The sequence below is a fragment of the Streptomyces sp. NPDC047869 genome, assembly GCF_040704065.1.
GTDB lineage: Bacteria > Actinomycetota > Actinomycetes > Streptomycetales > Streptomycetaceae > Streptomyces.
The window spans coordinates 1-57671 of sequence record NZ_JBEYRK010000021.1 but is presented as its reverse complement, the minus strand read 5'-3'; the positions used below and the strand labels follow the sequence as shown (position 1 = coordinate 57671).

The window sequence follows — 57671 nt, the reverse complement described above, 5'->3', positions numbered from 1 at the left end:
GTCTTCCGCACGCGCGCGAGGAGCTCCGGGAAGGCGGGGTCGCCGGACAGGTCGGTGCGCATCACCAGGGTGTTGGCGAAGAAGCCGACCAGGTCCTCCGCCTCGCGCCGGTTGCGGCCGGCGACCACGGTGCCGACGGCGATGTCGCTCTGGTGCGTGTAGCGGTTCAGGACGACGTCGTAGGCCGCCAGGAGGGTCATGTAGAGGGTGGCGTCGTGGGTCTTGGCCACCTCGCGCAGCGCGTCGAGCAGTTCGGCGGGGCAGCGGAAGGTCTCGCCGGCGCCCGCGTACGTCTTCACGCGGGGGCGTTCCCGGTCGGTGGGCAGGGTGAGCCGGGGGTCGACGCCCGCCAACTGGCGCTTCCAGTAGCCGACCTGGCGTTCCTGCACCTCGTCGGCGAGCCACTGCCGCTGCCAGTGGGCCCAGTCGGCGTACTGGACGGGCAGGGGTTCGAGCGGCGCCGGCCGGCCCGCGCCGAACGCCTCGTAGCAGGCCACCAGGTCGCGGAAGAACACCCCGACCGACCAGCCGTCGCAGACGCTGTGGTGGGTCGTGACGAGGAGGTGGTGCTCCTCTTCGGACCGCCGCAGCAGACGGGCCCTGACGAGCGGCCCGCGCTCCAGGTCGAACGGGGCGGCGGCCTCCTCCCGGCAGATCTCGGGCAGCCGCGCCGGGTCGGTGAGTTCCTCCTGCGCGACGGTGAAGTCGGCGCCGTCACCGACGATCTGCCCCGGTACGCCCTCGTGTTCGGCGAACCGGGTGCGCAGCACCTCGTGCCGCTGGACGACCTCCGCCAAGGCCCGCAGCAGCGCGGGCCGGTCGAGGCGGCCGCTGAGCCGCATCGCCACCGGGATGTTGTAGGCGGCGCCCGTGCCGCCCAGTTTCTCCAGGAACCACAGGCGTTGCTGGGTGAACGACAGCGGCAGCGGCTCGCCGGTGTCACGCGGCAGGCGCGGCACGGCGCTCAGCGCGGACAGGTCGACGCCCTGCTTGCGCAGCAGCGCGATCACGGCGCGCTGCCGCTTCGCGGGCAGGGAGCGGATCCTCCGGACGAGGTCCAGTCCGGTGTCCTGACTGGTGATGTCCATCGTCAACCTCTGCCTCAGCTCTCGATGTCCAGGGCGTCCAGCTCCTCGTCGCTCATGTGCTCGACGAGGGCGATGCTTTCGAGGATCAGGTCCACGTCGAGCGTGCCCGAGTCCGTCGTGCCGGCCGCGCGACGGCCGAGCTCCAGGGCCATGTCGGCGAGCCGGGGCGCGCTGAAGACCGCCTCCACCGGCAGCTCCACGCCGGCCCGTTCGGTCAGCCGGTTGATGAGACGGGTGGCGAGCAGCGAGTTGCCGCCGAGGGCGAAGAAGTCGCTGCGGCCGTCCAGCCGCTCCGCCGCGACGCCCAGGACGTCGGACCAGGCGAGCGTCATCGTGCGCAGGGAGTCGGAGGGCGCGCCGATCCCGGCCGGCGTGTCCGGCGCGGGCGGTTCCGCCGCCGGCCGCCGGGTGGCGGCGGGTGCCTCCGGGGTGCCACCGACCCAGTAGCGGCCGGTCTCGAAGGCCGTCAGCGGCAGCGGTGCCATGGGGCGCGGCCCATCGTGCAGGCCGGCCCACGGCACCCGGACGCCGCGCGCCCAGAGTTCGGCGAGCTGCTCCAGGGCCCGGTCCTGGACCAGTCCGGCGAGGAACGCCTCGCCGCGGGCGCCGGCCAGGACCGCGGCGAGCGGACCGGCGTCCTCCTCGGCGTTGCCGCGGTGCACGCTCGCTCCGACGGCCGCCGTGGCGGGGCCCTCGGCGAGCTCGGTGGCGAGGGCGCCGCGGAGCTGCCCGCGGCCGGCGGCGACCACGGCGAGCCGCTCCGCCTGGGGTTCCCGGCCGAGCTGGGAGGTGTAGGCGAGGTCGGCGAGGCTCACCGTGGCTTCGCCGGCGCCGTCGCCGTCCAGGAAGTCGCGCAGGCGGCTCACGGCCGTGCGCAGCAGCTCCGGGGTGCGGGCGGAGACGAGCACGACCTGCGGTGCCGGGTCCGCCGGGACGTTGCGGACGGGAGCGGGCGGCGCCTCGACGACGATGCTGACGTGACTGCCGCCCGCCGCCACGGAGTTGATGAGGGCGCGGCGGGGCACACCGCCGCGCGGCTCCCAGCCGGCCGGTTCGTCGGCGAGCCGGAGGGCCGAACCCTCCAGGTCCAGCCGGGGGTTGGCGTTCCCGGTGGCGACGAGCGGGGCGACCTGGCCGTGCCGGAGCTGCAGTACGACCTTGGTGAGCTGCGCGATGCCGGAGGCCGCCTCGGGGTGGCCGAGGTTCGACTTCACGGTGCCCACCGGCACGGGTTCGGTGACGCCGGCGAACACCTCGCGCAGCGCGCGCACTTCGACCTCGTCGGAGAAGGCGGTTCCGTTGGCGGCGGCCTCGACGCAGCCGATGTCGGCCGGTGCGGTGCCGGCCCGCTCCAGGGCCCGTCGCATGGTGGCGACCTGGGTGCGGTGGCTGGGGGTCATGAAGCCGTTGGCGCGGCCGCCGTGCAGTGAGGCGGTGCTCCTGATGACGGCGTGCACGGTGTCGCCGTCGCGCAGGGCCGCGTCCAGCGGCTTGAGCAGGACGGCGCCGACCGCCTCGGCGGGCAGGTAGCCGTCGCCGTCGCGGAAGCTGCGCGCGCCCGGGTGCGTGCCGAGCAGCCCCATCTCGCCGAGCGCCAGGTACTTGTCGGGGTGGACGTTCAGGTTGACGCCGCCGGCGACGGCCAGCTCGCACTCACCGCGCAGCAGGTCGGCGCAGGCGAGGTGCACGGCCATCGCGGAGGACGTGCACATGCTGTCCACGGCCAGGCTCGGGCCCTCCAGGCCGAAGAAGTGCGAGACGCGGTTGGCGATGAGGTTGTAGGAGGCGGAGGCGGTGAGCGCCGCGAGGGCCGGGTCGGCGGCCGCGTCCGCCCGGTACATCTGGTAGGCGGCGCCGACGTAGACGCCGACGCGCCGGCGGTGACGCCGCTCGACGACCTCCTGGGTGACGCCGCCCTGCTCCAGCAGGTGCCACACGGTCTCCAGGAACAGCCGCTGCTGCGGGTCCATGGCGGCGGCCTCGCTCGGCGCGATGCCGAAGTGCAGCGGGTCGAAGCGGTCGATGCCGTCGAGGAACGCGCCCCACTGCGCCTTGCCGCCGCTGTCCCAGCGGTCGGCCGGCACCTCGGTGACACAGTCCCGGCCCTCGCGCAGCGCGGCCCAGAACTGCTCCAGGTCGTCGGCGTGCGGGTAGCGGCCGCTGATACCGATGATCGCGACGGCGTCCGTACCCTGCTCGCCCTCGCGCCGGGCCGGTGCCGGGGCCTGCGGCAGCCGGGGCGCGACGGCCTCGGCCGGGGCCGCGGCGAGCGCGGCCGCGGGGGCGGGCTCGCCGACCAGGGTGCGCAGGGCCTCCGGATGGTCGGCGGCGAGATACTGAGCCAGGCCGCGCACGGTCCGCACCTCGAACAGCAGTGTCCGCGAAAGCGGGCCGAAGGTCTCCTCCAGCGGCTGGAGCATGGTCACGGCGAGCACGGAGTCCATGCCGTACCGCTCCAACGGCGTTTCGGGATCCAGCCGTTCGGGCCCGAGCTTGAGCGCCGCCGCGAGCACCCGCCGCAGATGGGCCACGGCCCGCTCCTCGACGGCCGGTACGGCGGCAGCCCCGGTGCCGGGGTCCGGGGCGGCGGTCGTCACAGGGGCCGGAGCGGGGGCGTCGGTCACCGGCGCCGGCGGGGCGCTCTGGGCGCTCTGGGCGCTCTGGGCGCTCTGGGCCAGCCTGGCCTGCAGGGCGGTGCGGTCACCCGCGACGACCAGCAGCCCGCCGTCCTCGGTCACGTCCTCGCCGGCCAGGGCGAACCGCAGTGCCGCGAGCCCGCGCGGGGTGTCGAGCGGCACGAGCCCCGTGGCGCGCAGTTGCTCCCGGACCGTGTCCCCGGCCCCCATGCCGCCCTCGTCCCACAGCGGCCAGCCGACGGACACCGTACGGCCGTTGCGCAGCCCGGCCTTCACGAGCCGGTCGCGGTGGGCGGCGTAGGCGTCCATGAACGCGTTGGCCGCCGCGTAGTCGGCCTGACCGGGGTTGCCGAAGGCCCCGGCGATCGAGGAGAAGCAGACGAACAGCTCCAGCGGCTGCTCACGGGTCAGCTCGTCGAGGTGGACCAGCCCGGCGACCTTGGGGGCGAGGACGCGCTCCAGTTCCTCGGCGCTCTTGCGGACGACGAAGTTGTCGTGGACGACTCCGGCGGAGTGCAGCACGCCGGTCAGCGACCCGTGTTCGGCGGCGACATGGGCCAGCAGACGGGCCAGGGCGTCGTGGTCGGTGACGTCGACACGCTGGTGGTCGACGGTCAGGCCGGCCGCGCGCAGGGCGTCCAGCTCGGACCGCTGGGCGTCGGTCAGCGGGGAGCGTCCGGTGAGCACCACGGTGGCCGTGCCCACGGCGGCGGCGATGTCCCGGGCCACGATGAGACCCAGCCCGCCGACCCCGCCGGTGACGAGGTAGACGCCGCCCTCGCGCCAGGGCGTGGGCGCGGGCCGCGGCGGGACCTCGGTGAGGCGGCGCACCATGCGGCGGCCGTCGCGGTGACGCACCTCCGGCTCCGGGCCGGTGACCGCCTCGGCGGCGAGACGGGCGGCGACGGTCGCGGGGGCGGCGCCGTCCAGGCACTCCACGTACTGGGTGCGCAGCCGCGGGTTCTCCAGGTGGGCGGTGCGCAGCAGCCCGGCCAGACCGCCGAGGCAGGCGGCCGTGCCGTCCCCGGCGGTGCCCACGGCGGCGACCTGGAACAGGGTGGGCCGGCGGACACCGCGCAGCAGCAGGTCGCGGATCAGGGTGAACACCTGGCGCGCCGCTTCGGTGTACCGCTCGTGCAGGGGTCCGTCGGCAGGCTCCACGACGGTGCAGTGCGTGCCGGCGGGCAGCGCGGCGCTCAGTGCCTCGCGGTCCGCGGCGCCGATCCGGCCGAGGACGACGACGTGCCGCTCGGCGAACGCCTCGCCCGGCGCCGCGGTCCCGGTGGCGGGCAGCTCGGTCCAGCCGGGCCGCAGCAGGACCACGTCGCCGTCGTCACCGGCGGCGGACCGCCGGGGCGCGCCCTCGGTGTCGAGGTCGAACCAGCAGCGTTCGCGGGCGAAGGGGTAGCCGGGCAGGCTGATGCGACGCGGGCCGGGGCCCGCGGCAGCAACGAGATCCCAGTCCACCTCGCCGCCGTCGGCCCATAGTGCGAGCAGGGCGTCATGCCTGTGCTGTTCGCGCCAGGCGGTCACGGCGGCGCCGACGGCGGCGCCGTTCCCCGGGCGGTCGGGGCGGGCGGTCCCCCGGTTCCAGGGACCTGGCGCGGCGGGGGCGGTGGCGAAGGCGGCGAGTCGGTCGCGGGCCTCGGTGAGGGAGGCCGCGGCGAAGGCGAGGCGCTCCTCCAGGGCCGTGCGTCCGGTCTGCAGGGTCCAGGCGACGGCCGGGAGGTCGGCGTCGGACAACTCGCCCAGCCGGGCGTGCAACCGGCGGGCCTGCTCGACGAGCTGGGCCTCGCTCCTGGCGGACAGCACGAGCAGGAACGGCCCGTCCGCGGTGGTCTCCGGGCGGGCCGGCGCCAGGTACTCCTCGATGACGACGTGGGCGTTGGAGCCGCCGCCGCCGAAGCTGGAGACGCCGGCCAGCCGGGGCAGGGCGCGCCGCTCGCCGTCGGTGTCCCGGACCTGGCGGTGCCAGGGCTCCAGGGTGCGCTGAACGCGCAGCGGGGTGCGGTCGAAGTCGATGTGCGGATTGAGCGTGGCGGAGTGCAGGCTCGGCACCAGCTCGCCGTGCCGCATCTGGAGCAGCACCTTGGTGACTCCGGCGATTCCCGCGGCGCTCTCGCAGTGCCCGATGTTGGACTTCACGGAGCCGATGGCGAGGCGCTCGGGGGCGCCTCCGGTGCGGCGGAACGCCCGCTGCAGACCGGCCACCTCGATGGGGTCGCCGAGGGAGGTGCCGGTGCCGTGGGCCTCCAGGTAGCCGAGGGCGCCCGGGTCGACGCCGGCGGCGGTGAGCGCGTCGGCGATCACCTCGCCCTGGGCGACCGGGGTGGGCACCGAGTACCCGGAGGTCCGGCCGCCGTGGTTGACGGCGGTGGCCTTGATGACGCCGTGGATCCGGTCCCCGTCGGCTACGGCCCGCGCCAGCGGCTTGAGCAGGACGGCGCCGACGCCCTCGCCGGGCACGTAGCCGTCGCCGCCCTCGCCGAAGCTGCGGCACCGGCCGTCGCTGGAGAGGAAGTCGCGGCGGCCGAGGACGAGGTACTTGTTGGGGTGCGGGGTGAGGTTGACGCCGCCCGCGAGCGCGGTGTCGCACTGGCCGCCGCGGATCGCCTCGCAGGCCAGGTGGATCGAGGTCAGGGACGACGAGCACATGGTGTCCACGGCCAGGCTCGGGCCGTGGAAGTCGTAGAAGTACGAGACCCGGTTGGCGACCGTGGAGGCGCTGCCCCACAGGGCGTCGGGCGCTCCGCGTTCCTGCGCCTGGGCGCCGAGGAGCTGGTACTCCTGGTACATCACCCCGACGTACACGCCGACCCGGCCGCCCCGGGACAGCCGGTCGGCGGTGTACCCGGCGTCCTCCAGAGTGTGGTGGGCGCACTGCAGGAACAGGCGCTCCTGCGGGTCGAGGTGGTCCGCCTCCAGCAGCGATATCTGGAAGAACAGCGGGTCGAACCGGTCGATGTCGTCCAGGAAGCCGCCCCAGGAGCCGGCGCCGGCCGCGGCGTAGCGGCCGCGGTTCCAGCGGTCGGCCGGGATCTCGCGGACGCAGTCGCGGCCCGAGCGCAGGTTCTGCCAGAACTCGTCCAGGTCGGCGGCCTGCGGATAGCGGCCGCTCACCCCGATGATCGCGATGTCGCCGTCACGCGCGGGGGCCGGTTCCGGGCCGGTCGTGGCCGCGGCGGCCGTCGGCTGCCGGGACTCCGTCTCCGGCAGGAGACGGGTCGACAGGCCGGTCAGCTCCACGCACACCCGGCCGTCCTCGTCGAGGACGGTGATGTCGAGGCGGGCCGTGCCGTCGCCGGTGTCCGGGCCGGGCCCGTGGCGGATCCAGGCGTACGCCGTGGCGGCGGTGGCGGCGACGGGTTCGGCGCGGTCCAGGGCGAACGGCAGGGCGAGACCGGTGGACCGGCCGTCGGCCGCCTGGTCCAGCCACAGGCCGATCGTCGCCTGGAGAGCGCCGTCGAGGATGCTCGGGTGCATCAGCGCGCCGGTGCCGAGCGGTTCGGCCGCGTCCGGCAGCCGCAGGTCGGCCAGGACCTGGGGGCGCCCCTCGGCGTCGGTGCCGGTGCGCAGTCCGGTCACGGACCGCTGGGAGGGGCCGTAGGCCATGCCCATGCGGTCGTAAAGGCCGTACAGCCGCTCGGCCGGGTGGAAGGTGCCCGCGCAGGCCGCGCGCAGTTCGCCCAGAAGCGGCGCCCGGCGGGTGCGGTCCGGGCCGACGGCCGCGCGGCCCTGGCCGCAGAGCGTGCTCTCGCCGTGGTCGCCGACGCTCTCGATCTCGTAGGCGCAGCCGCCCGCCGCGGAACTCCGCACCCTGACCCGCAGGGTGAGCCCGCCGGAGCCGCAGACGGCGGGCCGCAGCCACACCACGTCGGTCAGCCGGACGGTGGCCGCGTCGTCCTGCCCCAGTGCCCGGGCGACCGCCACGCGCGCCATCTCCAGGTGGGCGGCACCGGGCAGGATCCGGTCGCCGTGCACCTGGTGGTCCCGCAGGAACGGTTCGTCGCCGGTGAAGCGGGTCTCGTACGTCGTCACGTCGCCGTCGACCGCACCGGCCGTCCCGCTGAGCAGCGCGTGCGGCACCGGTGCTGCCGCTGCCGCCGGGGTGCGGTGCCCGGACGTCAGGTGCGCCGCGAGGGCGTTCAGGGTGCGGTGCTCGCGGAGGGCCGCCGGGGCGAGCGTCAGTCCCAGGCGCGCGCCGACGCGGTCGGCCAGGCGGGCGAGTCCGGTGACGTCCAGCCCGAACTCGGTCAGCTCGGCGTCGGCGTGCACGTCGGCGGCGTCGACGCCGAGGAGGGCGGCGACTTCGTCCGTGAGGGCGGCCCGGATGCCGCCCGGCGCGTCGTGATCCGCGGCGGCGGACGGCACCGCGGTGGTGGTCGGGAAGGACGACAGCCCGTGGACGGCGGGCGCGACAGCTTCCACCGGGGCGGGGGCCGGCGCGGCGAAGCCCGACGCGGCAGGGGCAGTGGGAACGGGTTTCGCCGAAACGGGCTCAGCCGTACGGGATGCCGCCGGTGCGGGCACCGCCGTCGCGGCCGCGGTGGCCGGGGCACCGGCCGGGACCTGGGTCCCCAGCCACTCCGCCAGCTCGGCGATCGTCCGGTACTCGAACATCACCGTCGGCGACAACTCCACCGACAGCCGCTCCTCCAACTCCGCCACCAACGACAGCAGATCCGCCGACCCCAGCCCCAACTCGTAATAACCCGAACCCACATCGACCGAGTCGGCAGCCACCCCCAACCGGGCCGCCACCGCCCCCCGCACCACATCCACCAGACCACCCGGCGCGGCGGCGGGCGTCAGCGGGCCAGCGGCCGGAGCGGGCACCGCCGACGCGGCCGCGCCGGCCGGGGCACCGGCCGGGACCTGGGCCCCCAGCCACTCCGCCAGCTCGGCGATCGTCCGGTACTCGAACATCACCGTCGGCGACAACTCCACCGACAGCCGCTCCTCCAACTCCGCCACCAACCACAGCAGATCCGCCGACGCCAGCCCCAACTCGTAATAACCCGAACCCACATCGACCGAGTCGGCAGCCACCCCCAACCGGGCCGCCACCGCCCCCCGCACCACATCCACCAGACCAACCGGCGGCGCGGCGGCCGCCGGTGCGGCAGGGAGCGGTCCGGCCGGCGCGGGGGCGTCCCCGCGGACGTCCAGGGAGGCCGCGGCGCGGATCCGCTTGGCGACGAACCGGCCGACCTCGGCCACCTTCACGCCCTCGGCGTCGTAGAACTCCACCACCAGGCGGATCAGTTCATCGTCCCGGCGTACGGAGTCGGCGGGGACGCGGACGTAGCAGCGGCCGCCGAGCGATCCGGCGGCGCGGAACTGTTCGAACATCAGCGGCAGGTACAGGCCGGGGCCGTCGTTGTCGCCGTGCAGCATTCCGAGGGCGACGCCACCGCCCAGCAGACCGGCCTCGAACAGCGCGGGATGGAAGAGGAACCCGGCGGCGGATCCCTGGTGCTCGGGGGCGAGTTCGAGTTCAGCGACCCAGTCGCCGGTGCGGTGGTGGACCACGCCCCGGAGCTTCATCAGTCCCGAGTGGTGCAGGTCGTACTCGCGGCACCAGGTGTAGATCTCGTCGAGGGTGGTGTGCCGGGTGGCGCCCTCGACGGGCAGCGCCAGCCGTTCACCGAAGGTGACGCGCGGCCGGCGGCGCACGTTCGCGACGGCGTGCAGGACCTCGGCGGTGTCCTCGGGACGGCGGCTGCGCACCTCGACCCGCCAGCCGCCGTTCGCCGCGGGACGCCCCTCGACCGTGGTCAGCACCCGTTCCCCGGGACCGGCGACCAGCGGGGCGAGAATGGCGAGATCGCGCAACTCCACCTCAGGCATGGGGTGTCCGTGCCGGGCCAGGACCTGCAGGACCAGATCCACGTAGCCGACGCCGGGCAGCAGGCTGCGTCCGTACACGACGTGGCCGTGCAGCAGCGGGTTGTCGGCGGTGACGGCGAAGGTCTCGGTGAAGGTGGTCGTTTCGATCATCGGTGTCCGTCCAGGAGGATCGTCAGGCCGGCGGAGCGGCCCGGCGGGGCCCAGCCGTCGGAAGGCAGCCGGAGTTGCACGAGAAGGGGTGTCCGAGTGCCGTCACCGGCAGACCTGGGTGCGGCCGGGGGCGGTCCGGGACACGCGGTTCCCGGCGCCCTCGCGGCATCGGTGCCGGTGCGCTCAGCACAGGGCGACGGCGGTCAGGAGCAGCCCGTCGCGGCGCAGCCACCGCCCGGTCACCCGGGGGACGGCCCGGCCTGCGGCCATCGGCGGGGGCACCAGGAAGCGTGCGCCGAACCGGCCCCCGCCGGCGATGTCCACCCGGACCGCGTCGAACCCGAGCATGCGCCGGGCGAGCGGAAAGGAGACCTTGTACATGGCCTCCTTGCAGCTGAACAGCAGCCGGTCCCAGGAGAGGGCCGCATGCCGTGCGGCGAGCCGGCCGACCATGTCCCGCTCCTCGGGCAGCCCGATCATCTCCAGGACGCCCTCCGGGAGTGGCTCGTCCCGTTCGGCGTCGATGCCCACGGAGTGCACGCGACTGGTCCGCGCGACGGCCGCGGCGCGATATCCGGCGCAGTGCGTCATGCTGCCCACGACTCCGGCCGGCCAGCGTGGTGCGCGCTGTGTTCCGGGGGGCAGGGGAAAAGGAGGGATTCCGAGGTCACCGAGCGCGGCACGGGCGCAGTGCCGCACCGTGGTGAATTCCCGGCGCCGGGCGGGAACGGCCCCCGAGACGGCCGCTTCCTCTTCACTGAAGAGGTGATTGCCCCGGTCGTCCTCGAACGCTTCCGCGGAGGCCACCGCCCGCGGAAGTATCTCCTCGATCACTTTCTCCCCCAGTTATTTCTTACCACCCCTGCACAACACGCCGGAGCCCTCTCGTCACCAGGCGGTGAGCGAGAAGCGCTCCCCGAGATCTCGGGCACCGATCGCGAAATCCCTGATCCGCTCGGCCTTCTCGACCATCTTGTCGTCGCCGGCCTTCCTGGAGATGGCGATGAGCCATTCGTAGGTCTCGCTGGGGTGCACGTCGTAGGTGAAGTGAATTTTGGAGAGCAGGAAGAGAATGTCCCGGAAATTCTCGCGCTCGACGACATCGGCCAGCGTGCGGATCCGTTCCGCGCGTTCCCTGGTGAACGGCTTCCGGTCCGGGAGTTCGGGGGTCTCGCCGGGAGCGTAGACGGAGGCGTCGGCGAACGCCTCCTTCTCGTCGAAGGAGGCGTTGAAGGCGAGGTCGACGCAGAGCGCCTGCCGGCTGATGTCGGAGAAGTTGACGGCGGAGTGGACGGCCGCCGCGTCCAGGAACCAGATCTCGCCGGGCCGCATGTGGATGACGGTGTCGTCGTCCGAGTGGAAGGCCAGCGGGCTGTCCTCGAGGACCATGAAGGTGCGGAAGTACAGGTCGAGCTCACGGTCGAGCTCGACGAAGTCGCGGTGCGGGATCACGATGGCGTTCTTCAGGTTGCGGGTGCGCGCCATCTGGAGCCGGTCCTGGTCGTAGACCGTGGTGATGATCTCGTCGAGGTAGGGGACGTGCTCGGCGTGCCGGGTGGGCCGGGCGGGCGCGCCCTCCAGGTCCCGGTAGAGCCGGTCCTCGCTGCCGCCGCTGGCGTTGTACAACGGGATGTTCTTCCAGAACCCGTTGCTGAACTCGTCGTACTCCTCCTCCACAGTGGGGACCGCGGCGAGGTAGTCGAGGTCCTTTCTCAGCCGCTCATGGTCGAGTTCGATGCGGCCGAGTATGTGGGAGCGCATGCGTCGTCCTCCGTCGTGGCAAGGTAACCGTGCGGACCGGCTCAAGCGATACGGGCAAGGGAAATTCAATATTCATCTGCTTTCGGTGGACGGGCAGGTGAAAGCAGACGCCATGACCTTCCTGGTCGGCAACCAACGCCAGGTGTCAGAAGTTGAATGGTGAGTGAACGGCGCGATGACGCGCCTCGCCCTAAGTCGCTCTCGCGCCCACGAAATCCCCCGTTGCCCCCGCCATCACGGTCGATTCACTCAGGAGAGGATCGGAACCGTGATCGAATTAGTTCGAGCTTAGAGCAGCCTCTTCTGGGCCGTCAACCGTTCCTTGACCATCTAACCAATGGCCTGCCGCTCCACCACACGGCATGGAAACAAGTCGGCCGTCGAATTCACGCCACTCCCCGCACGGCCCCGCGGCCGCGACGTCCTCCCGCCCCGGACGGGGCCCGGCTCTCACCCGCCCCCGGACAGATCGTGCGCCAGGCCTTTACGGCGATCCAACGCTGCACTACTTTGCCGCAAGATTCAGCGCGGACCGCCTACTGCTGGACCGTGCGGGCCCTGGACGCGGCCGGCAACCTCTCCGCCGCGAGCACCGAGAAGTGCGCCACCACCGGCGAGACCCCGCCGCCCGCCGCCGCGGGCGCCCCGCTCGGCGGCGACCCGCGCAAGGACCCGGTCTACTTCGTGCTCACCGCCCGCTTCTACGACGGCGGCAGCTCCAACAACCGCGGCGGCAGCCAGCACGTCCCGCGCGTCACCTGGGACCGGCGCTTCCCGCCCGCGATGTACGACGAGGTCACCCGCAGGTTCGGCGCGGACAAGGCCAGGGACTTCTTCGTCTTCGGCGAGGTCGCCGCCTTCGTCAACGACAAGTGGAACCACGGCTCGGTCAACCACTCCGCGCAGTTCTTCACCTGGAAGGAGCGCAAGGAGTACACCTCCGACGACGTCCGGGCGGCCCTGGACCAGTACGACCACGAGGAGAACCTGGGCCCGGCGGGACAGCCGACGTCCGCCAACGCCTTCCTCGACGGCAACAGCTACCACGCACCTGACCACAGCCGGTTCAGCGGCATGAACATCATCGACATGCGCATGCACAACAACTTCGGCGACGCGTCCAACGCCTTCAACAACGGCAAGGACTCCGACGACTCCACCAACGACGCCACCTACAACGTCGTCTACCTCGACAGCCACGACTACGGCCCGAACAAGTCGAGCACGCGCTACAACGGCGGAACCGACGCCTGGGCCGAGAACATGTCCCTGATGTGGACGTTCCGCGGCATCCCCACCCTCTACTACGGATCGGAGACCGAGTTCCAGGCCGGCAAGCAGATCGACTGCGGCCCCACCTGCCCGCTGGCGAGCACCGGTCGCGCCTACTACGGCGACAGGGTGGCGGGCGAGGTGACGGCGGGCGGCTCTCCGAGGCCTCGAGCGCGAGCGGGGCCGTGGCCACCACCCTCCAGCAGCCCCTGGTCAAGCACCTCCAGCGGCTCAACCGGATCCGCCGGGCCGTGCCCGCCCTCCAGATGGGCCAGTACTCCACCGCGGGCGTCAGCGGCGACCTGGCCTTCAAGCGGCGCTACACCGACACCGCCACCGGCGTCGACAGCTACGCGCTGGTCGCGGTCGGCAACGCCGCCACCTTCACCGGCGTCCTCAACGGCACCTACAAGGAGGCCGTCACCGGAAAGACGGTCACCGTCGGCGACGGCACCCTGTCCGTCCCCGCCTCCGGCAAGGGCAACCTCCGGGTCTACGTCCTCGACCTCGGCGGCGCCAACGCGGCGCCCGGCAGGATCGGCACGGACGGCCCGTACCTGAAGTAGTCACCGGGTCCGGCGGCGCGGTGGACGCGCCGCGCCGCCGGCCCAGGCGCGGGAACCCTCTGCGAACACCGGTTGCGGACCCGATCCCCGGGTACAGCGATGGAATATGGGTTGTCCCCACAGCACCCGGTTCTCACTGAAAGTGATGTGTTCGTGACTCTTCCCGGCGGCGACGACGACCGCGCCAGGGGCTCGGGTGACGATCCGAGCGCCGACGCGCAGGCGATCACCGATGCCGTGGAGCGTCTCGCGAACCTCTGGTCCGTCGCCGCCCAGGAGGCGGCCGTACGGCTGTCCCTCCACCAGCTGCGGGCACTCCGGGCGCTGGAGAGGGCGCCGGAGTCGAATCTCACGGGCCTGGCGGAGAGTCTCGACATAGGGCTGCCCACCGCCAGCCGGCTCTGCGACCGGCTGGAGGCCGCCGGTCTGCTGGACCGCGAGCTGCACCCGCACCGGCGCCGCGAGGTGCAGCTCAGGCTCACCGTCCAGGGGCGCCGGGTGCTGGCCGACGTGGCCCGCCGGCGCACTCAGGCCCTGGCCGGTGTGCTGGCGGTCATGCCGCCCGCGGAGCGGTCGGCGCTGGTCCGCGGCATGCGGGCCTTCCTCGGGGCCAACGGCGAGGGGCCCTCCCGGCCGCCGAAGACGCCGTAGAGTCAGCGACCGGACCCCGCCTCGCCGGGCTCGCGTCCCGTCCAGTCGAGGCAGACGACGGCGGCGTCGGCGAGGAGGCCTTCGTCGCCGACGTGTTCGATCAGTCCGGCGACGACCGACCGTGCGGCCTCGTGCGGCTGCGTCTGCCGGGTCGCGCCCAGGACCTGGCGCAGCACGCCCTCGCCGAACACCTCCCCGGTCACCGACCGGGTGCCGTGCACGCCGGTGCTGATGGCGACCAGGCGGTCGCCCGGCTCGACCTGGAAGGTCTGCTCCTCGTAGAGGGTCTCCTCGAACATCCCGAGCGGCAGCTGGGCCTCGAGCTCGACGCGTTCGACGGTCGTCCCGCGCTGACGGTAGAGCTGGGGCGACCCGGCGTCGACGGCGCGGACCGTGCCGGTGTCCAGGTCGAAGCGGAGCAGCAGGGTGGAGGCGTACGACTTGCCTCCGTACTGGGAGAAGAGCGCCTGGTCGGCGAGGCAGGCCTGGTCGGCGAGGCCGATGCCGGCGCGGCGGGCGTTGCGCAGCGCGCTCACGGCGAGGTTCGTGAGCAGGGAGGCCTCTATGCCCTCGCCCATGCCGTCGGTGACGGTGAGCGTGAGGTGGTCTGCGCTGGTGGACCAGTCGAAGTTGTCGCCGCCGATGGCGTAGGCCGGCTCCAGGTGGGCCCCGATGACGTACTCGTCGCGGGCGCAGCCGCGGCCCGGCAGGAGCTGCCACTGCATCTCGGCGGCGAGGGTGAGCCGGCGGGTGCGGCGGGCCTGGAGGTACAGGTCGGTGTCCCGGCCCGCCGTGGCGACCTCGTGGCCGAGGCCGGTGGCGAAGTCGCCGAGCCGCAGCACCGTGCCGGGGTCGGTGCCGGAGCCGGGGACCCGGACGGAGAGCACACCGAGGCGGTCGCCGCGGACGGTGATGGGCAGGTGGACCAGTTGCGTGGCCGGGTCGGCGGTGACCTCCACCACCGGGTTCTGGGTGGTGAAGGCGGTGCCGGCGGGGCCGTCGTGGGCGGAGACCGGTTCGCCCGTCAGCGGCAGGTGGGTGACGGGCTGCAGGACCGTCAGGCCGTAGTCGGCGAGCAGGAGCGTCACGTCCTGGGCGCCGAAGCGCTCGGCCAGCAGCCGGCCGGCGGTGGCCACCAGGGCGTGCGGCGGTACCGAGCGAAGCTGGGCTTCCGCGGACGGGACCGGTTCGGCGGCATTCACGGCGTCTCCATCCTCTTCCCATGTGACCTCCACGCTATCGTCCCGGTGCGGGAAGCGGCCCCCCGCTGTCAGGACGGAGCGGTGCGGCACAGCAGGATGCAGACGTCGTCGTCGCGTTCGGAGTCGTGCACCAGGGGCTTGAGCAGCGACTCGGCGCACCCGTCCAGGTCCTCCAGCACGGACTCGTCCAGTGCGGCCAGGGTCCGGCCGAGCAGTTCGATGCCCGGGTCGATGCCCTGGGCCCGCCGCTCCACCAGGCCGTCGGTGTACAGCACGAGCGTCGAGCCGGGCGGCAGTTCCGCCGTGTGGTCCGCGTACTCGAACGGGATGGGCACTCCGAGCATGACGCCGGGTCTGGTGTCCAGTACGCGCACGGTGCCGCCGGGCGCGCGGACCACGGCCGGGGGGTGTCCGGCGGCGGCCCACACGAAACGGGGATCGCCGGGCCGGAACCGGGCGATCACGGCGGTCGCGTAGAGGTTCGGCTGCTGGTGGCGCAGCATGCGGTGCAGGCGGGTGAGGATGCGGGCGGGGCTGTCGTCCTCGAGCGCGTAGGCCCGCAGGGCGGTGCGCAGCTGGCCCATGATGACTGCGGCGCGCAGCCCGTGTCCGGTGACGTCGCCGACCACGGTCAGCAGGCTGCCGTCGGGGTGCGGGAAGGCGTCGTACCAGTCGCCGCCTATGTTGAGTCCCCGGGTGGCGGGGAGGTAGCGGGCCGCCAGTCGCAGCCCCTCGGCGGGGGGCAGCTCGGTGAGCTGGGCGCGTTGCAGCGCTTCGGCGGTGTCCCGGTGCTGTTCGTAGCGGCGGGCGTTGTCCAGGGCGATGGCGGTGCGGCGGGCCAGTTCGACCAGCATCACGCTGGTGTCCGCGTCGAAGCGGTCACCGGGCGCGGTGAGGGTGAGCACGCCCGAGGTGCGGCGCACGGTGAGGGGGATGCTCAGCAGCGGCCGGTCCGGGGACAGCGCGGAGGGCGGCAGGTCGTCGACGCCGGGGAGGGCGCCGGGGCGTGGCCCGGCGTGCTGGGGGCGGTCGTGGCGGGCGGCCGTGACCGCCGCGGCGGAGTGGGCGGCGTCCGGTCCTGCCGGTTCGTCGAAGAGCCATACGTCGATCCCGCTCGCGTACTCGGGGACGAGCAGCTCCGGGAGGCAGCGCAGGATGTCCTCCTGGTCGAGGGACGCGGTCACGGCCGCGCTGGCGTCGGCGAGGAAGGTGAGCAGCCGCCGTGCCTTCTCGGCCTCGCCGCGGGCGGCTCGTTCGGCGTCGAGCAGGGCCCGCTGGGTGCGCGCGGCGGCGTCGAGTTCGGCGTGCAGGGCCAGCACGCCCTGGTTGGTCTGGTGCAGTTCCTCGCGGTGCAGGCGGAGCTGCCGCTCCGTCTCGTCCAGCCGGCGCAGGGCCGCCGCGGTCCGCTCGTCCGCCGCCAGGACCGCTTCCGCGTGCGCGGTCACGTCGGGGCCCGCCGGGCGGGCGTCCGGCGCGGTCACGGGCGTCCGGCCGGACGGTCGCAGGCCAGGACGGCCACGCAGGTGTCGTCGCGTACCGGGCTGGCGGCGCTGCTGGCGTCCCGCAGGACGGTCGCCGCGACCACGGCCGGGTCGTGGCCGAGGAGGCCGGGGTCCTCGGGCGGCACCCACCGGCTGGGCAGTCCGTCGCTGTGCAGCACGAGCAGGCTGCCCGGCCGCCAGGGCAGACGGTGCACGGGTACGGTCGCCGGGAACTGCGCGCCGACGATGCCGGGGTGGGAGACGAGGTGCTCCCACGAGCCGTCGGTGTGCAGCCGGGCGCCGATGTTGCCGACCCCGGCGAACGCCAGTTCCCCCCGGTCCGTGTCCAGTTGGGCCAGGGCGACCGCCGCCCCGCGGGTGGGCCGCAGGGCGGGGTGCATGAGCCGCAGGATCTCGTCGGGCGGCAGGTGCCCGGCACCGTGCAGGGCGTCGACCGCCGCGTCGGAGGCGTGGGCGGCCCTGGCTCCGTGACCGAGGCCGTCGGCGAGCATCAGGGTCGTGCGGGAGTCCGACCGGACGCAGCTCCAGGCGTCCCCGGAGTGCTCGGCCCGGGCGAGCGGGATGTTGATCCCGCCGGCCGCGCGGATGTCGCGGGTCAGCCGCGGCCCGGGGTTCTGGTGGACGCGGGCCACCGCGACGGTGCCCCGGCGGGTGCTGTACAGGTCGAACACGTCGGCGATGCGCCGGCAGGTGCCCAGGCCGGCGCCGAGTGACGCCTCGCTGGTGGTGTGGCCGTCCCGCAGGGCCGCGGCGACGTCGGGGATGCCGGGGCCGTGGTCCAGGGCGGCGAGCTGCACCGCCGGCCCGCGGGCGCCGGCCGTCGCGCGGTCGACGAGGCCGATCAGCACGGTGCCGCCGCCGGCGTGCTTGAGCAGGTTGGTCGCCAGCTCGGTGGCCACCAGGGCCGCGACCGCGGTGCGGTGCGCGTCGAGGCGGGCGTGGGAGCCCGCCTCCTCGGTCGCCACCCGGACGTCGCGTACCCGGGTGGAGTCGTGCACCGGGACGGTCCAGACGCGTGTCATCCGACGGACCCCGGCCGGGCGGCGGGGACGCCGGTGACCCAGGCGACGAGGGTGACGACGGTGCCCTTGCCGGGCGTGGTGTCGATGGTGAACTCGTCCACCAGCCGCCTGGCTCCGCTGAGGCCGAGTCCGAGGCCGCCGCCGGTGGTGTAGCCGTCGGTCGTGGCCAGTTCGACGTCGCGGATGCCGGGGCCGGAGTCGACGAAGGACAGCCGCAGTCCGCGCGCCGGCGGGTTGGTCACCGGGGTGATCCGCGCCTCGCCGCCACCGCCGTGGATCAGGGTGTTCCGGGCCAGTTCACTGGCCGCGGTGACGAGCTTCGTCTGCTGCACGAGCCCGAACCCGAGTTCCGCCGCGAACCGCCGCACCTGATGGCGGACCCATGCGAGGTCCGCGTCCGAGCCGATGGGCAGGCTCGTCGCGGTGACGGGGTCGGAGGCCGGCGTCATGCGCGCTCCGCGGCTTCGCCCGGGCCGGCCGCGGAGGCGTCCTGCCGGAGCAGCTCGAAGGCACGGTCGACGTCGAGGGCGGTCACCACGCCGGGCAGGGTCAGGCCCAGCTCGACCAGGGTGATCGCCACGGCGGGCCCCATCCCGCACAGGACGGTACGTGCGGCCAGCAGGCGGGTGTTGGCGGCGATCTCCGCGATGACGCGGCCGAGGAAGGAGTCGACGATGTCGACGCCGGAGACGTCGATGACCACACCGGTCGCCTCGCTGTGGGCCACGCGGTGGGCGATGTCCTGCTGGAGCTGCTCGGCCACGCCGTCGTGCGGCTCCCCCTGGAGGGAGACCAGCAGGGTGTCCCCCAGCGCCAGGACCGGCACCGCGGCCAGGCTGCCCAGGAGGGGGGCGGGGACGGTCATCGCGGGGTCACACCGGCCGTACGGCGGGAGACCTCGATGCCCTGCCGGGAGAGGGCGTGGGCCAGGGCGTCGGCCAGCGAGCTGCGGGTGACGACCGAGCCCAGGTCGATGCCGAGGTGCACGATGGTCTGCGCGATGGCCGGGCGGATGCCGGAGACGACGCACTCGGCGCCCATGAGGCGGGCCGCGGCGACCGTCTTCATCAGGTGCTGCGCGACGAGCGAGTCGACCGTGGGCACGCCCGTGATGTCGAGGATCGCGTAGCGGGCGCGCTGCTCCACTACGGCCTGGAGCAGCGACTCCATGACCACCTGACTGCGGGCACTGTCCAGTGTGCCGATCAGGGGCACCGCGACGATGCCGTCCCACAGGCTGATCACGGGGGTGGCCACTTCGAGCAGCTGCTGCCGCTGCCGCGCGATCAGCTCCTCGCCCGCGCTGATCGTCGTCTCCATGATCACCAGACGCAGGGTGCCCATCAGGACGGTGAGCGCCAGCAGGGCGTCCCGCGCCTCGTCGCCGGACGGGTCCCGCGCCTCGCCCTGCAGCAGCTCGGCGGTCACCGTCCGCAGGCCCGCGGCCTCGTCCGCGATCTGGGCGGGGCTGTATCCGCTGCGGGCCCGGGACGCGGCCATGCGCCCGAGCTGCTCACGCGCCGAGTCGAAGCCCGGGGCCGCGACGTCCTCCAGCCTGCCGGTCGAGGCCACGTCCGCGAGGGCGTCCACCACGGCCTTGCAGGCCTCCACGGCCTCGTCGCGGGAGACGGTGAAGACCGTCCTGAACAGCGGCGCGTCCGCCCAGCGCTGGGCGATCTGCTCGCGACGGCGCTCCAGGAAGGCTCCCAGCCCCAGCGCCACCGTCCCGGCCGCCGCCTGCTCCGACACTCGCGTCATCTCCCTCGGGTACGGACCGTCGCGCCAGGCCCGGCACAACTCCGCCAATTATTGCCGCATGACAAGCATTAACGTCGCACGTGACCCGGAAACGACACAGCATCGACACATTCACGCCCGCGCCCCGGCGGGACGCGCTTCCGGCGGGCTCAGCGTCCGCGCCAGTCCAGACAGACGACCAGGGCGTCGTCCTCCGGGGCGGGCTGTCCGCGATGGCCGGTCAGCTCCCTCAGGATGGCACGCGGCACCTCGGCGGCCGGCAGCAGACGGGTGGACATGACCGCCCGGGCCAGCGCGGCGTCCCCGTACGCCTCGCCCAGGGGGGAGGCGACCGCGTAGACCCCGTCGCTGACGAAGACCAGCCGGTCGCCGGGCTCCACCTGGAACTCCTGGGTCACGTAGTCGGTCTCCTCGAACATGCCCAGCGGGAGCTGCGCCTCGAAGGTGACGCGCTCGACCACGCCGTCGCGCAGCCGCAGCAGCTGCGGGGAGCCGGCGTCCACCACCTTCGCCCGGCCCGTGGCGAGCTCGAAGTCGAACATCAGCACCGACAGATAGCAGCGCCCCCGGTAGTGGGCGTACACCGCCTGGTCGGCCAGCGCGGCCTGGTCGGGCAGGGCGAGGCCGGCCCGCCGGGCGTTGCGCAGTGCGTTGATGGCGAGGTTCGTCAGCAGGGAGGCCTCTATGCCCTCGCCCATGCCGTTGGTGACGTAGAGCATGAGGCGGTCCGCCGTGGCGGACCAGTCGAAGTTGTCGCCGTAGATCGCGTAGGCCGGCTCCAGCTGCGCACCGAGTTCGAACTCGGGCCGGGCGCAGGACCGGCCGGGCAGCAACTGCCACTGCATCTCGGCCGCCAGCGTCAGCCGGTCCTTCCGCCTCGCCTGCAGGTACACGTCCGTGTCGCGTTCGGCCACGACCACCTCGTGCCCGAGCACCTCGGCGATGTCCGCCAGCTCCCCCAGCAGACCGGGCGCGGCGTCCCCGTCCGGCAGGGCGACCGACAGCACGCCCAGCCGGTCCCCGCGCACGGTGACCGGCAGATGGACGCGCACGGAACCGCCCTTGGCGCTCTCCACGAACGGCTCCTGGGCGCCGAAGGCACGGCCGACGGTGCTGCCGTGCAGCGACACGGGCTCCGCGGTGTACGGCAGCTCCGACACCGGCTGCAGGACGGTGAGACCGTAGTCGGCCAGGAACAGCTCGACGGACTGAGCCGCGTACTCCTCGGCCAGCACCCGGCGCACGGCGTCGAGCAACTCGTCCGGGGCCGCCCTGCGCAGAGCACGCTCGGCGGTCACAAATCTGTTCACGATCTTAAATACACCCATCCTTCGGCGGACATGTACGGATCCCGCCCGGGCCGAGCCGCGCCGGCCGTCCGAACCATCTCTTGCCAATACCGGCACCTAGTACGCTGGCAACCGTCCCAGGTGCCTGCGAGAGTGTGACGGTGACTGTCTTCCGCCCCCGCCCAGAGCCTGTCGAGGTCGCCCACGTGACCTTGACGGCCGTGGAGTTGCTGGAAGTCCTGTGGGGCCGGGCGTCGACCGCGCCGGCCTCCCCGTCACAGATGCGTGTGCTGCTGATGCTCGAGCACCAGGACGGGATCAATCTGCGTACACTCGCCGATTCTCTCGCTTCCACGCCCCCGTCCACCAGCCGGCTCTGCGACCGGCTGGTGGCCGCCGGCTTCGTCGAGCGCGCCATCAGCCCCGCCGACCGGCGCGAGGTACGGCTGCATCTCAGCAACCGCGGCCGTGCCTTTCTCGACGATCTGCGCGCGCGCCGGGAGAAGGAGTTGCAGGCGGTGCTGGAGCGGATGCCCGCCGCCAAGCGCACCGCCCTCCTCGAAGGCCTGGAGGCGTTCTGCGACACGGCGGCGTCGCAGATACACCACGACGCCCCGCGCGCCGGCGACCGGACGGCCTGAGCGCGGGGCCGGACCACCGATCGCTCCGGCATGACGGGGCTCGGGTGGCCGGCACACGGAGTGATCTCCGCCAACCGGAACATTGCGGATCCTTCCCCGTGCGGTACGACTGGGCTACTTTGTTGCCTCACGGTCATAGTTGTCAAACGGCAACTGTTGGGGAGTCCAGGGCGCCTGGTCCATGAGCGGGGGAAGCGACCGCGCGGAGCGCGACGACGGGACCCGCCGGCCGTCCGGCCGGCGGGTCCCGGAGGTCAGACGGTGCTGAGCATGCCTTCGCGCAGCCGGCCCAGGAGGCGGGAGATCAGCCGGGAGACGTGCATCTGGGAGACGCCGAGGCGCTCGCCGATCTGGGCCTGGGTGAGCTCCTCGACGAAGCGCCAGTGGATGATCTTGCGGTCGCGCTCGTCGAGTTCCGCGATGAGCGGGGCGAGGGAGTGGAAGTCCTCGATCAGGCCGAGGGCGGCGTCCTCGTTGCCGATGAAGTCCGCGAGCGCGGCCTCGCCGTCCTCGCTGCCGCCGATCGTCGCGTCCAGGGAGGCCGAGGTGTAGCCGTTGGAGGCGAGCTGGGCCTCGACGACCTCGCTCTCCGGCAGGCTCATCAGCTCGGACAGTTCCTTGGTCGTCGGCGTCCGGCCCAGGCGGCTGCGCAGTTCCTCGTTGGCGCGGGCGAGTTGGACACGGGCCTCCTGGAGCCGGCGCGGGACGTGCACGGCCCAGGAGGTGTCGCGGAAGAACCGCTTGATCTCACCCACGATGTAGGGGACGGCGAAGGAGGTGAACTCGACCTCGCGGGACAGCTCGAACCGGTCGATCGCCTTGATCAGGCCGATCATGCCGACCTGGACGATGTCCTCCATCTCCTCCGCGCCCCGGCTGCGGAACCGGCCGGCCGCGTAGCGGACGAGGGACATGTTCATCTCTATCAGCGTGTTGCGCGCGTACTGGTACTCCGGCGTCCCCTCCGCCAGCACCGTCAGCCGGTCGAAGAACTGCTTCGACAACTCACGCGCGTCCTTCGGTGCGATCCTGGAAGGGTCCGCGATCTCCGGAACGTCCACCGTCTGCCCAGCGGTCCGTACGGCCGTCGTCACCATCCTGCGCCCCTCCCTGTCATTCTTGCCTGCCTGCGCGGGCACATCACCCGGCAAGCAGGCGCATACCCCGGCCTTCGGCGGGCATTCCTCGAACCTTCCTCAATTCACGCCCGACCCTCCACGATTCTCACACCTGCCTTCACCTGACCCACCCCGCTCGGTCCGTGCCGAGTCCGAGTCCGGCGGCCGGCACCGGCCAGGACTCCTCGAACTCGCCCCGCCACGCGGACCATCCGTGCGTCCCGCCCCGGTACAGGTGCGCCCGCACGGGCACGCCGAGGCCCGGCTGAGTTGCTGGGCGATGCCGAGGTTGGAGCGGCCGCCGGCCAGGTCACACCCGGTCCTCGCGGCACCGTTCGTCGAGCACGGTGACGAAAGCCGACGCGACGAGGGCGACGGCCCGGTCCTCGTCGTGGGCCAGTCGGCGCAGGGCCTCCCGTGCGGTGGTTCCCGGCAGTTCGACCAGCGCCTGGGTCAGGCGTATCCGCGTCGCGGAGTCCGCGTTGGGCGCGGCGAGTTCGCCGGCCAGCGCGGTCAGGACCCGGTCCGCGCACCCGTGGTCCCTGGAAAGCGTTCCCAGCACCTCCGCCGCGTCGACGTCGTGGGCGCCCTCGACCACCATGCCGACGAGTGCCGGCACCGCCCCGGTCACACCACGCCTGCCCAGCGTCAGAGCGGCGTGCCCGCGCACCGTCGGGTCCGGGTCCCCGAGGACGTCCGCGAGCACCGCCGTCGCACCCGGGGCCTCGGACATCGCGGCGATCGCCCGCACCGCGCGCCGACGGACGCCGGCGTCCTCCGAGCGCACGCCGGCGGCCAGTGCCGCCACGACGTCGCCGCCCGACCGGACGAGCGCCCAGCGCAGCGCGCCCGCGACGTTGGGATCGGACTCGGCCAGGACCGCCCGGACCAGCAGCTCGGCGGGGACCGCCACACCCTCCGGCCGGGCCAGGACGGCCTGTTGCCGGCGCGCGGCACTGGCCGAGTCGAGCCCCTGCATGAGTTCGACGATGCGCAGGACGTCGTGCCAGCCGCTGGGCGCCGACGCATCGACGGCGCGGAGCCGCTCGAGCAGCTCTCGTTCCCGCTCCAGGCGGTCCTCCGTCCACCGGATGAGGTCGCCGACCAAGGCGGACGGGGTGAACGCGGGGTCCTCCAGCGCCCGCCCGATCTGCTTGAGCGAGAGTCCGAGCGACCGCAGGCTCTCCACGTGGAAGATCCTGCGGACGTCCGCGGCGGAGTACTCGCGGTAGCCGCCGACGGTACGACCGGTCGGTCGCACCAGCCCCAAGGCGTCGTAGTGCCGGAGCATACGAGTGCTCACCCCCGAGCGACGGGCGACCTCGCCGATCAGCACTCCGCGGTCACCGCCGTCTCGGCGGTCTCGGAGGCCTCGGTGGTCTCGGAGGCCTCGGTGGTCTCGGAGGCCTCGGTGGTCTCAACGGCCTCAATAGCCCCCACGGCCTCGATCGTCCCTACGGCCTCGCCGGTTTCGGCGGTCTCCCGGGTCTCAGCTGCCGTGTCCCAAGTCTCAGCCGTCTCCGCGCCGTCCTTCCCGGCCGCGACGGCTTCCGCTCGTGCCGGGCCGAGTGCGACGACTCGCTTCGCCTCCTCGACCGCCGCGTCGAAACCGGTCTCCGGGTCCCGCCGGAGCAGCTCGGTGGCACGGGCGTGCGTGGCCACCACCGGGTCGGGGTCCGCGGCGGCCTTCTCGAGGGCGGGTGCGGTCACCTCTCCGAGGTCGACCAGGGCGCGGCTCAGGCTCAGCCGCACCTCGCGGTCACCGCGGCCGAGCTGCGTCGCCAGCTCGCCGGCCAGGTCCTCCTTGTCGTCCTCGGCCACGAGGACCACCGCGACGCGCCAAGCGGTCCGCGCGACCTCGTCGTCGGCGTCACGCAGCATGCCGCGCGTGATCCAGGCCCACGCGCTCCTGTCGCCGATCTTGGACAGTGTGTGCAACGCCTGACCGCGGGCCTGAGGGCGCCCGGAAGCGAGTTCCCGGCGAATCCGGGGCAGGGTGATCTCCGGCGGGAAGCGGGTCAGCGCCCAGGACAGCATGTCCCGCACGAAGAAGTCCGGTTCGACCGCGCACCGCTCGACGAGCGTCTCCAGCAGGCCGGTGTCAGGGTTCGTACCGGCCGCCAGGGCCGCCTGAAGCCGGACCGACGCGTCCTCGGCGCTCAGGGCATCGGCCGCACGGGCGCTCCGCGGGGTTCCGTTTGTCGGGTTGATCAGGACCACCTCCAGCACCCAGAGGACACCTTGTCACCATGTCAAGGTCAAGCCCGCGACCGGCGGACCGGAAGGTCCGCAACCGCGGCACGGGCGCCGTGTCGAGCGGGTGACCGGTTGCCGGTCCCCCGTCAGAACTTCGTGCCTCCTCCCCGGATGTCGTCCGCTTCGGCGTCGCGGCCGAGGGCCCTGAGAGATTTCACCAGACGGTTGCGCGTGCGTTTCGAGCCCGCGTAGTCCTTGCCCGCCGCGCACTCGAACCTCGGCAGCAGGGCCGCGTCGACGGCGCGCGCCGCCTCGTGGTCACCGAGCTCCTGGAGGGAGAGGGCGATGCTCTCCGCTACGCCGAGTGTCGGCAGGGCGTCCTCGCCGTACTCGAAGAGATGCCACCGGTGGACCATCTCGTAGAGGGACAGCGCGATCCGATGCTCCCCGAGCCCGGACAGGCTGTCCGCGAGGGTCTGCGTGGCCAGGATCGTCGTACTGTCATCGCTGCCGAGCCACAGCTCGCATCGCCGCAGGGTGTCCTGTGCCAGCTCGAACGCCGCCTGGTGGTCCGAGAGCTGGTTGAGACACGAGCCCAGGTTGCAGGCCGCGACGAGAGTGGCGACGTCGTCCGCGCCCGACTTCTGCGACCTCAGGGCCAGGATCCGTTCGAACAGGGGGCGGGCCTGCTCCGAGTCGCCACGGTCGTGCAGGCATGCGGCGAGTCGTTCGTTGGCCAGGATCGTGTCCTTGTGCGACTCCCCGAGCCGTACTTCCCAGTCCTTGAGGACGAGCTCCGCGAGCCGGACGCCGGGATCCGCGTTGTGGGAGTCGTAGTGGTAGTGAAGGAGGCGGATCAGCAGGGCGCGGAAGCGGTCCGGCTCGCTCGTCGGGACATCGGCCTCGACCAGGTAGCAGAGAAGGGTCTGGAAGTTCGCCGTGAGCAGTCCATACGAGTTCCAGGTGCTCGGGTCGTGCGGATCGAGGACCGGCAGCGCGGCCAGCCGGTCCCGGGCCGCGCGGCACACGTCATGGAGCCCGGCTCGATCAGCGGCGGGTGTCGCACGGAACAGGGCCACAACGTCCGCGTGGGCCTGCTGCACGGCGGGATCGACGGGACGGGTCATGACGGCCACCCGTTCCGGGCGGAGCCGGTGGCGACAAGGCGCGCGAGCCGGACGCCGTCCACGACCTCGGGTGCCGTGTTCTCGGGCGAGGTACAGGCGAGCCCGCGGGCAATGGCCGAGCCGAGCACGGCGAGCGCGTCGTCACCCAGTGCGTCGCGCAGCGCGTCGGGCTCGTGTCCCAGCAGTGACATGGTCAAGGACCAGTTACTCGAGGCGGTTTCGTAGAACTCCTGCAGGGCGACCGCCGGAGCGCTGCGCAGCAGGACGGGAAACAGGCGGGTCCTGACATCGCCGAGATGCGAGGCCCCGTCCTGCCACCCGAAAGAGGCGCCGGCGGCCTCGCGCAGCAGGGCGACGGGTTCCACGAGGTCACCCAGGGCGGGCGAGGCGGCGAGGACGGACAGGGCGTCCGCGCCGGTCGCGGAACCGGGCTCGGCCCGCGTCACGACCTCTGCGGCCAGTTCCCGCAGAGCGTCGCGGTTCTCCGGCCTGACGTCGACGGCGAAGGCGAGCAGTTCGGCGACCGCGGGCAGCGGACCCGCGTCGAGCATCTCCTCCAGCCGTCGTGTGAACGCGCGGCTCAGCGGGGAACCGGGGGCGGGTGCCACCAGATCGACGGCGGCGGCGTAGACGGGATCCTCGATCCGTACGCGCGACGCGCGCAGGACGTGCCCGGGCACCTCGCGGGCGAGGCGGAACTCCTCGTATGCGGCCGCTGCCGCGGCGACCCTGGCCGTCACGCTGCTCTGGTCGATCTCGGCCGTGAGGTTGTTCCAGTGGATCGGCCCGAACACCTCGTCGCGCCCCACGTCGTCGATCTCCAGGGCGACATGCACCGCGGACGCCCACGCGAGGAAGGAACTCCGGTGCGCCTGGGCCAGGTAGGACTGCCCCTGGATCGCCCGCATGTCGTCCTCCCGGCAACCCAGCGCGCGCACCGCCAGCTCGAAGCGGACCCGGTGGTCTGGGCGCGCGTAGGCCAATGCCTCGTCCTCCGCCTGCTCCCGGCCGCCGGCCCGCATCCGGAAGCCCGGCTCGTCCCCGGCCGTGCGTTCGAGAGCACCGCCGGCCGTCCACCGATGGTGCGGCAGGTCGCCGAGGGCACGGTCGACCTCCTTCGAGAACGCGTCCGCCTCGCGTCCATGACGAGAGGAGGCGGTCGGGCCGTGCGCGGCCAGGTGCAGGTCCGCGTAACCGATGGCTCGCTCCCCGGGATCCGCGATCGAGCGCACGAGGGCGGTCGCCCGTGTCATGTCCCGGCCCGCCAGGTGTTCCGCGAAGCGGCGCACCAGCCGGGCCGTGGTGCCGTGCGCGCCGAGTTCGACGGCGCGCAAGACATCGGCGGGCCGGCGGAAGAAGTGTGCACGGACATACGCGGCCCACTCCTCGCTCAGATTGAACATGGTCTGGGCCGCGATCATGTTCAGCTGGTCCCAGAGATTGTCGGCGGACGGCTCACGCGGTCCGGACGTCGCACTGGAGAAGCCCGCACCGGGACCGGCACTGCCGCGCAGCGGCACGGGACGTTCCGCCTCCCGCCGCATCTCTTCCAGAACTCCTTCCGCCTGGGCGCGCTCGCCCCGGGCGACGTGCAGATGTCCGATGCCGGCGAGCGCCGAGTACCGGTCGAGTCCGAAGATCTCGTGGTCCGGCCGCTTCGCCCCCTCCAGCCACGGCCAGTGGTCGAACGGGACGGTCTGCAGGATGCCCCGGGCCATCTGCGCCGCCCGTTCCAGGTCGTACTCCGCCATCCGCCGAACGACACCCAGCAGGGCACCGTCGAAGCGCACGCTGCGCAGCGGGTCGCCCCGCGGATCGCTCCGGCCCGTGACCGTGGTGTGGACCTCTTCGATGAGCCGCAGTTCTTCTGCGCGGCTCAACTCCCCGAGCGCCTTCATGGCGTCGAGCCGCGCCCACGGCGCCCACTTGCCGCGCGTCCCCGCGAGGTAGCGGTCGACCAGCGTCCGCGCGCGCTCGGGAGACCCCCACCGCGTCCACAGGCCCGCGCCGTCGAGGACGGCGTCTTCCGTCGCGCCGTTGCTCTCGACGGTGTCCAGGCGGGACAGGAGCAGACGAGCCGTGGTGCGGTCGGTGTCCGCCAACACGTGTGCCGCAGCGACCAGTTGGCCGGGGAGTTCCTTGTCCTCGCCGGCGGAGAAGACCTGTGCGCGCACCTGTCCGAGGAACTGCCGACCGGTGCCGGGATCGTGCCTCGCCCATGCGGCGGCCAGTCGCGCCAGGCCCAGGACATGCGTGGCCGGACCGGTGCTCTGCAGGCACCGCTCGGCCTCGTGCAGCAGCGCCATGGCGTCGACGCCGTCGGCGCGCTCGGCCAGGTCCAGGTAGTCGGCCCAGCGCGCACCGTCGATCCGGCCGATGAGGGCACGGGCCCTGTCCACGTCCTGCTCGGCGCCTGCGGCGGCGCGGTACACGGCGTCCAGGCTCTTGCCGGAGCGGGACTCGGCCCCCACCCTCTCCTGGCCGTGCCGCCACAGCCGCACCGCGCGCTCGGCATCGTGGGGCGCCAGCAGCCGTGCGGCCACCTCGGCGGCCCGGCGTGCCTCGAAGGCGTCATCACGGCGGCTGCCGTCACCGCGGACGGTGAGCGCGGACTCGACCAGAAGATCCCGCAACTCGTCGGCCGAGGGATCGCCGGGGCCGGGACGTGCGTACCGGAGGATCTCCGCGACGGCCGTGAACTGCCCCATCGAGGGTCTCATCCCGGCCGCGTGCTCCAGGGCTTCCTTGAGGCGGCCCAACCGGGCCATCAGGCCGAGCGCACGCGGCACCGGCGTGCCGCCGGAGCGCGCGACCCGGTGCCGGACCACGCCGAGATACGTCAGCGCGGGCAGCCCGGCAGCGACGGGCGCGCTGTCTGCGACGTGCCGGGCGATACCGTCGACGAGTTCGAGGAATCTGCTCTCGGCCCCGAATTCGGCGCGGACTGCTCGGCGCATACCGGGGCACACGAGATCGACGGCCTCGGCTAAGCTGCGCGGCCCGGCCTTGAGGACGTGGGCGGCGAGATGCGCCAGACCGTACCGGTCCACCCGCGTCCAGTCCACATCCGCCCAACTCGGCGCGGAACCTCGGTAGCTCCCCACGATCCGCTCGTGCCACTCGGCTTCGTCGACCCAGCATTCGGGATGTCCGTCCCGGGCTTCCCGGCCGACGAGGAACTCACTGATCGAGGGGTGGAAGAAGGCGATCCGGCCGCCTTGGCGGTCCAGCAACCAGCGCAGGCTCTCGAGAACCCGCTGCGCCTCCTTCGACGAGGGTGTGCCCGACAGCGCGAGCAGCCGATCCTCCGGCAGCGGCTCCCTGGCCACGGTCAGCACCCCGACGATCGGCCGCCCCACCCGCTCCCAGCCGACCGGCTCCCCGGCCCATGGCGTGAGAGCCTCGCGGGCCATCTCCACGAAGAACCCGTAGAGGCCGGTCAGGCTGCCCGGTACACCACTGAAGGCGAGCAGCCGGTCGACCAGTCCGTCGTCCTGCTGTGCGATGGCGTCGGTCAGCGCTCGCGCGTAGGTCGCCAGATACAGGAAGTTCCCCGCGGCCCTTTTGACCGCGTACTGCTTCGTGCTGCCGGAGAGTTGGTGTTTGGCGCGTTCCATGGCGAGGACTGCGTCCGTCTCCAGGACGCGGTCCGCATAGCTGCGCAGGTCTGCCACCACCTCGGGCGAACCGGCGTCGATGACCACCTCGGTGAGCTGCTCCTCTCGTGCCGACCTGAACAGCCGAAGCCCCGAGTGCGGTCGGGAGGTCACGACCACCCTGACGTTCCCGGGCAGTTCGGGAGAGCGGGCCAGCCAGTGCAGCAGCCTCTTGCGCGGCTCCACCGTGTCGTCGTCGGCTATCTCGTCCAGCGCGTCGAGCAGGATGACGATGCGGGCCTCTGGATCCTGCGCCGCCAGCACCCGGGCCGGACCGATCAGCGCCAGGTGCGCCAGGTTGTCGGGGTCGAGCAGACGGGGCTCCAGCCTGGCCGTGCCGATCTCGACGCCGCTGACCGTGCCCGCCACGTCACCGATGCGCTGTTCCAGTTCCAGGGCGGCGGTGCGCTGGAACGGCGACACGCTCAGGTCCTCGATCCTGATCCCGACCACGCGGCCCTCGACCTCGACGGAGTCGATGTGCTGCTTGATCACGACGGAGAGCTGCTCCAGCTCGAAGAGCTCGGGGCGCGCCTGAGCGAGCTGGTGCCCGACGGCCAGCAGGAAGGACTGGACGTCCCCGCCGGTGAGCGCGGTCCGGCTGTCCCGTCGGAAGAAGTAGCGCAGCCGGTCGGGGCGGGCCCGCGCCAATCCGGCGAGCAGGCTGGTCTTGCCCGCACCCGGTTCGCCCGTCACCAGGACGTACTGACCGCGCTCCGATTCCAGAGCCCGCTCGATCTCGTCGTACAGCCAGGTGCGCTCGACGAAGTCCCCTTCCGTACGGGCCCGGACCACGTCCTCGAAGGTGTGGCCCGGCCGGGCCTCGCGGGCGGTCACCTCGTGTTCCCGGCGCCGCGGATGTCCACCCCGACCACGGTCGCGCCGCGCTCCACACGACCGGCCTTCATCTCGCTCTCGACGCAGATCGCGGCATCCTCCATGCGCACCCCGGTCACGTCGCCCGCGACCGTGTCCGCCTCCACGCTGCTGCGCACCACGGCTCGGTCGCGTCCGCTCAGGGGCGCGACAGGAACCAGTGGCTGCCGCGCACCGGCGTCCGGGACCCAGATCCATGCCTCCCCGCGGTACTCCTTCTCCTCGACGTGTGCGTGACGGAACTCTTCCGGCGACAGGCTCGTGTGCATGCCGCGTACGACATCGTCGAAGACGCCGGCCGACACGGCGACGGCCAGACAGGCGTCCGGTGCCTCCGCCAGGGCGGCGCGCAGGGCCGCGCTGTCGAGGATCCGGCCGATCTCGACCGGGGCTCGGCCGACGAAACCGTTGGCGCCGGGCGACGCCGGGCCGAAGTGGACGGCGGCTCTGAGCCGGAGCCTGGCCTGCGGTATCCGATTGTGGTTGAAGGCGCGCAGTCCGCGGTGCAAAGCGGGCATGAAGCGGTCGATCAGAGCGGGCTCACAGGCCGTCTCGGGCAGGACGGCGAACACGGAGTCCCCGCCCTCCTGCGTGAGCCAGTCCGCGCGCCGCAGCTCGGCTTCGTCCGCCGCCGTCCCGAGCAACTCGGTGATCGCATGCTGGAGTTGGCGCTGCGTCACCGCGTCGGCGGCGCCGTAGCCCTTCGCGTCGACCGCCAGCAGGAGCCTGCGCCCGAACATGCCCGAGCGGCCTCGCTCTTCGCCACGGTTCGCTGTCATGACACCTCTCCCTACACACATTTGGATGCGGAGGCCGGCGTGATGCTCAAACCTGCTCGGAATCGACAGAGCTGATGCACAGCAGGCGGGCGCCCGCCCCCGTGCGGCGCCGACACAGCAGTCATACACCCCTGATCGGCAGGCAATCCTGTGGAAGTACGGAATGCGGGAATCCAGCGAGAACCCGCATTAAGGACTGGTTGGGACACACGATCGGTCCTTGACTTGCCTCAGCCGATCGACCACACGGTCGCAGTCCTTCCCAGGAGGTCTCCATGACGCCCGACGGACGGGAAGCCGCCAACCGCCCCGCGCAGTACATGTTCACCACGCTGCACACGACCCACCAGCACGCGGACGCCAAGGCCGGCATCCTGGCCGCGGCTCAGGCGGCGCTGGTCGGCACGACGGGCGTGTGGAGTCATGGAGCCGCACTCGCCTGGCAACGGGGCGGCGCGGCCGGGACGGTCGCCGGGGCGTTGCTGGCCTTGTTCGTCTGCGGCCTGATCGGCGGTGTCGCGTGCCTGGCGGCTGCGCTGCGTCCCCGACTGCTGCGGGACCCGCACGTCAACCGCTACAGCTTCGTCCAGTTGGCGGCGCGACCCTACGACCTGCCCTCCGACGAGACCCGCCCGAACGAGGCCGCCGACCGGCAGGAACTGTCGCGCACCATCCGGTTCCTCGCGCGCGTCGCCGTACGCAAGTACCGCTGGCTGACGAGAGCGTTGATGTGCACGGCCGTCATGGGTGTGGCCGCGGGTCTTGGTGTGATCCTCCAGTCGGCGACGGCCTGACGACGGCCCGGCTACGGCAGTTCCCGCGCCAGATCGGCGAGGTGCCGCAGGCGGGGCAGGTCCCGGATGGTGGTGGAGCGGTAGCCGGTCTCCAGCAGGCCCTCCTCGCGCAGTTCACGCAGCACCTTGTGGACGGTCGTCTCGGCGGCGCCGACCAGTGTGGCCAGCTCCGGCTGGGTCAGCCGGCAGCCCACCACCACGCCACCGGCACCGGGCGTTCCGTAGGACACGGCCAGTTCCACCAGCAGCCGGGCCAGCCGCTCCTTCGCCTGGTAGCCACGGAAGTCGAGGCGCCGCTTGTTCGCCCACCGCAACCGGTCGGCGACGAGAGCGGTCAGGGCCATGCTGATCTCGGGGCGGCGCAGCAGCAGTTCCCGCAGGACGCCGCTGGACAGCACCCGGGCGGTCAGTGGGCCGCAGGCGATCACCGTCGCGGAGCGCGGGGCGCCGGTCATCATGGCCATCTCGCCCACCGTGTCCCCGGCGGCCCTGACCGCGAGCAGCGAACTCTCACCGTTCTCCACGGTCGCCGTGACCTTGGCGAAACCGGACAACAGCAGGAGTACGTGCTGATCGAGCGTCCCCTCCCTGAGCAGCACCGCGTCCGCCTCGAACCGCACCTGGGTCCCCGAGCCGAGCAACTCACGCCGTGCCGGGTCCGGCACCATCCCCAGCAGGCTCCGCGTGGGCCACGGCCCGGATCCGATCGGCACATCCATACGTATTCCCCGTATCCATGGGCCGTGGTTCACGTCCTGCACTCACGGAAACACGTCGACGCGACCCGCCCGGAACCTGACCGATCAGGAAAATAGCAGCTCAGGCACCCTTTGCTGAGGGCTCGAGAATCGCCACGCACTCCACATGATGCGTCATCGGGAACAGGTCGAACGCCCGCAGCGTCCGCACCCGGTACCCCCCGTCGCGGAAGTACCCCAGGTCTCGGGCCAGGGCGGCCGGGTCGCAGGCGACGTAGGCGATGCGGCGGGCGCCGAGGGAGGTGAGGTGGTCGACGGTCCGGCGGCCGGCGCCGGCGCGGGGCGGGTCGAGGACGATGAGGTCGACCTCCGTGATGCCGGTGCGCGGGAGGACGGACTCGACCTTGCCCTGTTCGACGCGGACCCGCGGGAAGCCGGCCAGGTTGTGCCGCGCGTCCTCCACCGCCCGCTTGCCGGACTCGATGCCGAGAACCGCGCCCTTCTCGCCGAGACGGTCGGCCAGGGCGCCGGCGAACAGGCCCACGCCGCAGTAGAGGTCCAGGGCCATCTCGCCCTTGCGGGGCAGCAGGCCCTGCATGACGGCCTTGACGAGGGTGTCGGCGGCCTTCGGGTGGACCTGCCAGAAGCCGCCGCTGCCGACTCGGTAGGTGTGGTCGTCGGCGCGCTCGCGCACGAACGCGCGGCCGTGGACCCGGTGGATGCCGCCGTCCTTCTCGTCCACGCGCATCACGGAGACGGGCCGGTCGAGCTCGACCAGGGGCAGCCGGGCGCCGGGCCGCGGCTCCAGGATCACCATGCGGTCCTGGGAACCGGTCGCGGCGATCGCCTCGACGGAGGCCATGCCCGCCCAGTCCCGGTCCTCGATGCCGAGCTCGCTGACCCCGGGCGCGGCGATCATGCAGTGGTCGATCGGCTCGACCTCGTGGGAGCGGTGGCGGCGCAGTCCGGCGTTGCCGTCGGCGTCCACCGCGTACTGGACCCGCGTCCGCCACTGCGGCACCTGGCCCGCGGGCAGCTTGTCGCCCTCGGCCGGCACCACCGTGCCGTCCCAGCCGGCATCCTCGGGGGTGAGGCCCGCGAGCCGCTGGAGCTGCTCGGCGATCACCTCGCCCTTCAGGCGGCGCTGGGCGCCCGGCTTGGCGTGCTGCCAGTCGCAGCCGCCGCAGCGGCCGGGGCCGGCGTAGGGGCAGGGCGCCTCGATGCGGTCCTTGGACGCGTCGAGGATCTCGACGGCGTCCGCGCGCAGGAAGCGGGCGCCCTCCTCGCCCTCGGTCACCCGGGCCACCACCCGCTCGCCCGGCAGCGCGTGCCGGACGAACAGCACCTGGCCCTCGGCGGTACGGGCGATGCAGTGGCCGCCGTGGGCGACGGGGCCGATCTCGACCTCGTACTCCTCGCCCACCAGAGACTTCGTCGGTTCTGTCTGCATGGTGGGGTGACTCCAGATCGGGAAGGGGAGAGGCCGCAGCCGGTGGGCCTGACAACAGCCCACCAGTCTACGGCCTCTCCTGGATGCCTCGACGCCTCAGTCCTTGGCGGCCGGCTCCTTCGGGCGTTCGACCGCCGGGCCACGGCGGACCGCGCCGGGCGCGTTCCAGTCCTGCCGCCTGCGGGCCCGCAGCTTGGCCGCCTCGGAGGACGCCAGCTGGTAGGGCACGGAGGTCACCATCACGCCCGCGGTGAAGAGCAGACGGCCCTTCAGGCGCAGGGCGCTCTGGTTGTGCAGCAGGTGCTCGTACCAGTGGCCGACCACGTACTCGGGGATGATCACGGAGACCGCGTCGCGCGGGGACTCCTTGCGCAGGCCCTTGACGTACTCGATGATCGGCCGGGTGATCTCGCGGTACGGCGAGTCGAGGACCTTCAGCGGTACGTCGATCCCGCGCCGCTCCCACTCCTCGCGCAGCGCCTTGGTCTCCGCCGGGTCGACGTTGACGGTGAGCGCCTCCAGGGTGTCCGAGCGCATCAGCTTGGCGTAGGCCATGGCGCGCAGGGTGGGGCGGTGGATCTTCGAGATCAGGACGACCGAGTGCACCCGGGAGGGGCGGACGCTGTCGTCGCTCGGCCCCTCGGGCGCGGCGATCTCGTCGGCCACGCGGTCGTAGTGCTTACGGATCGCGGTCATCGTCGCGTAGAAGATGCACATGCCCAGCAGGGCGACCCAGGCGCCGTGCGTGAACTTGGTGACCAGGACGACGACCAGCACCAGGCCGGTGAAGAAGGCGCCGAAGGCGTTGATCGCGCGGGAGCGGATCATGTGGCTGCGGGCCGACGGGTTCTTCTCTACCGCCAGGTGGCGGTTCCAGTGCCGGACCATGCCGGTCTGGCTCAGCGTGAAGGACACGAACACGCCGACGATGTAGAGCTGGATGAGGCGGGTGGAGTCCGCGCCGTAGATGATCACGAGCAGCGCGGCGGCGCCCGCGAGCAGCACGATGCCGTTGGAGAAGGCGAGGCGGTCGCCGCGGGTGTGGAGCTGGCGCGGCAGGTAGCGGTCCTGGGCGAGGATCGAGCCGAGCAGCGGGAAGCCGTTGTACGCCGTGTTCGCCGCCAGGAACAGCACCAGGGCGGTGGCGGCCGCCAGCAGGACGAACAGGAAGCTGCCCTTGCCGAACACCGCCTCGGCGACCTGGGAGATCACCGGGTTCTGGACGTAGCCGGAGCCGACCGGGCTGCCGTTGTGGATCAGGTCGGTGGCCGGGTGCTCGGCCATGCGGACGTTGGTCGCCATGGCGAGGGCGATGATGCCGCAGAACATGGTCACGGCCAGCAGGCCCATCATCGCGAGCGTGGTCGCGGCGTTCTTCGACTTGGGCTTGCGGAAGGCCGGGACGCCGTTGGAGATGGCCTCCACACCGGTCAGCGCGGCACAGCCGGAGGAGAAGGCGCGCAGCATCAGGAAGACGAGGGCGAAGCCCGCGAGGCCCTGATGCTCGGCCTTGATGTGGTAGTCGGCGGTCGGCGCGGACATGGTGTCGCCGAGGACCAGGCCCCGGAAGGCGCCCCACGCGATCATGATGAAGACGCCGCCGACGAACACGTAGGTCGGGATCGCGAAGAGCTTGCCCGACTCCTTCACGCCGCGCAGGTTCATCAGCGTCAGCAGGACGATCACGGCGGTCGCGCAGAACACCTTGTGCTCCACGACGAAGGGGACCGCGGAGCCGAGGTTCTCGATGCCGGAGGCGATGGAGACGGCCACGGTCAGCACGTAGTCGACGAGCAGCGCGCTGGCCACGGTGAGGCCGGCCTTGGGCCCCAGGTTGGTGGTGGCGACCTCGTAGTCGCCGCCGCCGCTCGGGTAGGCGTGCACGTTCTGCCGGTAGGAGGCGACCACGGTGAACATCAGCACGACGACCGCGACGGCGATCCAGGGGCTGAAGTGGTACGCCGACACGCCCGCGATGGACAGGACCAGCAGGACCTCCCCCGGCGCATAGGCGACGGAGGACAGCGGGTCGGAGGCGAAGACGGGGAGGGCGATGCGCTTCGGCAGGAGCGTTTCGCCCAGCCGGTCGCTGCGCAGTGCGCGCCCGATCAGGATCCGTTTGGGCACGTCGGTCAGTTTGGACACGACAGAGGATCGTAGGCCTTCGAACAGGCACCCGCCCACCCGGCGTCCCGGTTCTGCCTCACGAGTGAAATCGTACGCGCACCGAACTGCGGATTCCGCGGTCCGTGCGCCCGGCGTGCCTAGATGGCAGATCCCGGTCGTCACAGCACCTCGGAGGTCCCATGCCCGCGACCGCAGAGCTGATCGGGGCCACCGTCGCCCTGGTCGGCCTCGGAATCCTGACCCTGTGCAGCGTGCGCAGCATCACGCGCCGCAGGAGCGCCGCCGTGGATCCCCGGCGGTGACCGGCGGCGGCGGTCCGGGAAACCTCCGCACCGGGGGTGCCCACCCCGAACCGCCCGTGTGTAGCTTTGGGCGTCGGTCTGAGACCCTGATGCTGAGCAGTAACTTTTGGACACCGGAAGGACGGTCGTGCACATCGTCATCATGGGCTGCGGAAGAGTGGGTTCCGCTCTTGCCCAGACCCTGGAGCAACAGGGGCACACGGTCGCCGTGATCGACCAGGACCCCACCGCCTTCCGTCGGCTGGGCCCGGGCTTCGGGGGTCGCCGCGTCACCGGCGTCGGCTTCGACCAGGACACGCTGCGCGAGGCGGGCATCGAGGAGGCCGGCGCGTTCGCCGCGGTCTCCAGCGGTGACAACTCCAACATCATCTCCGCGCGCGTGGCCCGCGAGATGTTCGGTGTGGAGAACGTGGCGGCCCGTATCTACGACCCCCGCCGCGCCGAGGTCTACCAGCGCCTGGGCATCCCCACCGTGGCCACGGTCCGCTGGACCGCCGACCAGATGCTGCGCCGACTGCTGCCCTCGGGCGCCGAACCGCTGTGGCGCGACCCCACCGGCGGTGTCCAGCTCGCCGAGGTGCACGCCTCCGCAAAGTGGGTCGGCCACAAGATCAGCACGCTGCAGGAGGAGACGGGCGTCCGGGTGGCGTTCCTGACCCGCCTGGGCGAGGCGATCCTGCCGACGTCGCAGACGGTGCTGCAGGAGGGCGACCTGGTGCACGTGATGATGCGGACGGACGAGGTCGAGAAGGTCGAGGCGGCGTTCGCCGGGGGCCCGGAAGAGGAGAGCGGTCACTGATGAGGGTCGCCATTGCCGGAGCCGGCGCCGTCGGCCGCTCGATCGCGGGCGAGCTGCTCGAGAACGGCCACGAGGTCCTGCTCATCGACAAGGCCCCGACCGCCATCTCGGTGGAGCGGGTGCCCCAGGCGGAGTGGCTGCTGGCCGACGCCTGTGAGATCACGTCCCTGGACGAGGCGGCGCTGCAGCGCTGCAACGTGGCGATCGCCGCGACCGGTGACGACAAGGTCAACCTGGTCGTCTCGCTGCTCGCCAAGACGGAGTACGGCGTTCCGCGCGTCGTCGCCCGGGTGAACAACCCGAAGAACGAGTGGCTGTTCAACGAGGCCTGGGGCGTGGACGTGGCCGTCTCCACCCCGCGCCTGATGTCCGCCCTGGTCGAGGAGGCGGTGAGCGTCGGCGACCTGGTCCGGCTGCTCCGCTTCAGCCACGGCGACGCCAACCTGGTGGAGCTGACCCTGCCCGAGGAGTCGGCCCTGGCCGGCACCCAGGTCGGCGACGTGGAGTGGCCGCAGGACACCTCCCTGGTCACGATCATCCGCGGTACGCGGGTGCTGACCCCGTCCCGGGAGGACTCCCTGGAGCCGGGCGACGAACTCCTCTTCGTGGCCGCGCAGGCCCGCGAGGAGCAGCTCGAGGAACTGCTGTCGGTCCGGCGCGAGGACTGACCGCGCGCAAGGCAGAGGAAAGGGCGCCCTTGGCATCAAGGGCGCCCTTCCTTTTCGTACGAAGGCTGTACGGCGGCTCGCTACGCCTCCCGGCGGTGCCGTCCGCCGGCCGGCTCGCCGTTCTCCGCGGCCAGGGCGGCCCGGCGCTCCTTCTCGGCCTGCTCCTCGGCCTCCATCTCCGCGAACACGTCGATCGGCGCGGGCGCCTTCGCCAGGAACACCCAGGTCAGGTAGACCGCCAGCAGGAACGGCGGGATCTTCAGGGTGACCAGCACCCAGCCGAGCTGGGTGGTGTCGGCCCACCAGTACAGCGGGAAGAGGATCGCGCACTTGGCGAGCAGGATCAGCCCCCAGGCCCAACTGGCCTTGGCGTAGGCCTTCTTGCGGCCGGGGTTGCGGGTCCGCCAGGAGAGGTTCTCCTTGAAGACCGGGCCGAGGATGAGGCCGATCAGCGGCACACCGGCGAGGGTCGTGATGATGTAGGCGAGCGCCAGGCCCAGCGTGTAGAGCATGCCGGGGAGGTAGAAGTCCTTGGCGTTGCCCGTGAACATCGCGAAGACCACGCCGAACGCCACGCCGAAGACACCGCTGAAGGCGTGCTTGACGGTGTCCTTGCGGACCAGCCGGACCACGACCAGCACCAGGGACAGGGCCAGCGCGGCGATCGCGGAGAAGTGCAGGTTCTTGTTGATCGTGAAGATCGCGACGAAGAGGAGACCGGGCAGCACCGTCTCGACCATGCCGCGGACACCGCCGAACGCCTCGAACAGCGCGGCCTCGGTGACCGCGCGTGCGTCGTCCGACCGGGTCTCATCGGTGTCTTGGGTCGGCTTGTCGAGGGACGTCACCGGCTACTCCCGTCCAAGGGGTCGCAGTTCGTACTTCGGATTGAACAGCACCCGGCGGCCCCGACTCATGGAGATCCGGCCCGATGCGATCAGCTTGCGTCCGGGTTCTATCCCCACGATGGAGCGCCTGCCGAGCCACACCACGTCCAGAGCGGCGGAGCCGTCGAACAGCTCGGCCTCCAGGGCCGGGACTCCCGCGCGTGGCCGCAGGGTGACCGTGCGCAAGGTACCAGTTACCGTGACGATCTGCCGGTCGCGGCAGTCACCGATCCGGGTGCAGCCCGCCGTCTCGGCGTCCTCGCGCAGCTCCTCCGACTCCAGGTCCTCCTGCGAGGAGGAGAGCCGGTCGAGCATGCGCCGGAACCGGCCGGCCGGCTTCTGGGAACGAGGAACAGCACTCATACAGGAAGCGTACCGGGGTGCGCCTACACCGCCGTAGCCCAGCTCACTTCTCGAACCGGTATCCCATCCCGGGCTCCGTGATGCTGCATCTCCCGGGGGCCGACCCCCGGACCCCCGGCCGGTCATTTCTCGAACCGGTATCCCATCCCGGGCTCCGTAATGAAGTGCTCCGGGTGCGACGGGTCCGTCTCCAGTTTGCGCCGGAGCTGCGCCATGTACACCCGGAGGTAGTTGGACTCGGTGCCGTACGACGGCCCCCACACCTCCTGGAGCAGCTGTCTCTGGCTGACCAGGCGGCCGGTGTTGCGGACCAGGACCTCCAGCAGGTGCCACTCGGTCGGGGTGAGCCGGACATCCTTGCCGGACCGGTTGACCTTCTTCGCGGTCAGATCGACGGTGAAGCCCGCGGTCTCCACGGTCGTCACGTCGTCCTCTCCGGGCCCGACCGGCTCGGCACGGCGCACCGCGGCGCGCAGCCGGGCGAGCAGTTCGTCCATGCCGAAGGGCTTGGTGACGTAGTCGTCGGCGCCCGCGTCCAGCGCCTGGACCTTCTCGTCCGAGGAGTGGCGGGCGGACAGCACCAGGATCGGCACCCGGGTCCAGCCGCGCAGCCCCCGGATCACCTCGACGCCGTCCATGTCGGGCAGGCCCAGGTCCAGCACGACCACGTCGGGGTGGCGGGAGGCGGCGAGCTCCAGGGCGGTCCTGCCGTCGGGGGCCGCGTCGACCTCGTACTGGCGTGCCTTGAGGTTGATCACGAGAGCGCGCACGATCTGCGGCTCGTCCTCGACCACGAGCACCCGGGTCGTCATAGGGCCTGCCTTTCGGGTTCTGCGGTGGCCTCCGGGGGCTGGAGGGGTTGGAGGGGCTCGGGGGCCGCGCGGAGGCTCAGCACCATGGTGAGCCCGCCGCCCGGTGTGTCCTCGGCGTTCAGGGTGCCCCCCATCGCCTCGGCGAAGCCGCGGGCGACCGCGAGGCCGAGGCCGACCCCGGCGCCGCGCGGGGCGTCCCCGTACCGCTGGAAGGGCTCGAATATGCGGTCCTTCGCCTCGTCCGGCACCCCCGGCCCGCGGTCCACCACCCGCACCTCGACCCGGTCCGCGATGGCACTGGCGGACACCAGGACGCGCCGTCCGAAGGGGCTGTACTTGACGGCGTTCTCGACCAGGTTGGCCACCGAGCGCTCCAGCAGCCCCGGATCGACGGCGACCATGGGCAGGGTCTCGGGGACGTCCAGCTCCACGCTGTCCTCGGGCACGCCGCCCAGGGCCATCGGGACCACCTCGTCCACGTCGATCTCGCGGATGAGCGGGGCCACGGTGCCGGTCTGCAGCCGGGACATGTCGAGCAGGTTGCCCACTAGGTGGTCGAGCCGGTCGGCGCCCTCCTCGATGCCCTGGAGCAGTTCCGCCCGGTCCTCCTCGGACCAGTCGACGTCCTCGGAGCGCAGGGAGGAGACCGCGGCCTTGATCCCGGCCAGCGGGGTGCGCAGATCGTGGCTGACGGCGGCGAGCAGGGCGGTGCGGATGCGGTTGCCCTCGGCGAGCGCCCGGGCCCGGTCGGCCTCCTCCTGGAGCCGGCTGCGGTCCAGCACGACGGCGGCCTGGGCGGCGAAGGCGGCCAGCACCCGGCGGTCCTCGGCGGGCAGCACCCGGCCGGTGAGCGCGAGGGCCATGTGGTCGCCGACCGGCATGTCGACGTCGGCGTCCTCGGGCCGCTCCAGCTGCGGCCCGGGTCCGGCGCGGCCCGCGCAGGTCCATGGCTCGACGTCGCCGGCCCGCTCCAGCAGGGCCGCCGACTCCATCGCGAAGGTCTCCCGGACCCGTTCGAGCAGTTCCTCCAGACCGGTCTCGCCGCGCAGCACGTTGCCCGCGAGGAAGGAGAGGATCTCGGACTCGGCGCGCAGCCGGGCGGCCTGGTGGGTGCGCCGGGCGGCGAGGTCGACCACGGAGGCGACCGACATACCGACGCCGAAGAAGATCGCGATGGCGACGATGTTCTTGGGGTCGGCGATGGTCAGCCGGTGCAGGGGCGGGGTGTAGAAGTAGTTCAGCAGCAGGGAGCCGAGGGCCGCCGAGGCGAGGGCGGGCAGCAGGCCGCCGAGCAGGGCCGCCGCGACGGTGACGGCCAGGAACAGCAGCATGTCGTTGGCGAGGCCGAGGTCGACGGTGCTGAGCAGTACCGCGAGGGCGGCGGGGCCGCCGAGGCCCACCAGCCAGCCCCAGAGGATCCGGGCCCGGCCGAGCCGGGCGCCCCGGGCGACGGGCAGTCCGCGGCCCTTGGCGACCTCCTCGTGGGTGACGATGTGCACGTCGAGGTCGGGGCCCGACTCGCGGGCGACGGTGGCGCCGACGCCGGGCCCGAACACGTACTGCCAGGCCTTGCGGCGGGAGGAGCCGAGCACGATCTGGGTGGCGTTGACACCGCGCGCGAAGTCCAGCAGGGCCGCGGGTATGTCGTCGCCGACGACGTGGTGGAAGGTCCCGCCGAGATCCTCCACCAGGGTGCGCTGGACGGCCAGTTCCTTCGGGGAGGCGGCGGTCAGGCCGTCGCTGCGGGCTATGTAGACGGCCATCACCTCGCCGCCGGCGCCCTTCTCGGCCAGCCGTGCCGCCCGCCGGATGAGGGTGCGCCCCTCGGGGCCGCCGGTCAGCCCGACCACGATCCGCTCGCGGGAACCCCAGATCCGGGAGACGCGGTGCTCGCTGCGGTACTCGTTCAGGTGCTCGTCGACCCGGTCGGCCACCCACAGCAGGGCCAGCTCGCGCAGGGCGGTGAGGTTGCCGGGCCGGAAGTAGTTGGACAGGGCCGCGTCGACCTTGTCCGGCTGGTAGATGTTGCCGTGCGCCATGCGACGGCGCAGGGCCTGCGGGGACATGTCGACCAGTTCGATCTGGTCGGCCCGGCGCACGATCTCGTCCGGGACCGTCTCGCGCTGCCGCACCCCCGTGATCGACTCGACGACGTCGCCCAGGGACTCCAGGTGCTGGATGTTGACGGTTGTGACGACGTCGACGCCGGCGGCGAGCAGTTCCTCGACGTCCTGCCAGCGCTTGGCGTTGCGGGAGCCGGGGACGTTGGTGTGGGCGAGTTCGTCCACGAGGGCGACGGAGGGGGCGCGGCGCAGCACCGCGTCGACGTCCATCTCCTCGAAGGCGGTGCCCCGGTGCTCCAGCCGCATGCGCGGCACCTGCTCCAGGCCGTGCAGCATGACCTCGGTGCGCGGCCGCTCGTGGTGCTCGACGAAGGCCACCACGCAGTCGGTGCCGCGCTCGACGCGGCGGTGCGCCTCGGACAGCATGGCGTAGGTCTTGCCCACGCCCGGTGCCGCGCCGAGGTGGATCCGAAGCTTGCCGCGTGCCATGGCCCCATTGTCTTCCGCCGACTGCCGCCTACGCAGCGTCGACCCTACGTCCCGCGATGCGGACGAACCGGGCAAGGGGCCGGTCGAGGGGGGTCTTTGACGCAACCCTGACGGGGCCCGGCGCGGGCGGCTCAGTGTTCGGTGATCTCCCCGTCGCGCAGTTCCAGCACCCGGTCGGCGAGGTCCAGCAGGTTCGCGTCGTGCGTGGCGACCAGGGCGGTGGTCTGCTCGCTGCGGACGACGGCCCGCAGCAGCTCCATGACGGCGTGCCCGGTCTCGGCGTCGAGCTGGCCGGTCGGCTCGTCGGCGATCAGCAGGGCGGGGCGGTTGGCGAGGGCGCGGGCGATGGCGACCCGCTGCTGCTGGCCGCCGGACAGCTCACCGGGCCGCTGGGCCGCGTGGTCGGCGAGCCCGACGAGGGCGAGCAGCAGCTCGACGCGCTCCTCGCGCTCGCGCGGCTCGGCCCGGCGCAGCCGCAGTGGTACGCCGACGTTCTCGGCGGCCGTCAGGATCGGGATGAGCCCGAAGGACTGGAAGACGAAGCCGATCCGGTCCCGCCGCAGCTCCAGCAGCCCGCTCTCGCCGAGCCCGGCCAGGTCCTGCCCGTCGACCTCGGCCCGGCCCCGGTCGGGGGTGTCGAGTCCGCCGACGATGTTCAGCAGGGTGGTCTTCCCGGAGCCGGAGCGCCCCTTGAGGGCGACGAGTTCGCCGCGCGGCACCTCCAGGGAGACCCCGCGCAGGGCGTGCACGGCGGCGGCTCCGCGCCCGTAGGACTTGTGCACGTCCTCGACGCGCACCATGGTCTCGGTGATCACCCGGCTCATGCGGCCTCCCCGTCGCTCCCCCGTGCCCACGCGGGCCGGGCGCCAGTATCTCCGCGTGACGCCCGGCCGTTCAACGGTTTCAGTTCGGGTTGTCGCCGTGGGTGAGGGTCTCCCAGGCGACGAAGAGGTTGTCGGTGCCGGCCGGGCGGTTGGCCAGGGTCAGGGTCTGGGTGTTGGTCATGGCGATGCCGCGCCGGTTGTGCAGGGCGTTGTAGCCGACCTCCGTGACGGGGCCGAGGCCGAGCTTGAGGGAGCCGCCGCACAGCCAGTCGGGGACGGCCGCGCCGAGCTGGTACTTGGCCTGGAAGCCGAGCGCCTGCCGCAGCCGCTCGCCGATGTCGGTGCCGTAGAGGTCCTGCCCCTGGATCCGGCTGGTCTCGGCGATGTGCGAGATCGCGGAGATGCCGTACCCGGTGTGGGTGAGGTCCCGGCAGGTCTCCTGCGTGAGTCCGGTGACGAAGGTGGACTGGCCCTGCCAGTAGGAGACGATCTTGTCGCGGGTGTTCAGGTTCTGGCTGGGCACGGTCTTCGGCAGATCGCCGTCGGAGGCGAGGTAGACGTAGGCGGCCGCGCGGGTGCGGAACCTCGCCATCGCGGTGTCGTACGACGCCTTGTCCTCGAGGAAGACGGAGATGCCGACGGCGGCCTCCGTCATCGAGAGCTCCCAGTTGCCGTTGGAGTTGGAGCCCTTGATCACCACGGGCAGGTACACGTCGCGGAGCATGGTGGAGAAGCGGTTCTGGTTGGCCCAGCCGCCGGTGTACGTGTACTTGATGATCTCGGCGGCCTTGGGCCAGGACGAGCCCGCCCAGCCGGTCTGCAGGGGCGCGTTGCTGTTGGTGTGGCTGCTGATGGTGGCCGACCAGGCGTCCATGATCTGGATGGCCTTCTGGGCGTAGCGCGCGTCCCGGGTGATGTACCAGGCGAGGGCGTCGGTGTAGGCGGCGATCGCGTCCTCGCGCTCGTCGGTGCAGCCGTAGTTGGGGTTGGAGTAGGAGCCGCACTCGACGGTGGCGCGCGGCTTGGGTGTGCGGTTCAGGTCGGCGTACTTGCTCGCCTTCATCTGGTCGAAGGCGCTCTTCCAGGGCTGGGCGCCGGCCTGCACCTGGGCGCGGGCGAAGTCGAGCTGGCTCCGGGAGACGGTGACTCCGGGGTGGGCGAAGGAGGCGGGGGCGGAGTGCGCTGCGGGTGCCGCGAGGACAGCGGTCAGCAGGGAGGCCACGACGGCGAGCAGTGGGGTACGACGCACAGTGACTCCGTTCTTGTATGTGAACGCAGGGCGCCTTTATGAACAGGCGTTGGCTCGAAGACCGTAGGTACAGACCATTGGCCCGTCAAGGGGTCATGCATGCGAAAGGGCCGCACCCCGGGGGGGTACGGCCCTCTTTCGTAACGTTGCTACCGGACCTCGGTGATCTCCGGTCCGCGCTGGAGCTGGCCCATGCCGCCGGAGAAGCGCGAGCCCTCCTCCTGCTGGACGCCCTCGGGAACCATCTGGGCGTCGTTCGGCAGCTTCAGGACGATCGGGTCGCGGGGCGCCATCGGGCCCTCGCCGCGGACCACGACCGTGTCCCGGAAGATCTGCTCCAGCAGACCGGCCGCCTGCGGCTGCACCGCGCCCTGTCCGGAGATCACACCGCGCAGGAACCAGCGCGGGCCGTCCACGCCGATGAACCGGACGACCTGGAAGCCGCCGGTGCCGTCCGGTAGCTGGACCGGTACCTGGGCGCGCAGCTCCCAGCCCAGCGGACCCTCGACCTCGTCGACGATGCCGCCCTGCTGGGTGATGCCACCCGCGATCTCCTCGCGGACCTCGCCCCAGATGCCCTCGCGCTTGGGCGCGGCGAAGGCCTGGAGCTGGACGGCGCTGTCGCGCAGCACCACGGTCGCCGCGACGATCGCGTCACCCGCGACCTCCACCCGCAGCTCCATGCCGTCGACGCCCGGCACGAAGAGACCGCCGAGGTCGACGCGCCCCTCACCCGGGTCGCGCACCTCGCTGCTGTCCCACGGCCCGTCGGGCCGGGGCTCGGGCTCGAGCCGAACGCGCTCGCGCTCGGCCTCTTCCTCGTCCGCCTCGGTGTCGACGCTGTCGACGACCTGCTCGGCCTCGCCGGCCGCGTCCTCGGCGGCACCCTTCTTGTTGCGACGTCCGAACACGTCACTGTCCTTCCCGGTCGGATACGACCGAAGCGTATCGATTCCCACCCGTCAGGCCACGCACGGCGGCCTGACCGCTTGTGCCGCTCTCGTCGCCCACCGCGGCATGGCCACCGGTGGACCCGAAGCCCCCCTCGGCCCGCGCCGAGCCGGGAAGTTCCGCCACCTCCTGGAAGCGGACCCTCTCGACCTGCTGGACGACCAGTTGGGCAATCCGGTCGAAGCGCTCGAACCGCACCGACTCGTGCGGGTCGAGATTCACCACGATCACCTTGATCTCCCCACGGTACCCGGCATCAACCGTCCCCGGGGCATTCACGAGGGCGACGCCGCAGCGGGCGGCCAGACCGGAACGTGGGTGCACGAAGGCCGCGTACCCCTCGGGGAGGGCGATCGACACACCCGTGGGCAGCACGGCCCGCTCACCGGGCGCCAGCTCGCGGGCCTCGGTGGTGCGCAGATCGGCCCCGGCGTCGCCCGGGTGCTCGTACGCGGGAAGCGGTACGTCCGGGTCGATGCGGCGCAGCCGCACGTCCAGCGGGGGGCGGCTCACGGGTTCACCTCGAAGGCGCGGGCCCGCCGGACCTGGTCCGGGTCGTCCATGGCGGCCCGGATCTCCTCCGTGCGGCCGTGGTCGATGAAGTGGTCCACCTTGACCTCGATGAACAGCGCGTCCGCGCGGACCGCTACGGGTCCGTCGGGGCCGCCGATGCGGCCGGTGGCGGTGGAGTAGATCTTCCGCCCGGCGACGGCGGTGACCTCGGCCTGGAGATGCAGTGTGGTGCCCACCGGAACCGGCCGCGCGAAGTCGGTCTCCAGCCGGCCGGTGACCGCGATGGTCCGCAGCAGCCAGTTCAGCGAGCCGAGCGTCTCGTCGAGGGCGGTGGCCAGCACGCCGCCGTGGGCGAGGCCCGGGGCGCCCTGATGGGCGGGCTGCACGGTGAACTCGGCGGTCAGCGAGACACCCTCACCGGCGCGCGCCTCCAGGTGCAGTCCGTGCGGTTGCCGACCGCCACACCCGAAACACTGTTCGTAGTGGGCGCCGAGAAGCTCGCCGGGCGCGGGGGCGTCGGGATGCCGTACCGGTTTCACCGCGTCGGCCGGGGGCTGAAGAGCCGGGGAACTACCACTCACAGGCGCAGACCTTACCCGCGCGTCGGCGTTGCTCCGACACCGTGCCAAGCTTGGCTCATGCAGCTCTCCGCCACCCCCTACGAAGAACGCCTCACCACCCCTCGTTCGTGGTGGCTGATCAGCTTCCTCGTGGGCGTCTCGTTCGCCCTGATCCTGCTGCCGTTCGGGACCCTGCCGCTGCTCGGCGGCCTGGTCGGCGGTACGGCCGCCGCGGCCGTGGTGGCCAGCGCCTACGGCTCCCAGCGGATCCGGGTGGTGGGCGACTCGCTGATCGCGGGCGAGGCCCGGGTCCCGGTGTCGGCGCTCGGCGACTCGGAGGTCCTCGACCCCGAGGAGGCCCGCGCCTGGCGCACGTACAAGGCCGACACCCGCGCCTTCCTGCTGCTGCGCGCCTACATCCCCACGGCACTGCGCGTGGAGGTCACGGACCCGCAGGACCCGACGCCGTACCTGTACCTGTCCACGCGGGAGCCGGAACGCCTGGCGGCCGCGATCGAGGCGGCCCGGCGGACGGCGGCGTAGCACCTCAGCCCTCCGGCTCCCCGGGCAGCTCGTCGAGCCTGATCGGATGCTCGGGCTTGTCCAGCGGCGGCAGTTCGGGCAGCTCGTCCCACGGCACCTGGGCCTTCCGCAGGTCCGCGCGGATCCGGGCGGCGACCCTTCTGGTGTCCCGGCGGTTCATGACCGCGCCCACCGCCGCGCCCACCATGAACGGCATGAGGTTCGGCAGGTCCCGGACCATCCGCTTCATGATCTGCCGGCGCAGTTCGCGCTTCATCCGGCCGCCGAGGGCCGCGTCGACGGTGGCCGGCTCGGTCACCTTGATGCCGCGCTCCCCCGTCCAGGAGGACAGGTACGCGGTGCTGCGGGCCCGGAGGTTCCCGGGCGGCCGTACGCCGTAGACCTCGTGCAGTTCGGCGATGAGCTTCAGCTCGATCGCGGCGACGCCGGTGATCTCGGTCGCCAGCTCGGTCGGCATGGCCGGCGGCACCGGCAGCATCGCCGCCGCCCCGATGGCGGCCCCGACCGTGGAGGTGCCTGCCGCCGCGCCCGCCACCAGTTTGTCGGCGAGTTCCTCCGGTCCGAGGCCGGGGAACTGACGGCGCAGTGTCGCGAGGTCGCGTACGGGCACACGCGGGGCGATCTCGATGATGCGGTCGGCGATGTACGCCAGCCCCGCGCGGGCTCGGCTGCCGCCCCTGCGAGCCCCTTCCCGGGCCAGGACCCTGGCCTTGTCACGGACCACCGCGGCCCGTCGCCTGGCGAGGGGCTGCGGCTCCGGCGCCGTCGGGTGGTCCTCCCGGCCGGACGCCGGTTCGAGCGAGGCCCCCGTCGAGGATGAGCCCCGCTCGTCGTCACGCGCACCGTGCGGGCCGCCGTGCGGCCCCTTGTCCGCTGCCCGCAAGGAGAAGCGGCGCTTCCGCGGAGGGGTCGAGCCAGTCACGGCCGACCCGTCCTCAGTCGCAGTCGCGGCAGATCGGCTGGCCGTTCTTCTCGCGGGCCAGCTGGCTGCGGTGGTGCACCAGGAAGCAGCTCATGCAGGTGAACTCGTCCTGCTGCTTGGGCAGCACCCGGACGGCCAGCTCCTCGTTCGAGAGGTCGGCGCCCGGCAGTTCCAGGCCCTCTGCGGCCTCGAACTCATCGACGTCCACCGCGGAGGTGGACTTGTCGTTCCGGCGGGCCTTCAGCTCTTCAAGGCTGTCCGAGTCGACGTCGTCGTCGGTCTTGCGTGGAGTGTCGTAATCGGTTGCCATGTCGCTCTCCCCCTCTGGGTGTCTGTGGTCTCTTCAGCGCACGTAACGCGTGAGAGGCCGGACTTGTGCCCGACCTGAGGCGGAGATTTTGCCTCACATCAAGGTCTGTTACTCAATCGACACCCAAGCCGGCCGCTCGCGAGCGATCGGCTTGGATGGCGGTGTGGACCGTACACGGTTCGAATGCCGCGCCTCAAAGGCGCCTCACCGTGTACTTCCCGTGATCTAGAGCCCTGAAAACTGGGATTTTCCCGGCTTTCCGCCCCGTGCCATGATCACGCGGAGTGCATGGCCGGAAATCCGTCCATGTGATCGATCACACAGGATCAACCGCCGACGGGGGTCAAAAATTCCGCGCGAAGCGAACACCCCCCGCGTGTGTCGGATCCCGGTCACAGCGGCAGCGTGACCCGCATCACCAGACCGCCGCCCTCGCGCGGCGTCGCCACGATGTGGCCGCCATGCGCGCGGGCCACGGACCGGACGATGGAGAGGCCGAGGCCCACCCCCTTGTCGCTGCCCGTGCGCTCCGTGCGCAGCCGTCTGAACGGCTCGAAGAGGTTGTCGATCTCGTACGCCGGCACCACCGGACCGGTGTTGGAGACGGTCAGCACCGCCTGCCCGTGCACCACCTCCGTGGTCACCTCGACCCAGCCGCCCTCGGCCACGTTGTAGCGCACCGCGTTCTGGACGAGGTTCAGCGCGATCCGCTCCAGCAGCACGCCGTTGCCCTGCACCACCGCGGGCTTGCGCTCGCCCCGGACGGCGACGCCCTTGGCCTCGGCCTCGGCGTGCACCTGGTCTATGGCCTGTCCGGCCACCTCGGCCAGGTCGACCGGTTTGCGCTCGATGATCTGGTTGTCGCTGCGGGCGAGCAGCAACAGGCCCTCCACGAGCTGCTCGCTGCGCTCGTTGGTGGCCAGCAGCGTCTTGCCGAGCTGCTGCAGCTCCACCGGCGCGCCCGGGTCGGACAGATGCACCTCCAGGAGCGTGCGGTTGATCGCGAGCGGGGTGCGCAGCTCGTGGGAGGCGTTGCCGACGAAGCGCTGCTGGGCGGTGAAGGCCCGCTCGAGGCGCTCCAGCATCTCGTCGAAGGTGTCCGCCAGCTCCTTCAGCTCGTCGTCCGGCCCGTCCAGCTCGATCCGCCGGGACAGGTCCGAGCCGGCCACCTGGCGCGCGGTGCGGGTGATCCGGCCGAGCGGGGACAGCACCCGGCCCGCCATCGCGTAGCCGAACGCGAAGGCGATCACGGCCAGGCCCAGCAGGGCCAGCAGGGAGCGGCTGAGCAGGTTGTCCAGGGCCGCCTGGCGCTGGTGGTCGGCGCACCGGCTGATCGCGTCGTTGAAGTCGGCGAGCGGGACCTGGTTGGTGATCGCGGGGCAGTTGTCGCTGGAGACCTTCAGCTCCTGGAAGCTGACGATCTTGAACAGCGGCGCGTTGCCGTTGGTGATGGCCTGCGCGGCCAGCAGGTAGATGATCGACAGCAGCAGGATGCCGGCGATCAGGAACATGCCGCCGTACAGCAGGGTGAGGCGTATCCGGATGGTCGGGCGCAGCCACGGGAAGGGGGGCTGCGGCCTCCGGGGGTCCCAGGTGGGCTTCGGGGGCGCCTGGGGCGGCGCGGGTGTCGTGGCCACGGCGGATCAGATCCGGTAGCCGGAGCCGGGGACGGTGACGATCACCGGCGGCTCGCCGAGCTTGCGGCGCAGCGTCATGACGGTCACGCGCACCACGTTGGTGAACGGGTCGGTGTTCTCGTCCCAGGCCTTCTCCAGCAGCTGCTCGGCCGAGACCACCGCGCCCTCGCTGCGCATCAGCACCTCGAGGACCGCGAACTCCTTGGGCGCGAGCTGGACCTCCTTGCCGTCGCGGAAGACCTCGCGGCGGTTGGGGTCCAGCTTGATGCCGGCCCGCTCCAGGACCGGCGGCAGGGGGACGCTGGTACGGCGCCCGAGGGCCCGCACGCGCGCGATCAGCTCGCTGAACGCGAACGGCTTGGGGAGATAGTCGTCGGCGCCGATCTCCAGGCCCTCGACGCGGTCGCTGACGTCGCCGGAGGCGGTGAGCATGAGCACGCGCGTGGGCATGCCCAGCTCCACGATCTTGCGGCAGACGTCGTCGCCGTGCACGAGCGGGAGGTCACGGTCGAGGACGACCACGTCGTAGTCGTTGACGCCGATGCGCTCCAGGGCGGCCGCACCGTCGTACACGACGTCGACGGCCATGGCCTCCCGGCGCAGTCCGGTGGCCACCGCATCGGCGAGCAGTTGCTCGTCCTCGACGACGAGTACGCGCACGTCGCTAGTCCTTCCTGTGTCCACCCGCGTAGCGCGCGGTGAGGCGCGCGCGGGCAGGGGCGTCCGTGGGATGTGACCTCCATCCTGCCCTTTTCGGCCATAAGTCGGCTGTAAGACGGGGTCCCGGACCGCAGGGACAGGGGTGGCGGAGGGGCGACGCGAGATTTTCTCCGGCGGTGGAGGTTTCCCGCGGGGAGAGCGGGGGGAGGACGGCATGTACACCCCGCGATCACGCTCTGCATGTGCCGCAGCACCATGCGGTACATCGCGATCCGTCTCCGCATCCGCAGAGCGGGCGTGGGTGTCCGGCACCGTCGCCGCCCGGCCGGGCTGCGCTGGGCACCCGCGGCAGACGTGATCGTTTCCCTCCGAACGGCACACCCCCGTGCCACCCGACCCACGACCCAGGACGAGGGGGCGCAGCATGGACGCATTCACCGCAGGACTTCTGCAGCGCATAAAGGCGACCGAGTCCGACCTGACGCGGGCTCGTGACGAAGGCGACGACTTCCTCGTCGAGGTGGAACAGGCCGAGCTCGACGACCTGCGCCGCCTCGCCGCCGAGCACGGTGTGGAGGTCGGCGCGTCGCGCGTCTGTTGAGGCCCGCAGGGCAGGAACGGGACCCCCGGCGAATCCAGCGCCGGGGGTCCCGTTCGTCCAGCGCCCTGTGCGACGCCTGCCCGCCCGGACGCGGACTAGTCGTGCCAGGCGCCGAAGTCCTCCAGCAGCCGCTGGAGGGGCTCGAAGACGCCCGGGGTGCCCGCGACCGTCAGATCACCCGTGGGGCGCTCTCCGGGCCGTCCGCCGGTCAGCGCGCCCGCCTCCCGGGCGATCAGGTCCCCCGCCGCCACGTCCCAGGCGTGCAGGCCGCGCTCGTAGTAGCCGTCCAGCCGGCCGCAGGCCAGGTCGCACAGGTCGACCGCGGCCGAACCGCCGCGCCGGATGTCCCGCAGCAGCGGGATGAGCCGGGCGGCGACCTCGGCCTGGTGGGTGCGGACCTCGGCGACGTAGTTGAAGCCGGTGGAGACGAGCGCCTGGTCCAGCGGAGGCGCGGGACGGCAGGACAGCGCCCGTTCGCCCTCCCACGCGCCCGTGGCCCAGGCTCCGCCGCCGCGCACCGCGTGGTACGTCTCACCGCGCATCGGCGCCGCGACGACGCCGACGACGCTCTCGCCGTCCTGCTCGGCCGCGACGGACACGGCCCAGGTCGGCAGCCCGTAGAGGTAGTTGACCGTGCCGTCGAGCGGGTCGACCACCCAGCGGATGCCGCTGGTTCCCTCGACGCAGGCGCCCTCCTCGCCGAGGAAGCCGTCCTCGGGCCGCCGCCCGGAGATCAGGTCGGTGATCAGCTTCTCGGCGGCGATGTCCATCTCGGTGACGACGTCGATCGGGCTCGACTTGGTCCTGGCCACCGCCAGGTCGGCGGGCCGTCCGTCACGCAGCAGCTCACCGGCCCGGCGGGCGGCCTCCTGGGCCAGCTCGAGCAGTTCCCGGTGGAGGGGGTCGGTCACTGTTCTCCTCGCGCGAAGGGGCTGTCGGCGCCGGCCGCGGCCGGCCGGGGGGCGCGGGCCGGGCAGCAGCCGACGGGGCAGAGGTCGTGGCTGGGGCCGAGCGCGCCCAGGGCGCACCGCGTGGCCTCCTGCCCGCGCTCCGCCGCGGCCCGCTCCAGGACCAGGTCGCGGACGGCCGCCGCGAACCGCGGGTCGGCGCCCACGGTGGCCGAGCGGCGCACCGGCAGGCCCAGCTCCCCGGCCTTGGCCGTGGCCTCGGTGTCGAGGTCGTAGAGGACCTCCATGTGGTCGGAGACGAAGCCGATGGGCGCCATGACCACGGCCGGCACGCCGGCGGCGTGCCGCTCCTCGAGGTGGTCGCAGATGTCCGGCTCCAGCCAGGGGATGTGCGGGGCGCCGGAGCGGGACTGGTAGACGAGCCGCCAGGGGTGGTCCACACCGGTGCGCTCGCGGACGGCGTCGGCGATCAGCTGGGCCGCGTCCAGGTGCTGCTCGACGTAGGCTCCGCCCTCCCCGTGGGCCTCGGCCGGGCCGGAGGTGTCGGCGGCGGAGGTGGGGATGGAGTGGGTGGTGAAGGCGATGTGGGCGCCGTCGCGCACGTCCTCGGGGAGGTCGGCGAGGGAGCGCAGCACGCCGTCGATCATGGGCTCGACGAAGCCGGGGTGGTTGAAGTAGTGCCGCAGCTTGTCGACCTCCGGCGGCCGTACGCCCTCGTCCTGGAGGGTGGCCAGCGCGTCGGCCAGGTTCTCCCGGTACTGGCGGCAGCCGGAGTAGGAGGCGTAGGCACTGGTGGCGAGCACCAGGACCCGGCGGCGGCCGTCGGCGGCCATCTCGCGCAGGGTGTCGGTCAGGTACGGCGCCCAGTTGCGGTTGCCCCAGTAGACCGGCAGGTTCAGGCCGTGCTCGGCGAAGTCCTCGCGCAGTGCCTTCAGCAGGGCCCGGTTCTGGTCGTTGATGGGGCTGACCCCGCCGAACTGGAAGTAGTGCTGCCCGACCTCCTTCAGACGTTCCCTGGGGATGCCACGCCCGCGCGTGACGTTCTCCAGGAACGGGACCACGTCGTCGGGGCCTTCGGGGCCGCCGAACGAGAGCAGTAGCAGGGCGTCGTACGGGCTGGGATCGAGCACGTCTGGCATGACTCGATCCTGCCACCCGGTCCCGACAGTGGGGGAACAGCGGGGTGAAGAGTCGGGTTCGCGGTGGTTTCGTGGTGATTTTCCAGCTGCTCCCTCGGTGGCGTCCCCGACCGTTTCCAGGGTGCACTTAGGGCCACCTAACTCGTAAGCTGTACCGATCGCATTCGCGCCTTACGAGCCGCCCGGAGTCCACGTGTCCAGCCCCTACCGCGCCCTGTTCGCCGAGCCCGGCACGAAGGCCTTCTCCGCCGCGGGCTTCCTCGGCCGCATGCCGCTGTCGATGATGGGCATCGGCGTGGTCACGATGGTCTCGCAGCTCACCGGCCGTTACGGCCTGGCCGGCGCGCTGTCCGCGACCATCGCGCTGTCCGCCGCCGCGATCGGGCCGCAGATCTCCCGGCTGGTGGACCGGCACGGGCAGCGGCGGGTGCTGCGCCCGGCGACCCTGGTCGCGCTCACGGCGGCCGCCGGGCTGCTGCTCACCGCGTCCCTCGGGGGGCCGGACTGGACGCTGTTCGTCTGCGCGGCCGGGATCGGCTCGGTGCCGAGCCTGGGCGCGATGATCCGGTCCCGCTGGGCGGCCCTGTACCGGGGGACGCCGAAGCTGCACACCGCCTACTCGTTCGAGTCGGTGGTCGACGAGGTCTGCTTCATCTTCGGGCCGATCATCTCCATCGGCCTCTCCACGGCCTGGTTCCCGGAGGCGGGGCCCCTGCTGGCCGCGTGCTTCCTGGCCGCCGGCGTCTTCTGGCTGACCTCCCAGCAGGCCACCGAGCCCCGGCGGCACCCGCGTGAGCGCACGGGCGGCGGCAGCGCGCTGCGCTCGCCCGGGCTCCAGGTGCTGGTGGCCACCTTCGCGGCGACCGGCACGATCTTCGGGGCGGTCGACGTGGTCACCGTCGCCTTCGCCGACGAACGCGGCCACAAGGCCGCCGCGAGCGTGGTCCTGGCGCTGTACGCCGCCGGATCCTGCGCGGCCGGGGTGGTGTTCGGACTGATGCGGTTCGCCGGAGCACCGGAGCGCCGCTGGCTCGCGGGCGTGTCGGCCATGGCCGTGAGTATGATCCCCCTCCTACTGGTCGGAAACCTGCCGCTTCTGGCCGTGGCGCTGTTCGTTGCGGGGCTGGCCATCGCGCCGACGATGATCACGACGATGTCCCTCATCGAAGAGCACGTACCTCGCGCGCAGCTCACCGAGGGCATGACCTGGGTGAGCACCGGCCTCGCGGTCGGAGTCGCGCTCGGCTCCTCCGTGGCCGGCTGGGTGATCGACGCAGCCGGGGCGCGCGCCGGGTACGGGGTTCCGGCCGTGTCCGGGGCCGTCGCGGTCGCGGTCGGTTTCCTCGGGTACCGCCGGCTCCGCAGGCCGGCGGCGGGTCGGGGAGGCGTCGTTGAGCACCATGTCGAGCGCGAGGAACAGCACCTGGCGTAACTGGGGCGGCAACGTCTCCGCCCGCCCCGCGCGCCAGGTCGCGCCGGCCTCGGTGGAGGAGCTGGCCGCGGAGGTGCGCCGGGCGGCCGAGGACGGCCTGAAGGTGAAGGCGGTCGGCACCGGGCACTCCTTCACGTCCATAGCCGCCACGGACGGCGTGCTGATCCGCCCTCAGCTGCTGACCGGCATACGCGGCATCGACCGGGAGGCCATGACCGTCACGGTCGAGGCGGGCACCCCCCTCAAGAGACTCAACGCGGCCCTGGCGCGCGAGGGGCTGTCGCTCACCAACATGGGCGACATCATGGAGCAGACGGTCTCCGGCGCCACCAGCACCGGCACTCACGGCACCGGCCGCGAGTCGGCCTCGATCGCGGCCCAGATCAAGGGCCTCGAGCTGGTGACGGCCGACGGCTCGGTGCTCACCTGCTCCGACAAGGAGAACAGGGAGGTCTTCGCGGCCGCCCGAATAGGCCTCGGCGCACTCGGCGTCGTCACGGCGATCACCTTCGCGGTGGAACCGCTGTTCCTGCTCACCGCGCGCGAGGAACCGATGCCCTTCGACCGCGTGATCGCCGAGTTCGATCAACTGTGGGCGGAGAACGAGCACTTCGAGTTCTACTGGTTCCCGCACACCGGCAACACCAACACCAAGCGCAACAACCGCAGCGCGGGTCCGGAGCAGCCGGTCGGGCGGCTGGCCGGCTGGTTCGAGGACGAGTTCCTCTCCAACGGCGTCTTCCAGGTGGCCCAGTGGGTCGGGCGCGCGGCCCCGGCGACCGTCCCGGCGATCGCGCGGATCTCCAGCAGGGCGCTGTCCGCGCGGACGTACACGGACATCCCCTACGAGGTCTTCACCTCGCCGCGCAGGGTGCGCTTCGTGGAGATGGAGTACGCCGTCCCGCGCGCGGCCCTGGCGGACACCCTGCGCGAGTTGAAGTCCATGGTCGACCGCTCCGGACTGCGCGTCAGCTTCCCGGTCGAGGTGCGCACCGCGCCGGCCGACGACATCACCCTGTCCACCGCCTCCGGCCGGGACAGCGCGTACATCGCCGTGCACATGTTCCGGGGCACGCCGTACCAGGCCTACTTCACCGCCGCCGAGCGCATCTTCACCGCGCACGAGGGCCGGCCGCACTGGGGGAAGGTGCACACGCGGGACGCGGCGTACCTCTCCGGGGTGTACCCGCGCTTCGCCGAGTTCACGGCGCTGCGCGACCGGCTCGACCCGGAACGCCTGTTCCAGAACGACTACTTGCGGAGGATTCTGGGGGCGTAGCGATTAGTTCGGTTTCCGGGGATTACGTGAAGTTCGCCACCTTCGAGACCGCCGCGCCCCGGTAATAAGCGGCCAAGTCGCACCCCTTGCGCGAAGTTGGGCGGCGCGCCCATCCACGCACATGGCCCAAATGGAGTACTGTTGCGAGCCCTGGGTCCGGTCTCCCACCAGGCTGTCCGCGACCTCGCAGGACCGCCGGGAGGGGGCTAGTTGCACAGGGTGACGGAGTTGGTCACTTAGCGTTGCGAATAGGTAACCGTGCCATAACGGCGACCCAGGGCCCATGCCCGACACGCCGGGCAACTCGGCAAGGTTGTGGCAGGCTGCACCCGGGCAGGCCACACTCGACTAGCGGAAGCAGCGACGCACGTGACGTCGGCAGGCACCACCCGGGAGGTCCCCATGCCCGAACTGCGTGTCGTGGCCGTCTCCAATGACGGCACACGGCTGGTGCTCAAGGCTGCCGACTCCACGGAGTACACACTCCCGATCGACGAGCGGCTGCGCGCCGCCGTCCGCGGCGACCGGCCCCGTCTCGGCCAGATCGAGATCGAGGTGGAGAGCCATCTCCGCCCGCGTGACATCCAGGCCCGTATACGAGCCGGCGCCACCGCCGAAGAGGTCGCCCAGCTCGCCGGCATCCCGGTCGACCGGGTACGGCGCTTCGAGGGACCGGTGCTGGCCGAGCGCGCCTTCATGGCCGAGCGCGCCCGCAAGACCCCGGTCCGCCGGCCCGGCGAGAACTCCGGTCCGCTGCTCGGCGAGGCCGTCCAGGAGCGGCTGCTGCTGCGCGGCGCCGACAAGGACACCGTGCAGTGGGACTCCTGGCGCCGGGACGACGGCACCTGGGAGGTCATGCTCGTCTACCGGGTCGCGGGCGAACCGCACTCGGCGAGCTGGACGTACGACCCGCCCCGGCGGCTCGTCCAGGCCGTGGACGAGGAGGCGCGCTCGCTGATCGGCGAGTCCGACGACCTCGCCGTGCCGGAGCCGAGCTTCCCGTTCGTCCCGCGCATCGCCCGGCTGCCGCGCGACCGGGGCATGGACCGTGCCCTGGAGCGAGTCGACCGGGACCGGCCGAGCCTGCCCGCGCAGGCGTCCGAGCCCGCAGAGGAGAGCACGGGCGAACGCGACTCCCTGACCAGCCTGCTGGAGGCGGTGCCGAGCTTCCGGGGCGACCTGGTGGTCCCGGAGCGGCCGGCGGAGATCTCGGCGGAGGAGCCGCCCGAGGAGGTCGCCGAGGAGGAGCCCCCGGCGCCCGCCGCGTCGGCCGGATCCGCCTACGCGGACGTCCTCATGCCGCGCTCGGTGGGCAGCCACCGGGACCGGCTCATCGGCTCCACGGACCGCCAGGCCGAGGCCGACGGGGTCCGTCCCGGCCGCCGGGCCGCGGTCCCGAGCTGGGACGAGATCGTCTTCGGGACCCGGCGCAAGAAGCAGGAGTAAACGGGCCGTACCTACAACTGGGGCTACGACCCGTACCACTACACGGTCCCCGAGGGCTCGTACGCCACCGACCCCGACGGCACCGCCCGCACGGTCCAGTTCCGC

General features: G+C 72.3%; 46 protein-coding genes and 2 pseudogenes (1 of these 48 running past the window's edge). 13 read left to right on the top strand and 35 right to left on the bottom strand.

The window, feature by feature from the left end; genetic code table 11:
• The 4 genes from AB0924_RS25380 to AB0924_RS25365 form a co-directional block, all read right to left on the bottom strand.
• Positions 1-1088, bottom strand: partial view of an amino acid adenylation domain-containing protein gene (locus AB0924_RS25380; RefSeq protein ID WP_366912605.1) — the start only. Its footprint begins 7129 nt before the window's first position; 1088 of the gene's 8217 nt are visible here — the first part of the coding sequence; its start codon is at positions 1086-1088; its stop codon lies off the left edge, out of view.
• 14 nt (positions 1089-1102) lie between these two features.
• Entirely contained in the window at positions 1103-9724 is an 8622-nt protein-coding gene (locus AB0924_RS25375) for an SDR family NAD(P)-dependent oxidoreductase (protein ID WP_366912603.1), read from the bottom strand.
• Between the two features lie 183 nt (positions 9725-9907).
• Positions 9908-10531 (bottom strand): 4'-phosphopantetheinyl transferase superfamily protein, encoded by a 624-nt coding sequence (locus AB0924_RS25370; RefSeq protein WP_366912622.1) that lies wholly within the window; start codon positions 10529-10531, stop codon positions 9908-9910.
• A gap of 81 nt (positions 10532-10612) precedes the next feature.
• On the bottom strand, positions 10613-11485 hold the full coding sequence (locus AB0924_RS25365; RefSeq protein WP_358934740.1) for an aspartyl/asparaginyl beta-hydroxylase domain-containing protein: 873 nt from the start codon (positions 11483-11485) through the stop codon (positions 10613-10615).
• Here AB0924_RS25365 and AB0924_RS25360 point away from each other — a divergent pair.
• The 3 genes and pseudogenes from AB0924_RS25360 (at position 11484) to AB0924_RS25350 (ending at position 13974) form a co-directional block, all read left to right on the top strand.
• Positions 11484-11648, top strand: a complete 165-nt coding sequence (locus AB0924_RS25360; RefSeq protein WP_366912602.1) for a hypothetical protein — start codon at positions 11484-11486, stop codon at positions 11646-11648. The two genes, AB0924_RS25365 and AB0924_RS25360, sit on opposite strands and share 2 nt — an antisense overlap.
• A gap of 365 nt (positions 11649-12013) precedes the next feature.
• Positions 12014-13323: pseudogene (locus AB0924_RS25355) on the top strand (hypothetical protein); the annotation flags it as partial.
• 147 nt (positions 13324-13470) lie between these two features.
• Positions 13471-13974, top strand: a complete 504-nt coding sequence (locus AB0924_RS25350; RefSeq protein ID WP_358934738.1) for a MarR family winged helix-turn-helix transcriptional regulator — start codon at positions 13471-13473, stop codon at positions 13972-13974.
• A 2-nt stretch (positions 13975-13976) separates the two neighbouring features.
• Here AB0924_RS25350 and AB0924_RS25345 read toward each other — a convergent pair whose 3' ends face one another.
• From AB0924_RS25345 to AB0924_RS25315, 7 genes are all read right to left on the bottom strand, one after another.
• Entirely contained in the window at positions 13977-15176 is a 1200-nt protein-coding gene (locus AB0924_RS25345; protein WP_358934736.1) for a PP2C family protein-serine/threonine phosphatase, read from the bottom strand.
• Positions 15177-15244: 68 nt separating this feature from the next.
• Entirely contained in the window at positions 15245-16657 is a 1413-nt protein-coding gene (locus AB0924_RS25340) for a GAF domain-containing SpoIIE family protein phosphatase (RefSeq protein WP_358934734.1), read from the bottom strand.
• A complete protein-coding gene (locus tag AB0924_RS25335) occupies positions 16654-17700 on the bottom strand; it encodes a SpoIIE family protein phosphatase (protein WP_366912601.1) in 1047 nt (348 codons plus the stop codon). The genes AB0924_RS25340 and AB0924_RS25335 overlap by 4 nt, the downstream gene beginning before the upstream one ends.
• Positions 17697-18149: an ATP-binding protein gene (locus AB0924_RS25330; RefSeq protein ID WP_358934730.1), complete on the bottom strand. Its 453-nt coding sequence runs from the start codon at positions 18147-18149 to the stop codon at positions 17697-17699. The genes AB0924_RS25335 and AB0924_RS25330 overlap by 4 nt, the downstream gene beginning before the upstream one ends.
• On the bottom strand, positions 18146-18565 hold the full coding sequence (locus AB0924_RS25325) for an STAS domain-containing protein (protein ID WP_358934728.1): 420 nt from the start codon (positions 18563-18565) through the stop codon (positions 18146-18148). Before AB0924_RS25325 ends, AB0924_RS25330 begins: the two co-directional genes overlap by 4 nt.
• Entirely contained in the window at positions 18562-19458 is an 897-nt protein-coding gene (locus AB0924_RS25320) for an STAS domain-containing protein (protein ID WP_358934726.1), read from the bottom strand. Before AB0924_RS25320 ends, AB0924_RS25325 begins: the two co-directional genes overlap by 4 nt.
• Positions 19459-19607: 149 nt before the next feature.
• Positions 19608-20768, bottom strand: coding sequence for a PP2C family protein-serine/threonine phosphatase (locus AB0924_RS25315; RefSeq protein ID WP_358934724.1), 1161 nt, complete (start codon positions 20766-20768; stop codon positions 19608-19610).
• Between the two features lie 185 nt (positions 20769-20953).
• Between AB0924_RS25315 and AB0924_RS25310 the strand changes: the two genes are divergently transcribed.
• The gene (locus AB0924_RS25310; protein ID WP_358934722.1) at positions 20954-21388 is read left to right on the top strand and encodes a MarR family transcriptional regulator; all 435 of its coding nucleotides are present in this window, start codon (positions 20954-20956) and stop codon (positions 21386-21388) included.
• Positions 21389-21642: 254 nt separating this feature from the next.
• On the opposite strand, the gene AB0924_RS25305 is transcribed toward AB0924_RS25310, so the two are convergent.
• The 6 genes and pseudogenes from AB0924_RS25305 to AB0924_RS25280 all read right to left on the bottom strand — a co-directional run bounded on the left by AB0924_RS25305 (position 21643) and on the right by AB0924_RS25280 (position 31140).
• Positions 21643-22485, bottom strand: coding sequence for an RNA polymerase sigma factor SigF (locus tag AB0924_RS25305; protein ID WP_358934720.1), 843 nt, complete (start codon positions 22483-22485; stop codon positions 21643-21645).
• A 331-nt stretch (positions 22486-22816) separates the two neighbouring features.
• Positions 22817-23842: a MerR family transcriptional regulator gene (locus tag AB0924_RS25300; protein WP_366912600.1), complete on the bottom strand. Its 1026-nt coding sequence runs from the start codon at positions 23840-23842 to the stop codon at positions 22817-22819.
• A gap of 215 nt (positions 23843-24057) precedes the next feature.
• Positions 24058-24735: pseudogene (locus AB0924_RS25295) on the bottom strand (HEAT repeat domain-containing protein); the annotation flags it as partial.
• Positions 24736-24848: 113 nt separating this feature from the next.
• Positions 24849-25829, bottom strand: coding sequence for a tetratricopeptide repeat protein (locus tag AB0924_RS25290; protein WP_366912599.1), 981 nt, complete (start codon positions 25827-25829; stop codon positions 24849-24851).
• The gene (locus tag AB0924_RS25285) at positions 25826-30322 is read right to left on the bottom strand and encodes a hypothetical protein (protein WP_366912598.1); all 4497 of its coding nucleotides are present in this window, start codon (positions 30320-30322) and stop codon (positions 25826-25828) included. Before AB0924_RS25285 ends, AB0924_RS25290 begins: the two co-directional genes overlap by 4 nt.
• Complete coding sequence (locus tag AB0924_RS25280; protein WP_358934709.1) at positions 30319-31140, bottom strand: hypothetical protein; 822 nt, start codon at positions 31138-31140, stop codon at positions 30319-30321. The genes AB0924_RS25285 and AB0924_RS25280 overlap by 4 nt, the downstream gene beginning before the upstream one ends.
• 275 nt (positions 31141-31415) lie before the next feature.
• On the opposite strand from AB0924_RS25280, the gene AB0924_RS25275 reads away from it, so the two are divergent.
• Positions 31416-31934, top strand: coding sequence for a Pycsar system effector family protein (locus AB0924_RS25275; RefSeq protein WP_366912597.1), 519 nt, complete (start codon positions 31416-31418; stop codon positions 31932-31934).
• 11 nt (positions 31935-31945) lie between these two features.
• Here AB0924_RS25275 and AB0924_RS25270 read toward each other — a convergent pair whose 3' ends face one another.
• The 3 genes from AB0924_RS25270 to AB0924_RS25260 all read right to left on the bottom strand — a co-directional run bounded on the left by AB0924_RS25270 (position 31946) and on the right by AB0924_RS25260 (position 36227).
• Positions 31946-32602 carry a Crp/Fnr family transcriptional regulator gene (locus AB0924_RS25270; protein WP_358934705.1) on the bottom strand — a complete coding sequence of 219 codons (657 nt, stop codon included), beginning with the start codon at positions 32600-32602 and terminating at the stop codon, positions 31946-31948.
• A gap of 151 nt (positions 32603-32753) precedes the next feature.
• Entirely contained in the window at positions 32754-34082 is a 1329-nt protein-coding gene (locus AB0924_RS25265; RefSeq protein WP_366912596.1) for a class I SAM-dependent RNA methyltransferase, read from the bottom strand.
• Between the two features lie 96 nt (positions 34083-34178).
• Positions 34179-36227 carry an APC family permease gene (locus tag AB0924_RS25260; protein WP_358934701.1) on the bottom strand — a complete coding sequence of 683 codons (2049 nt, stop codon included), beginning with the start codon at positions 36225-36227 and terminating at the stop codon, positions 34179-34181.
• 161 nt (positions 36228-36388) lie between these two features.
• Between AB0924_RS25260 and AB0924_RS25255 the strand changes: the two genes are divergently transcribed.
• The 3 genes from AB0924_RS25255 (at position 36389) to AB0924_RS25245 (ending at position 37978) form a co-directional block, all read left to right on the top strand.
• On the top strand, positions 36389-36511 hold the full coding sequence (locus AB0924_RS25255; protein WP_358934699.1) for a hypothetical protein: 123 nt from the start codon (positions 36389-36391) through the stop codon (positions 36509-36511).
• A gap of 127 nt (positions 36512-36638) precedes the next feature.
• Complete coding sequence (locus AB0924_RS25250) at positions 36639-37310, top strand: TrkA family potassium uptake protein (RefSeq protein WP_358934697.1); 672 nt, start codon at positions 36639-36641, stop codon at positions 37308-37310.
• Positions 37310-37978, top strand: coding sequence for a TrkA family potassium uptake protein (locus AB0924_RS25245; protein WP_358934695.1), 669 nt, complete (start codon positions 37310-37312; stop codon positions 37976-37978). The genes AB0924_RS25250 and AB0924_RS25245 overlap by 1 nt, the downstream gene beginning before the upstream one ends.
• An 80-nt stretch (positions 37979-38058) precedes the next feature.
• Here the strand turns inward: AB0924_RS25245 and AB0924_RS25240 are convergent, their stop codons facing one another.
• The 9 genes from AB0924_RS25240 to AB0924_RS25200 form a co-directional block, all read right to left on the bottom strand.
• Positions 38059-38826, bottom strand: a complete 768-nt coding sequence (locus AB0924_RS25240) for a DUF3159 domain-containing protein (protein ID WP_358934693.1) — start codon at positions 38824-38826, stop codon at positions 38059-38061.
• A gap of 3 nt (positions 38827-38829) precedes the next feature.
• On the bottom strand, positions 38830-39228 hold the full coding sequence (locus AB0924_RS25235; protein WP_358934691.1) for an OB-fold nucleic acid binding domain-containing protein: 399 nt from the start codon (positions 39226-39228) through the stop codon (positions 38830-38832).
• A gap of 122 nt (positions 39229-39350) precedes the next feature.
• Positions 39351-40040, bottom strand: a complete 690-nt coding sequence (locus AB0924_RS25230) for a response regulator (protein WP_358934689.1) — start codon at positions 40038-40040, stop codon at positions 39351-39353.
• A complete protein-coding gene (locus tag AB0924_RS25225) occupies positions 40037-42592 on the bottom strand; it encodes a sensor histidine kinase KdpD (RefSeq protein WP_358934687.1) in 2556 nt (851 codons plus the stop codon). Before AB0924_RS25225 ends, AB0924_RS25230 begins: the two co-directional genes overlap by 4 nt.
• Before the next feature lie 131 nt (positions 42593-42723).
• Positions 42724-43416 carry an ABC transporter ATP-binding protein gene (locus tag AB0924_RS25220; RefSeq protein WP_358934685.1) on the bottom strand — a complete coding sequence of 231 codons (693 nt, stop codon included), beginning with the start codon at positions 43414-43416 and terminating at the stop codon, positions 42724-42726.
• 79 nt (positions 43417-43495) lie between these two features.
• Positions 43496-44665, bottom strand: coding sequence for an alginate lyase family protein (locus tag AB0924_RS25215; RefSeq protein WP_366912595.1), 1170 nt, complete (start codon positions 44663-44665; stop codon positions 43496-43498).
• Positions 44666-44814: 149 nt separating this feature from the next.
• Entirely contained in the window at positions 44815-45576 is a 762-nt protein-coding gene (locus tag AB0924_RS25210; protein WP_358934681.1) for a DUF3710 domain-containing protein, read from the bottom strand.
• A gap of 1 nt (position 45577) precedes the next feature.
• Positions 45578-46129 carry a dUTP diphosphatase gene (dut, locus tag AB0924_RS25205; RefSeq protein WP_358934679.1) on the bottom strand — a complete coding sequence of 184 codons (552 nt, stop codon included), beginning with the start codon at positions 46127-46129 and terminating at the stop codon, positions 45578-45580.
• Entirely contained in the window at positions 46126-46710 is a 585-nt protein-coding gene (locus AB0924_RS25200; protein WP_358934676.1) for a PaaI family thioesterase, read from the bottom strand. The genes dut and AB0924_RS25200 overlap by 4 nt, the downstream gene beginning before the upstream one ends.
• A gap of 57 nt (positions 46711-46767) precedes the next feature.
• Here AB0924_RS25200 and AB0924_RS25195 point away from each other — a divergent pair, with 57 nt between their 5' ends.
• A complete protein-coding gene (locus tag AB0924_RS25195) occupies positions 46768-47232 on the top strand; it encodes a DUF3093 domain-containing protein (protein ID WP_358934674.1) in 465 nt (154 codons plus the stop codon).
• A gap of 4 nt (positions 47233-47236) precedes the next feature.
• Here the strand turns inward: AB0924_RS25195 and AB0924_RS25190 are convergent, their stop codons facing one another.
• The 4 genes from AB0924_RS25190 to AB0924_RS25175 form a co-directional block, all read right to left on the bottom strand.
• Complete coding sequence (locus AB0924_RS25190; RefSeq protein ID WP_366912594.1) at positions 47237-48154, bottom strand: hypothetical protein; 918 nt, start codon at positions 48152-48154, stop codon at positions 47237-47239.
• Positions 48155-48167: 13 nt separating this feature from the next.
• A complete protein-coding gene (locus AB0924_RS25185) occupies positions 48168-48464 on the bottom strand; it encodes a DUF4193 domain-containing protein (protein ID WP_005481602.1) in 297 nt (98 codons plus the stop codon).
• 392 nt (positions 48465-48856) lie between these two features.
• Entirely contained in the window at positions 48857-50101 is a 1245-nt protein-coding gene (locus tag AB0924_RS25180) for a HAMP domain-containing sensor histidine kinase (protein ID WP_358934670.1), read from the bottom strand.
• Positions 50102-50107: 6 nt separating this feature from the next.
• On the bottom strand, positions 50108-50761 hold the full coding sequence (locus AB0924_RS25175) for a response regulator transcription factor (RefSeq protein ID WP_003993508.1): 654 nt from the start codon (positions 50759-50761) through the stop codon (positions 50108-50110).
• Positions 50762-51185: 424 nt separating this feature from the next.
• Between AB0924_RS25175 and AB0924_RS25170 the strand changes: the two genes are divergently transcribed.
• On the top strand, positions 51186-51362 hold the full coding sequence (locus AB0924_RS25170) for a hypothetical protein (RefSeq protein WP_358934668.1): 177 nt from the start codon (positions 51186-51188) through the stop codon (positions 51360-51362).
• Between the two features lie 95 nt (positions 51363-51457).
• Here AB0924_RS25170 and AB0924_RS25165 read toward each other — a convergent pair whose 3' ends face one another.
• Both AB0924_RS25165 and AB0924_RS25160 read right to left on the bottom strand, forming a co-directional pair.
• Positions 51458-52273 carry an inositol monophosphatase family protein gene (locus tag AB0924_RS25165; protein ID WP_358934666.1) on the bottom strand — a complete coding sequence of 272 codons (816 nt, stop codon included), beginning with the start codon at positions 52271-52273 and terminating at the stop codon, positions 51458-51460.
• Entirely contained in the window at positions 52270-53409 is a 1140-nt protein-coding gene (locus AB0924_RS25160; protein WP_366912593.1) for a ferrochelatase, read from the bottom strand. Before AB0924_RS25160 ends, AB0924_RS25165 begins: the two co-directional genes overlap by 4 nt.
• 193 nt (positions 53410-53602) lie before the next feature.
• Between AB0924_RS25160 and AB0924_RS25155 the strand changes: the two genes are divergently transcribed.
• The 3 genes from AB0924_RS25155 to sepH all read left to right on the top strand — a co-directional run bounded on the left by AB0924_RS25155 (position 53603) and on the right by sepH (position 57566).
• Positions 53603-54841, top strand: a complete 1239-nt coding sequence (locus tag AB0924_RS25155) for an MFS transporter (RefSeq protein ID WP_366912592.1) — start codon at positions 53603-53605, stop codon at positions 54839-54841.
• Positions 54801-56120 carry a D-arabinono-1,4-lactone oxidase gene (locus tag AB0924_RS25150; RefSeq protein ID WP_358934660.1) on the top strand — a complete coding sequence of 440 codons (1320 nt, stop codon included), beginning with the start codon at positions 54801-54803 and terminating at the stop codon, positions 56118-56120. The genes AB0924_RS25155 and AB0924_RS25150 overlap by 41 nt, the downstream gene beginning before the upstream one ends.
• 402 nt (positions 56121-56522) lie before the next feature.
• Positions 56523-57566: a septation protein SepH gene (sepH, locus tag AB0924_RS25145; protein WP_358934658.1), complete on the top strand. Its 1044-nt coding sequence runs from the start codon at positions 56523-56525 to the stop codon at positions 57564-57566.
• The last annotated feature ends 105 nt before the right edge of the window (positions 57567-57671 follow it).

Excerpts from the sequence above, each read along its gene's own strand:
- AB0924_RS25360 (WP_366912602.1), top strand. The coding sequence starts at position 11,484 with ATGCGTCGTCCTCCGTCGTGGCAAGGTAACCGTGCGGACCGGCTCAAG.
- AB0924_RS25365 (WP_358934740.1), bottom strand. The coding sequence starts at position 11,485 with ATGCGCTCCCACATACTCGGCCGCATCGAACTCGACCATGAGCGGCTG.
- AB0924_RS25195 (WP_358934674.1), top strand. The coding sequence starts at position 46,768 with ATGCAGCTCTCCGCCACCCCCTACGAAGAACGCCTCACCACCCCTCGT.
- AB0924_RS25230 (WP_358934689.1), bottom strand. The coding sequence starts at position 40,040 with ATGACGACCCGGGTGCTCGTGGTCGAGGACGAGCCGCAGATCGTGCGC.
- AB0924_RS25270 (WP_358934705.1), bottom strand. The coding sequence starts at position 32,602 with ATGGTGCCGGACCCGGCACGGCGTGAGTTGCTCGGCTCGGGGACCCAG.
- AB0924_RS25275 (WP_366912597.1), top strand. The coding sequence starts at position 31,416 with ATGACGCCCGACGGACGGGAAGCCGCCAACCGCCCCGCGCAGTACATG.
- AB0924_RS25375 (WP_366912603.1), bottom strand. The coding sequence starts at position 9,724 with ATGATCGAAACGACCACCTTCACCGAGACCTTCGCCGTCACCGCCGAC.
- AB0924_RS25235 (WP_358934691.1), bottom strand. The coding sequence starts at position 39,228 with ATGAGTGCTGTTCCTCGTTCCCAGAAGCCGGCCGGCCGGTTCCGGCGC.
- AB0924_RS25325 (WP_358934728.1), bottom strand. The coding sequence starts at position 18,565 with ATGACCGTCCCCGCCCCCCTCCTGGGCAGCCTGGCCGCGGTGCCGGTC.
- AB0924_RS25330 (WP_358934730.1), bottom strand. The coding sequence starts at position 18,149 with ATGACGCCGGCCTCCGACCCCGTCACCGCGACGAGCCTGCCCATCGGC.
- AB0924_RS25170 (WP_358934668.1), top strand. The coding sequence starts at position 51,186 with ATGGACGCATTCACCGCAGGACTTCTGCAGCGCATAAAGGCGACCGAG.
- AB0924_RS25220 (WP_358934685.1), bottom strand. The coding sequence starts at position 43,416 with ATGAGCCGGGTGATCACCGAGACCATGGTGCGCGTCGAGGACGTGCAC.
- AB0924_RS25290 (WP_366912599.1), bottom strand. The coding sequence starts at position 25,829 with ATGACCCGTCCCGTCGATCCCGCCGTGCAGCAGGCCCACGCGGACGTT.
- AB0924_RS25225 (WP_358934687.1), bottom strand. The coding sequence starts at position 42,592 with ATGGCACGCGGCAAGCTTCGGATCCACCTCGGCGCGGCACCGGGCGTG.
- AB0924_RS25245 (WP_358934695.1), top strand. The coding sequence starts at position 37,310 with ATGAGGGTCGCCATTGCCGGAGCCGGCGCCGTCGGCCGCTCGATCGCG.
- AB0924_RS25255 (WP_358934699.1), top strand. The coding sequence starts at position 36,389 with ATGCCCGCGACCGCAGAGCTGATCGGGGCCACCGTCGCCCTGGTCGGC.
- sepH (WP_358934658.1), top strand. The coding sequence starts at position 56,523 with ATGCCCGAACTGCGTGTCGTGGCCGTCTCCAATGACGGCACACGGCTG.
- AB0924_RS25335 (WP_366912601.1), bottom strand. The coding sequence starts at position 17,700 with ATGACACGCGTCTGGACCGTCCCGGTGCACGACTCCACCCGGGTACGC.
- AB0924_RS25185 (WP_005481602.1), bottom strand. The coding sequence starts at position 48,464 with ATGGCAACCGATTACGACACTCCACGCAAGACCGACGACGACGTCGAC.
- AB0924_RS25280 (WP_358934709.1), bottom strand. The coding sequence starts at position 31,140 with ATGACAGCGAACCGTGGCGAAGAGCGAGGCCGCTCGGGCATGTTCGGG.
- AB0924_RS25320 (WP_358934726.1), bottom strand. The coding sequence starts at position 19,458 with ATGACGCGAGTGTCGGAGCAGGCGGCGGCCGGGACGGTGGCGCTGGGG.
- AB0924_RS25160 (WP_366912593.1), bottom strand. The coding sequence starts at position 53,409 with ATGCCAGACGTGCTCGATCCCAGCCCGTACGACGCCCTGCTACTGCTC.
- AB0924_RS25305 (WP_358934720.1), bottom strand. The coding sequence starts at position 22,485 with ATGGTGACGACGGCCGTACGGACCGCTGGGCAGACGGTGGACGTTCCG.
- AB0924_RS25265 (WP_366912596.1), bottom strand. The coding sequence starts at position 34,082 with ATGCAGACAGAACCGACGAAGTCTCTGGTGGGCGAGGAGTACGAGGTC.